51 protein-coding genes and 1 pseudogene (1 of these 52 cut by a window edge) are annotated in these 56,359 nt (G+C 71.6%); 27 read left to right on the top strand and 25 right to left on the bottom strand.

Features of this window, described 5'->3' with window-relative positions; all coding sequences use genetic code 11:
• The first annotated feature begins 359 nt into the window (after positions 1–359).
• The 3 genes from ACFW5B_RS14100 to hemW all read left to right on the top strand — a co-directional run bounded on the left by ACFW5B_RS14100 (position 360) and on the right by hemW (position 5,997).
• Complete coding sequence (locus ACFW5B_RS14100; RefSeq protein WP_386438290.1) at positions 360–2,288, top strand: AMP-dependent synthetase/ligase; 1,929 nt, start codon at positions 360–362, stop codon at positions 2,286–2,288.
• Positions 2,289–2,603: 315 nt separating this feature from the next.
• Entirely contained in the window at positions 2,604–4,712 is a 2,109-nt protein-coding gene (locus ACFW5B_RS14105) for a SpoIIE family protein phosphatase (protein ID WP_386438293.1), read from the top strand.
• Between the two features lie 52 nt (positions 4,713–4,764).
• Positions 4,765–5,997, top strand: coding sequence for a radical SAM family heme chaperone HemW (gene hemW, locus ACFW5B_RS14110; protein ID WP_386438296.1), 1,233 nt, complete (start codon positions 4,765–4,767; stop codon positions 5,995–5,997).
• 60 nt (positions 5,998–6,057) lie between these two features.
• Here hemW and ACFW5B_RS14115 read toward each other — a convergent pair whose 3' ends face one another.
• Both ACFW5B_RS14115 and ACFW5B_RS14120 read right to left on the bottom strand, forming a co-directional pair.
• On the bottom strand, positions 6,058–6,891 hold the full coding sequence (locus tag ACFW5B_RS14115) for a DUF3097 domain-containing protein (RefSeq protein WP_386438299.1): 834 nt from the start codon (positions 6,889–6,891) through the stop codon (positions 6,058–6,060).
• A gap of 31 nt (positions 6,892–6,922) precedes the next feature.
• Positions 6,923–7,657, bottom strand: coding sequence for an MBL fold metallo-hydrolase (locus ACFW5B_RS14120; RefSeq protein ID WP_386438302.1), 735 nt, complete (start codon positions 7,655–7,657; stop codon positions 6,923–6,925).
• Between the two features lie 194 nt (positions 7,658–7,851).
• Between ACFW5B_RS14120 and hrcA the strand changes: the two genes are divergently transcribed.
• The 4 genes from hrcA (at position 7,852) to ACFW5B_RS14140 (ending at position 11,930) form a co-directional block, all read left to right on the top strand.
• On the top strand, positions 7,852–8,868 hold the full coding sequence (hrcA, locus tag ACFW5B_RS14125; protein WP_386438305.1) for a heat-inducible transcriptional repressor HrcA: 1,017 nt from the start codon (positions 7,852–7,854) through the stop codon (positions 8,866–8,868).
• Complete coding sequence (dnaJ, locus tag ACFW5B_RS14130; protein WP_042154692.1) at positions 8,869–10,005, top strand: molecular chaperone DnaJ; 1,137 nt, start codon at positions 8,869–8,871, stop codon at positions 10,003–10,005.
• Positions 10,006–10,101: 96 nt separating this feature from the next.
• A complete protein-coding gene (locus ACFW5B_RS14135) occupies positions 10,102–11,190 on the top strand; it encodes a nitronate monooxygenase (protein ID WP_386438309.1) in 1,089 nt (362 codons plus the stop codon).
• Positions 11,187–11,930 (top strand): 16S rRNA (uracil(1498)-N(3))-methyltransferase, encoded by a 744-nt coding sequence (locus tag ACFW5B_RS14140; RefSeq protein WP_386438312.1) that lies wholly within the window; start codon positions 11,187–11,189, stop codon positions 11,928–11,930. The genes ACFW5B_RS14135 and ACFW5B_RS14140 overlap by 4 nt, the downstream gene beginning before the upstream one ends.
• Before the next feature lie 27 nt (positions 11,931–11,957).
• Here the strand turns inward: ACFW5B_RS14140 and ACFW5B_RS14145 are convergent, their stop codons facing one another.
• Positions 11,958–14,435 carry a hypothetical protein gene (locus tag ACFW5B_RS14145; RefSeq protein WP_386438314.1) on the bottom strand — a complete coding sequence of 826 codons (2,478 nt, stop codon included), beginning with the start codon at positions 14,433–14,435 and terminating at the stop codon, positions 11,958–11,960.
• Between the two features lie 181 nt (positions 14,436–14,616).
• Positions 14,617–15,045 (bottom strand): OsmC family protein, encoded by a 429-nt coding sequence (locus tag ACFW5B_RS14150; protein ID WP_386438317.1) that lies wholly within the window; start codon positions 15,043–15,045, stop codon positions 14,617–14,619.
• 209 nt (positions 15,046–15,254) lie between these two features.
• Between ACFW5B_RS14150 and ACFW5B_RS14155 the strand changes: the two genes are divergently transcribed.
• Positions 15,255–15,614 carry a histidine triad nucleotide-binding protein gene (locus tag ACFW5B_RS14155; RefSeq protein WP_386438320.1) on the top strand — a complete coding sequence of 120 codons (360 nt, stop codon included), beginning with the start codon at positions 15,255–15,257 and terminating at the stop codon, positions 15,612–15,614.
• 6 nt (positions 15,615–15,620) lie between these two features.
• On the top strand, positions 15,621–16,526 hold the full coding sequence (locus ACFW5B_RS14160; RefSeq protein WP_386438323.1) for a ribonuclease Z: 906 nt from the start codon (positions 15,621–15,623) through the stop codon (positions 16,524–16,526).
• A 60-nt stretch (positions 16,527–16,586) separates the two neighbouring features.
• Here ACFW5B_RS14160 and ACFW5B_RS14165 read toward each other — a convergent pair whose 3' ends face one another.
• A complete protein-coding gene (locus ACFW5B_RS14165; RefSeq protein WP_386438326.1) occupies positions 16,587–17,399 on the bottom strand; it encodes an HAD family acid phosphatase in 813 nt (270 codons plus the stop codon).
• Positions 17,400–17,677: 278 nt separating this feature from the next.
• On the opposite strand from ACFW5B_RS14165, the gene ACFW5B_RS14170 reads away from it, so the two are divergent.
• Together ACFW5B_RS14170 and ACFW5B_RS14175 are read left to right on the top strand one after the other, a co-directional pair.
• Positions 17,678–18,763, top strand: a complete 1,086-nt coding sequence (locus tag ACFW5B_RS14170) for an S-(hydroxymethyl)mycothiol dehydrogenase (protein WP_386438329.1) — start codon at positions 17,678–17,680, stop codon at positions 18,761–18,763.
• Positions 18,763–19,392, top strand: coding sequence for an MBL fold metallo-hydrolase (locus ACFW5B_RS14175; protein ID WP_386438332.1), 630 nt, complete (start codon positions 18,763–18,765; stop codon positions 19,390–19,392). Before ACFW5B_RS14170 ends, ACFW5B_RS14175 begins: the two co-directional genes overlap by 1 nt.
• Before the next feature lie 220 nt (positions 19,393–19,612).
• Here ACFW5B_RS14175 and ACFW5B_RS14180 read toward each other — a convergent pair whose 3' ends face one another.
• Positions 19,613–20,497 (bottom strand): alpha/beta fold hydrolase, encoded by an 885-nt coding sequence (locus ACFW5B_RS14180; protein ID WP_386438725.1) that lies wholly within the window; start codon positions 20,495–20,497, stop codon positions 19,613–19,615.
• Between the two features lie 168 nt (positions 20,498–20,665).
• A complete protein-coding gene (locus tag ACFW5B_RS14185) occupies positions 20,666–22,033 on the bottom strand; it encodes a 6-phospho-beta-glucosidase (protein ID WP_386438335.1) in 1,368 nt (455 codons plus the stop codon).
• A 66-nt stretch (positions 22,034–22,099) separates the two neighbouring features.
• Here ACFW5B_RS14185 and ACFW5B_RS14190 point away from each other — a divergent pair, with 66 nt between their 5' ends.
• From ACFW5B_RS14190 to ACFW5B_RS14205, 4 genes are all read left to right on the top strand, one after another.
• Positions 22,100–23,245: a carbohydrate kinase family protein gene (locus tag ACFW5B_RS14190; protein WP_386438338.1), complete on the top strand. Its 1,146-nt coding sequence runs from the start codon at positions 22,100–22,102 to the stop codon at positions 23,243–23,245.
• 179 nt (positions 23,246–23,424) lie between these two features.
• A complete protein-coding gene (locus ACFW5B_RS14195) occupies positions 23,425–24,429 on the top strand; it encodes a PhoH family protein (RefSeq protein ID WP_386438341.1) in 1,005 nt (334 codons plus the stop codon).
• Between the two features lie 95 nt (positions 24,430–24,524).
• Entirely contained in the window at positions 24,525–25,022 is a 498-nt protein-coding gene (gene ybeY / locus ACFW5B_RS14200) for an rRNA maturation RNase YbeY (RefSeq protein ID WP_386438344.1), read from the top strand.
• A gap of 12 nt (positions 25,023–25,034) precedes the next feature.
• The gene (locus ACFW5B_RS14205) at positions 25,035–26,378 is read left to right on the top strand and encodes a hemolysin family protein (RefSeq protein WP_386438347.1); all 1,344 of its coding nucleotides are present in this window, start codon (positions 25,035–25,037) and stop codon (positions 26,376–26,378) included.
• A 269-nt stretch (positions 26,379–26,647) separates the two neighbouring features.
• Here ACFW5B_RS14205 and ACFW5B_RS14210 read toward each other — a convergent pair whose 3' ends face one another.
• Positions 26,648–28,165 (bottom strand): MFS transporter, encoded by a 1,518-nt coding sequence (locus tag ACFW5B_RS14210; RefSeq protein ID WP_386438349.1) that lies wholly within the window; start codon positions 28,163–28,165, stop codon positions 26,648–26,650.
• A 90-nt stretch (positions 28,166–28,255) separates the two neighbouring features.
• On the opposite strand from ACFW5B_RS14210, the gene ACFW5B_RS14215 reads away from it, so the two are divergent.
• The 3 genes from ACFW5B_RS14215 (at position 28,256) to era (ending at position 30,673) form a co-directional block, all read left to right on the top strand.
• On the top strand, positions 28,256–29,146 hold the full coding sequence (locus tag ACFW5B_RS14215; RefSeq protein ID WP_386438352.1) for a helix-turn-helix transcriptional regulator: 891 nt from the start codon (positions 28,256–28,258) through the stop codon (positions 29,144–29,146).
• 59 nt (positions 29,147–29,205) lie between these two features.
• A complete protein-coding gene (locus tag ACFW5B_RS14220) occupies positions 29,206–29,583 on the top strand; it encodes a cytidine deaminase (RefSeq protein ID WP_386438355.1) in 378 nt (125 codons plus the stop codon).
• Positions 29,584–29,725: 142 nt separating this feature from the next.
• Entirely contained in the window at positions 29,726–30,673 is a 948-nt protein-coding gene (era, locus tag ACFW5B_RS14225; RefSeq protein ID WP_386438357.1) for a GTPase Era, read from the top strand.
• Between the two features lie 61 nt (positions 30,674–30,734).
• Here era and ACFW5B_RS14230 read toward each other — a convergent pair whose 3' ends face one another.
• The 4 genes from ACFW5B_RS14230 to ACFW5B_RS14245 all read right to left on the bottom strand — a co-directional run bounded on the left by ACFW5B_RS14230 (position 30,735) and on the right by ACFW5B_RS14245 (position 34,911).
• Entirely contained in the window at positions 30,735–31,985 is a 1,251-nt protein-coding gene (locus ACFW5B_RS14230; RefSeq protein WP_386438360.1) for an MFS transporter, read from the bottom strand.
• Positions 31,982–33,355, bottom strand: coding sequence for a GH1 family beta-glucosidase (locus ACFW5B_RS14235; RefSeq protein ID WP_386438362.1), 1,374 nt, complete (start codon positions 33,353–33,355; stop codon positions 31,982–31,984). The genes ACFW5B_RS14230 and ACFW5B_RS14235 overlap by 4 nt, the downstream gene beginning before the upstream one ends.
• A gap of 94 nt (positions 33,356–33,449) precedes the next feature.
• The gene (locus ACFW5B_RS14240; RefSeq protein WP_386438365.1) at positions 33,450–33,716 is read right to left on the bottom strand and encodes a protealysin inhibitor emfourin; all 267 of its coding nucleotides are present in this window, start codon (positions 33,714–33,716) and stop codon (positions 33,450–33,452) included.
• A gap of 106 nt (positions 33,717–33,822) precedes the next feature.
• Positions 33,823–34,911 (bottom strand): M4 family metallopeptidase, encoded by a 1,089-nt coding sequence (locus tag ACFW5B_RS14245; RefSeq protein ID WP_386438368.1) that lies wholly within the window; start codon positions 34,909–34,911, stop codon positions 33,823–33,825.
• Positions 34,912–35,237: 326 nt separating this feature from the next.
• Between ACFW5B_RS14245 and leuA the strand changes: the two genes are divergently transcribed.
• The 3 genes from leuA (at position 35,238) to ACFW5B_RS14260 (ending at position 39,331) form a co-directional block, all read left to right on the top strand.
• The gene (gene leuA, locus ACFW5B_RS14250; RefSeq protein WP_386438371.1) at positions 35,238–37,016 is read left to right on the top strand and encodes a 2-isopropylmalate synthase; all 1,779 of its coding nucleotides are present in this window, start codon (positions 35,238–35,240) and stop codon (positions 37,014–37,016) included.
• A 230-nt stretch (positions 37,017–37,246) separates the two neighbouring features.
• The gene (locus ACFW5B_RS14255) at positions 37,247–38,281 is read left to right on the top strand and encodes an SGNH/GDSL hydrolase family protein (RefSeq protein ID WP_386438374.1); all 1,035 of its coding nucleotides are present in this window, start codon (positions 37,247–37,249) and stop codon (positions 38,279–38,281) included.
• 351 nt (positions 38,282–38,632) lie between these two features.
• Positions 38,633–39,331, top strand: a complete 699-nt coding sequence (locus ACFW5B_RS14260) for a TerB family tellurite resistance protein (RefSeq protein WP_386438728.1) — start codon at positions 38,633–38,635, stop codon at positions 39,329–39,331.
• Between the two features lie 98 nt (positions 39,332–39,429).
• Here ACFW5B_RS14260 and ACFW5B_RS14265 read toward each other — a convergent pair whose 3' ends face one another.
• The 8 genes and pseudogenes from ACFW5B_RS14265 to ACFW5B_RS14300 form a co-directional block, all read right to left on the bottom strand.
• Positions 39,430–40,665: a cytochrome P450 gene (locus ACFW5B_RS14265; RefSeq protein ID WP_386438378.1), complete on the bottom strand. Its 1,236-nt coding sequence runs from the start codon at positions 40,663–40,665 to the stop codon at positions 39,430–39,432.
• On the bottom strand, positions 40,581–41,957 hold the full coding sequence (locus ACFW5B_RS14270; RefSeq protein WP_386438381.1) for a cytochrome P450: 1,377 nt from the start codon (positions 41,955–41,957) through the stop codon (positions 40,581–40,583). The genes ACFW5B_RS14265 and ACFW5B_RS14270 overlap by 85 nt, the downstream gene beginning before the upstream one ends.
• Positions 41,954–42,532, bottom strand: a complete 579-nt coding sequence (locus ACFW5B_RS14275; RefSeq protein WP_386438384.1) for an ATP/GTP-binding protein — start codon at positions 42,530–42,532, stop codon at positions 41,954–41,956. The genes ACFW5B_RS14270 and ACFW5B_RS14275 overlap by 4 nt, the downstream gene beginning before the upstream one ends.
• A 28-nt stretch (positions 42,533–42,560) precedes the next feature.
• The gene (locus tag ACFW5B_RS14280) at positions 42,561–42,923 is read right to left on the bottom strand and encodes a DUF742 domain-containing protein (protein WP_362606290.1); all 363 of its coding nucleotides are present in this window, start codon (positions 42,921–42,923) and stop codon (positions 42,561–42,563) included.
• Positions 42,920–43,348: a roadblock/LC7 domain-containing protein gene (locus ACFW5B_RS14285; RefSeq protein ID WP_386438388.1), complete on the bottom strand. Its 429-nt coding sequence runs from the start codon at positions 43,346–43,348 to the stop codon at positions 42,920–42,922. The genes ACFW5B_RS14280 and ACFW5B_RS14285 overlap by 4 nt, the downstream gene beginning before the upstream one ends.
• Positions 43,345–44,775: an ATP-binding protein gene (locus ACFW5B_RS14290; protein ID WP_386438391.1), complete on the bottom strand. Its 1,431-nt coding sequence runs from the start codon at positions 44,773–44,775 to the stop codon at positions 43,345–43,347. The genes ACFW5B_RS14285 and ACFW5B_RS14290 overlap by 4 nt, the downstream gene beginning before the upstream one ends.
• Before the next feature lie 242 nt (positions 44,776–45,017).
• The gene (locus tag ACFW5B_RS14295) at positions 45,018–45,227 is read right to left on the bottom strand and encodes a DUF397 domain-containing protein (RefSeq protein WP_386438394.1); all 210 of its coding nucleotides are present in this window, start codon (positions 45,225–45,227) and stop codon (positions 45,018–45,020) included.
• A pseudogene (locus ACFW5B_RS14300) lies at positions 45,209–46,041 on the bottom strand (Scr1 family TA system antitoxin-like transcriptional regulator). The gene ACFW5B_RS14295 and the pseudogene ACFW5B_RS14300 overlap by 19 nt, the downstream one beginning before the upstream one ends.
• Positions 46,042–46,327: 286 nt before the next feature.
• On the opposite strand from ACFW5B_RS14300, the gene recO reads away from it, so the two are divergent.
• A complete protein-coding gene (gene recO, locus ACFW5B_RS14305; RefSeq protein WP_386438397.1) occupies positions 46,328–47,074 on the top strand; it encodes a DNA repair protein RecO in 747 nt (248 codons plus the stop codon).
• Positions 47,075–47,147: 73 nt separating this feature from the next.
• Entirely contained in the window at positions 47,148–47,966 is an 819-nt protein-coding gene (locus ACFW5B_RS14310) for an isoprenyl transferase (RefSeq protein WP_386438400.1), read from the top strand.
• Between the two features lie 76 nt (positions 47,967–48,042).
• Here ACFW5B_RS14310 and ACFW5B_RS14315 read toward each other — a convergent pair whose 3' ends face one another.
• The 4 genes from ACFW5B_RS14315 to ACFW5B_RS14330 form a co-directional block, all read right to left on the bottom strand.
• Positions 48,043–48,471, bottom strand: coding sequence for a Fur family transcriptional regulator (locus tag ACFW5B_RS14315; RefSeq protein ID WP_386438403.1), 429 nt, complete (start codon positions 48,469–48,471; stop codon positions 48,043–48,045).
• Positions 48,472–48,642: 171 nt separating this feature from the next.
• Positions 48,643–49,542: a metal ABC transporter permease gene (locus ACFW5B_RS14320; RefSeq protein WP_386438406.1), complete on the bottom strand. Its 900-nt coding sequence runs from the start codon at positions 49,540–49,542 to the stop codon at positions 48,643–48,645.
• 79 nt (positions 49,543–49,621) lie between these two features.
• Positions 49,622–50,401 (bottom strand): metal ABC transporter ATP-binding protein, encoded by a 780-nt coding sequence (locus ACFW5B_RS14325; RefSeq protein ID WP_386438409.1) that lies wholly within the window; start codon positions 50,399–50,401, stop codon positions 49,622–49,624.
• A 32-nt stretch (positions 50,402–50,433) separates the two neighbouring features.
• Positions 50,434–51,396 (bottom strand): metal ABC transporter substrate-binding protein, encoded by a 963-nt coding sequence (locus ACFW5B_RS14330; protein ID WP_386438412.1) that lies wholly within the window; start codon positions 51,394–51,396, stop codon positions 50,434–50,436.
• 211 nt (positions 51,397–51,607) lie between these two features.
• On the opposite strand from ACFW5B_RS14330, the gene ACFW5B_RS14335 reads away from it, so the two are divergent.
• Positions 51,608–52,990, top strand: a complete 1,383-nt coding sequence (locus tag ACFW5B_RS14335; protein ID WP_386438416.1) for a glycine--tRNA ligase — start codon at positions 51,608–51,610, stop codon at positions 52,988–52,990.
• Positions 52,991–53,192: 202 nt separating this feature from the next.
• Here the strand turns inward: ACFW5B_RS14335 and ACFW5B_RS14340 are convergent, their stop codons facing one another.
• Positions 53,193–53,621: a hypothetical protein gene (locus ACFW5B_RS14340; protein WP_386438419.1), complete on the bottom strand. Its 429-nt coding sequence runs from the start codon at positions 53,619–53,621 to the stop codon at positions 53,193–53,195.
• Positions 53,622–53,835: 214 nt separating this feature from the next.
• Here ACFW5B_RS14340 and ACFW5B_RS14345 point away from each other — a divergent pair, with 214 nt between their 5' ends.
• From ACFW5B_RS14345 to ACFW5B_RS14355, 3 genes are all read left to right on the top strand, one after another.
• The gene (locus ACFW5B_RS14345; protein ID WP_386438422.1) at positions 53,836–55,023 is read left to right on the top strand and encodes a sensor histidine kinase; all 1,188 of its coding nucleotides are present in this window, start codon (positions 53,836–53,838) and stop codon (positions 55,021–55,023) included.
• 8 nt (positions 55,024–55,031) lie between these two features.
• Positions 55,032–55,670: a response regulator gene (locus tag ACFW5B_RS14350; protein ID WP_386438731.1), complete on the top strand. Its 639-nt coding sequence runs from the start codon at positions 55,032–55,034 to the stop codon at positions 55,668–55,670.
• A gap of 552 nt (positions 55,671–56,222) precedes the next feature.
• Positions 56,223–56,359, top strand: partial view of a hypothetical protein gene (locus ACFW5B_RS14355; RefSeq protein WP_386438425.1) — the start only. 217 nt of this gene lie beyond the right edge of the window; 137 of the gene's 354 nt are visible here — the first part of the coding sequence; it begins with the start codon at positions 56,223–56,225; its stop codon lies off the right edge, out of view.

Below are 56,359 nucleotides of genomic sequence, written 5' to 3' on the forward strand. Positions count from 1 at the left end.
TTCCCAACCCCCCCCGGGCCGCACCACAACCCTCGCCCCCCCCCGCCCGGGGGGGGGGCGGGGCGCCGCCCCCCGGGGGGGGCCCGCCCCCCTGCCGGTTTTCCCGGCCGTGCAGCGGGGGGAGCGCGCGGCGCGGAGCCCGGTCCGGGGTGCCGTGGGCCGTCGGGTGTGGTCTGGTGTGGGGGACCGGTGCGGCGCACTATCGGGCATTGTGTGTGCTACGTACACCTATCGCACCGGTCACATCGTGAACCAGTAGGTCGCAGCCCCTTACGCGGCGGCGGATCGCGCTCTAGTCTGATCACTGCTCAAAGGTTACTCGCGAGTCACCAGCAACGAAGCGGGCCCCGGAGGACGCCGTGACGGACACCCACACGCTGATCGAGAACCGGCCGCCCTCGGTGGCGCACCTCTTCCTGGAGCGGGTCGCGGCCACGCCCGACGGCGAGGCCTATCGCTATCCGGTCCCGCCGTCCCCCAAGCTCTCGGCTTCGCTCGAGCAGGGAGGTGCCCCGACGGGCCAGGGGCCGGACGACTGGAAGACGATCAGCTGGGCCGGGGCCGCGGAGCGGGTCTACGCCGTGGCCGCCGGGCTCATCGCGCTCGGTGTGCGCCCCGAGGAGCGGGTGGCGCTGGCCGCCGGCACCCGCGTCGAGTGGATCCTCGCCGACCTCGGCGTGCTCTGCTCCGGGGCCGCCACGACCACGGTCTACCCCAGCACCAACGCCGAGGAGACCGCCTACATCCTGTCCGACTCCGGCAGCCGGGTGCTGATCGCGGAGGACGCCGGACAGCTCGCCAAGGCCCGCGAGCGGCGCGCTGAGCTGCCCGAACTGGCGCATGTCGTGGTCATCGACGAGGCGGGCGCGGAGCCCGCCGAGGGTGATCCGGAGGGCTGGGTGCTCACCCTCGCCGAGCTGGAGAAGCGCGGCACCGCCTATCTGGAGGAGCACCCGGAGTGCGTCAAGGAGCGGATCGCCGCACTCCGCGCCGACCAGCTGGCGACGCTCATCTACACCTCCGGGACCACCGGCCGTCCCAAGGGCGTCCGGCTGCCGCACGACTGCTGGTCGTACATGGCGCGGGCGATCCAGTCGACGGGCCTGGTCCATGAGGAGGACGTGCAGTACCTCTGGCTGCCGCTGGCGCACGTCTTCGGCAAGGTGCTCACCGCCGGGCAGATCGCGACCGGCCAGGTGATCGCCGTGGACGGCCGGGTCGACAAGATCATCGAGAATCTGCCGGTCGTCCGGCCCACGTACATGGCGGCCGTGCCGCGGATCTTCGAGAAGGTCTACAACGGTGTCGCGGCCAAGGCCCGGGAGGGCGGGGCCGCCAAGTACAAGATCTTCCAGTGGGCGGCCGAGGTGGCGCGCGAGTACGCCAAGGTCTCCCAGGACAACTTCAAGCGCACCGGCAGCGCCTCGGTACCGTTCGCGCTCGCCGCCAAGCACAAGGTCGCCGACGCCCTCGTCTACGCCAAGCTGCGGGAGGCGTTCGGCGGCCGGCTGCGCGCGGCGGTCTCCGGCTCGGCCGCGCTCGCCCCGGAGATCGGCTACTTCTTCTCCGGCGCCGGTATCCACATCCTGGAGGGCTACGGCCTGACGGAGTCCAGCGCCGCCAGCTTCGTCAACCCCGGCGAGGCCTACCGCACCGGCACGGTCGGCAAGCCGCTGCCCGGCACCGAGGTGCGGATCGCCGAGGACGGCGAGATCCTGCTGCGCGGCCCCGGCATCATGCAGGGCTACCACGGCCTGCCCGACAAGACCGCCGAGGTCCTGGAGGAGGACGGCTGGTTCCACACCGGCGACATCGGCGAACTCTCCCCGGACGGCTATCTGCGGATCACCGACCGCAAGAAGGACCTGATCAAGACCTCGGGCGGCAAGTACATCGCACCGGCCGAGGTGGAGGGCCAGTTCAAGGCGGTCTGCCCGTTCGTCTCCAATGTGCTGGTGCACGGCGCCAACCGGAACTTCTGCACCGCGCTGATTGCCCTCGACGAACCGACGATCATGACCTGGGCGGCGGAGCACGGTCTGGGCGGCAAGCAGTACGCCGAGGTCGTCGCCACCGACCAGGTCCGGGAGCTGATCGACGGCTATGTCGAGCGGGTCAACGAGGGGCTCCAGCGCTGGCAGCAGATCCGCAAGTTCCGGCTGCTGCCGCGGGACCTGGACATCGAGCACGGCGAGGTGACCCCCAGCCTCAAGGTCAAGCGGCCGGTGGTGGAGCGGACGTTCAAGGACCTGCTCGACGAGATGTACGCGGGGTCACGCGAGGCGTAGCCGTAGGGCGGAGCGGTACGGGGCGGGTCAGGGCCCGCGCCGTCCGGTTCCCGCCGCGCCGGTCCCCGTACGGGTGAGATCCGGCTGCTACGGGAACCGCCCGGCGGCCCGCGTCCGTCCCCGCGGGGTTCCCGCACGCGCCCACGGACGGCCCCGGCCCCGTTCTCCGTGCGTCGGCCAACTCCCGCGCGCCGTCAGCCGAATTGATGGCTGCGACCTCCCACTTCTGTGACTCAGTGCTTATGGCTGCGCTCGTTCTGTCACTCTGTCGTTGGCGCATCCGGCGCTGTAGCGGAGCTGCTCGGGAGTTGCTCAATGAGGACGACCACTTCGTCTCCACGGGACGACGACGTCACGGCGGCGCGCACGACGACGGACGGGTTCCCCGGCGGACCCGCGGCCGGGCCTCCCGACGGGCCCGCCGCCCGTTCCCGTCGGGCCAGCCTGCCCGGTGACCCGCAGGCCGCTGCCGCCGCCCGGCGCTTCGTCCGGGCCACCTTCGCCGACTGGACCGGCGGGCGGATCACCGGCGCGGAGGGTCTCACCGACCGGCTCGCGGACGAAGCGGAGCTGCTGGTCAGCGAGTTGGTGACGAACGCGGTCGTGCACGCGGGCACCACCGTCGAACTCCGCTGCCGGCTGGACCCGGCGGCCGGGCGGGGCGGGGAGGCGGAGCCGTACCGCGGCGGGGAGCCGTACGGGGCGCCGCGCCGGGACGCGGCGACCGGGCGGGAAGCCGGCGCCGGGGACGCGGACGGCCCCGGCGTCGTCATCGAGGTCTCCGACCACCACCCCGCCCGACCGGTCCGCGCCCGCGCCGAGAGCGCCGTGTCCGAGACCGGCGGGCACGGGCTCCAGCTGATCAGCGCGGTCGCCGAATCCTGGGGCGTCACCTACCGCCGGGCCATGAAGACCGTGTGGTTCCGGCTGCCCGTGGGGGCCGCGGACGGTGCCGGACGGCCCGAGCCGGAGTTCACCCTCGACAACCAGCTGCTGCACCGCGGGCTGCGAGCCGCCGAGCTGCTCGCCCCGGCCCCGCGCCGGGCCGCCCGGCAGGAAGCGGGCACCGGCCGGGCCGACAACGGTGCCCTCTCCTTCCTGGCCGAGGCCTCCGATCTGCTCTCCGGCCAGCTCGACGCCGACCAGGTCGCCGCGCTCGCCGCCCAGTTGATCGTGCCCCGGCTCGCCGAATGGTGTGCGGTGTGGCTGTACGACGGCGACGGCGGCGCACCCGGCCGGGGCATCGCCCAGGCCGGCGACGAGCAGCGGCTCGCCGGCGTCTGGCACACCAGCGAGAACCGGATCGACGCGCTGCGCACGGCGCTGGAGAAGCAGCCGCCGGAACTCCCCGGCTCCGGCCCGTCCGGCGGCGCCCCGGCGGCCGTGCCCTGGCCCTGGCCGTACGAACCGGGCGGGTACGGCCCCGGCGGCGCCGCGCTGGCCTGCCCGCTGGTCGCCGGAAACCGGCGGCTCGGCACCCTGCTGCTCGGCCGGGGCGGTCTGCCGCACTTCCCCGACGAGGCGGTCGGGCTGCTCGAGGACCTGTGCCGCCGGGTCGCCCGCGCGGTCGCCACCGCCCGCGCCTACAGCCGCCAGGAGCGCATCAGCCAGGTCCTCCAGCGCCGGCTGCTGCCCCGGGGACGGGCGCAGGTACCCGGGGTGGAGTCCGCGGTGGTCTACGAGCCGCGTGAGGGCGCCTGGGCGGGCGGCGACTTCTGGGACCTCTTCGACGCCGGGGACGGCCGCTGGTGCTTCGCGCTCGGTGATGTCTGCGGCAGCGGGCCCGAGGCGGCCGCGGTGACCGGGCTGGCCCGGCCGGTGCTCCGGCTGCTGGCCCGTGACGGCTTCGGTGTCGCGGCGGTGCTCGACCGGCTCAACAAGACCATGGCCCGGGAGGCCGCGGACTCCGTCGCGGCGGTCGCAGCGGCGGTGGCCGCGGCCGGCGCCGGGGCGGAGGCACCGGTCGAGATCCGCGAGGAGGGCGAACAGGCCCGCTTCCTGTCCCTGCTCTACGGCGAGATCGTCCCCTACCCCGGCGGCCGGAGCGGGGCCCGCTGCACCCTCGCCAGCGCCGGCCACCCGCTGCCGCTGGTGCTCGGCACGGACGGCGCGGTCCGGGTCGTCGCGGCGCCGCAGATGCTGCTGGGCGTGGTCGAGGACGCGTCGTACGTAAGCGAATCGTTTGACCTCTGCCCGGGGGAGACGCTGCTGTGCGTCACCGACGGGGTGACCGAGCGGCGCTCGGGGCGGCGGCTCTTCGACGACGAGGACGGCCTGGCCACCGCCCTCGCCGCGGGAGCCGGGCTGGGCGCCTCCGCCCTCGCCGACCACATCCGTCGCACCGTCCACGCCTTCGGCCCCACCCCGCCCGATGACGACCTGGCTCTGCTGGTCCTCCAGGCGTCCGGACCCGGGGTGTCCTGAGGCACACCGGCACCGGACGGGCAACGCCCCGCCATGACGGACAATGGTTCCCATGCCTTCCGCACTGCCTGATGGTGAGCCGATGCCCGAGGACGGGGCGCTGCCCGGTCATACGACGGCCGGGTCCGCCGGGCGGCCGCTCGGCTTCTATCTGCACGTGCCGTACTGCGCCACCCGCTGCGGCTACTGCGACTTCAACACCTACACCGCGAGCGAGCTGCGCGGCTCCGGCGGCGCCCTGGCCTCCCGGGACAACTACGCCGACACCGTCGTGGACGAGATCCGGCTGGCCCGCAAGGTGCTCGGCGACGACCCGCGCCCGGTCGAGACGGTCTTCGTCGGCGGCGGCACCCCGACCCTGCTGCCCGCCGCGGACCTCGGCCGGATGCTGGCCGCGATCCGCGAGGAATTCGGCCTCGCGCCCGGCGCGGAGATCACCACCGAGGCCAACCCGGAGTCCGTCGACCCCCGCTACCTCGGCGAGCTGCGCGCGGGCGGCTTCAACCGGGTCTCCTTCGGCATGCAGAGCGCCCGGCAGCACGTCCTGAAGGTCCTCGACCGTACGCACACCCCCGGCCGCCCCGAGGCCTGTGTCGCCGAGGCCCGCGCCGCCGGGTTCGAGCACGTCAACCTCGACCTGATCTACGGCACCCCGGGCGAGACCGACGACGACTGGCGCGCCTCCCTCGACGCCGCGCTCGGCGCCGGCCCCGACCATGTCTCCGCTTACGCCCTGATCGTCGAGGAGGGCACCCAGCTGGCCCGCCGCATCCGCCGCGGCGAGGTCCCGATGACCGACGACGACGTCCACGCCGACCGCTACCTCATCGCCGACGAGCGCCTCACCGCGGCCGGTTTCACCTGGTACGAGGTCTCCAACTGGGCCACCACCGACGCCGCCCGCTGCCGCCACAACGAGCTCTACTGGACCGGCGCCGACTGGTGGGGCGCCGGCCCCGGCGCACACAGCCACGTCGGCGGCGTCCGCTGGTGGAACGTCAAGCACCCCGGCGCCTATGCCCAGGCCCTCAGCGAGGGCCGCTCCCCGGGCGCCGGCCGCGAACTCCTCTCCGCCGAGGACCGCCGCGTCGAACGCATCCTCCTGGAACTGCGGCTGGCGGACGGCTGCCCGCTGGAGATCCTGGCCCCGGCGGGGGCACGGGCGGCGGCGCGGGCGCTGGCGGACGGCCTGCTGGAGCCGGGTCCGTACGAGGCCGGTCGGGCGGTGCTGACGCTGCGGGGGCGGCTGCTGGCGGATGCGGTGGTGCGGGATCTGGTGGACTGAGAGCGCGCTGCCCTTGAACGAGTGAACCGATGCGAACGGAATTCGGCACCCTCCCCGACGTCAGGCCGCACCGCCGCCCGTGACGAAGTCGATCAGCTCCTCCACCCTCCCCAGCAGCGCCGGCTCCAGGTCCTTGTAGGAGCGCACGCAGGAGAGGATGCGCTGCCAGGCGGCTCCGGTGTTTTCCGGCCAGCCCAGGGACCGGCACACGCCCGTCTTCCAGTCCTGGCCGTGCGGGACGGACGGCCACGCGGGGATGCCGACCGAGGACGGCTTCACCGCCTCCCAGATGTCGATGTACGGGTGGCCCACCACCAGCGCATGGTCGCCGGTCACCCCGGCCGCGATGCGGGACTCCTTCGAGCCGGGCACGAGATGGTCGACGAGGACGCCGAGCCGGGCGTCCGGGCCGGGGGAGAAGCTCCGGACGATCGCGGGCAGGTCGTCGATGCCCTCCAGGTACTCCACGACGACGCCCTCGATGCGCAGGTCGTCGCCCCACACCCGCTCCACCAGCTCGGCGTCGTGCCGGCCCTCCACATAGATGCGCCCGGCGCGGGCGACCCGGGCGCGGGCGCCGGGCACGGCCAGGGAGCCCGATGCCGTGCGGGCGGGGCCGCTCGGCGCCGGCGCGCCCTGGGGGCGTACGAGCGTGACCACCTTGCCCTCCAGGAGGAAGCCGCGCGGCTCCATGGGAAAGACGCGGTGCTTGCCGAAGCGGTCCTCCAGGGTGACCGTCGGGCCCTGCGCCGTCTTCTCGCAGCGGATCACCGCGCCGCAGAAGCCCGAGGTGACCTCCTCGACGACCAGATCGGGCTCGGCGGGCACCTCGGGCGCGGGGCGCTGCTTCTTCCACGGTGGGGTGAGGTCGGGGCTGTAGCGCTTGCTCTGCATGGGGCCTGTCTCGTGAGGTCGGCGGGCGGGGTCAGGAGGGGGCGACGCCGAAACGGGCGGCGAGGGCGTCCCGTTGGGCGCGGACGAAGCGGGCGTCCACCACGGCGCCGTGGCCGGGCACATACCGCGCGTCCTCACCGCCGAGGGCCAGCAGCCGGTCCAGCGCGCCGGGCCAGCGCAGCGGCAGCGCGTCCGGGCCGGCCTGCGGCTCGCCGGACTCCTCGACCAGGTCGCCGCAGAAGACGATCTCGGGGAAGCCGCCCCGGCCCGGGACCAGGACCGCCAGGTCGTGGGCGGTGTGACCGGGGCCGACATTGGCGAGCAGCACCGGCCGGTCGCCGAGTTCCACGGTCAGCTGGTCGTGCACGTGATGGTGCGGGGCGACCAGCAGATCGGCGGCCTCGGCGGCGGCGTCCCGGCCGACGCCGTGCCGCATCGCGTCGTGCCGCAGTTCGTCCTTGCCGCGGCGCAGCAGCTCGCCCAGTCCGGCCGCGCCGAAGACCTGGACGCCCGCGAAGGCGGCCGTGCCCAGGACATGATCGAAATGCGGGTGGGTGAGCGCGACATGCGTCACGTTCCGGCCGAGCACGCCGCGGATCGCACGCCGGAGGTCCGCGCCGTCGCGCAGGGTCGCGCCGGTGTCGACGATCATGACGCCGGTGGTCCCCGCGATCACGCCGATGGTCTCGTCCCAGCCCGGCATCCGGCGTCTGGCGACACCGTCACCGAGCTGTTCCCAGCCGGCCTCTTCCCAAGAAGTGTGCATACCGAGACGCTAGCGCCATCGCGATAGCGTTGCCCGACAGATCGCCCGAACACGGTCATCGGGCGGGTGCTGTGTACGGCAGCCCTTGCCGGGTCCGTGCTACTCGGCCGTACACTGGCTCAAGGTCTGGCACTCGGCCCGTGTGAGTGCCAGGAGAGTCGAGACGGCGGACGGCCGGACTGGAGGTGCGCGGGATGCTCAGTGAACGCAGGCTCGAAGTGCTGCGCGCCATCGTCCAGGACTATGTCGGGACGGAGGAGCCGGTCGGCTCCAAGGCCCTCACCGAACGCCATCGGCTCGGCGTCTCCCCGGCCACGGTCCGCAACGACATGGCGGTCCTGGAGGACGAGGGCTTCATCGCCCAGCCGCACACCAGCGCCGGGCGCATCCCCACCGACAAGGGCTACCGCCTGTTCGTCGACAAGCTGGCCGGTGTGAAGCCGCTGTCCAGTCCGGAGCGGCGCGCGATCCAGAACTTCCTGGACGGCGCCGTCGACCTCGACGACGTGGTGGGCCGCACGGTGCGGCTGCTGGCGCAGCTGACCCGGCAGGTCGCGGTCGTGCAGTACCCGTCCCTGACCCGGTCCACGGTCCGGCACGTCGAGCTGCTGGCGCTGGCCCCGGCCCGGCTGATGCTGGTGCTGATCACGGACACCGGGCGGGTCGAGCAGCGACTGATCGACTGCCAGGTGCCGTTCGGCGAGACCTCCCTGGCGGACCTGCGGGCCCGGCTCAACAGCCGGGTCGTGGGGCGCCGGTTCGCGGATGTGCCGCAGTTGGTGCAGGATCTCCCGGAGTCCTTCGAGCAGGACGACCGGGGCACGGTCTCGACAGTGCTCTCGGTGTTGCTGGAAACTCTGGTGGAGGAGACCGAAGAGCGGCTGATGATCGGCGGCACCGCCAATCTCACGCGCTTCGGACACGATTTCCCGCTGACCATCCGGCCGGTGCTGGAGGCCCTTGAGGAGCATGTGGTGATGCTCAAGCTGCTCGGGGAGGCCAAGGACTCGGGCATGACCGTACGAATCGGGCATGAGAATGCCCATGAAGGCCTGGCGTCCACATCGGTCGTCACGGTCGGCTACGGTTCGGGCGACGAGGCAGTCGCCAAACTCGGCGTGGTCGGACCGACCCGCATGGACTACCCCGGAACGATGGGAGCGGTACGCGCAGTGGCACGTTACGTCGGACAAATCCTCGCGGAGTCGTAAGTGGCCACGGATTACTACTCGGTCCTCGGCATCGGACGCGACGCCTCGCAGGACCAGATCAAGAAGGCCTTCCGTCGGCTGGCGCGTGAGCTGCACCCGGACGTGAACCCCGACCCGAAGACCCAGGAGCGGTTCAAGGAGATCAACGCCGCTTACGAGGTCCTGTCGGATCCGCAGAAGAAGCAGGTCTACGACCTCGGCGGGGACCCGCTCTCGCAGGCGGGCGGCGGCCAGGGCGCGGGCGGCTTCGGTGCCGGCTTCGGCAACTTCTCCGACATCATGGACGCGTTCTTCGGCACCGCGTCGCAGCGCGGACCGCGCTCGCGCACCCGCCGCGGCCAGGACGCCATGATCCGGCTCGATGTCGAGCTGACCGAAGCGGCCTTCGGCACGACCAAGGACATCCAGGTCGACACCGCCGTCGTCTGCACGACATGCAGCGGCGAGGGCGCGGCGCCGGGCACCTCGGCGCAGACCTGTGACATGTGCCGCGGCCGCGGTGAGGTCTCGCAGGTCACCCGTTCGTTCCTCGGCCAGGTCATGACCTCACGGCCGTGCCCCCAGTGCCAGGGCTTCGGCACGGTCGTCCCGACACCGTGCCACGAGTGCGCGGGCGACGGACGCATCCGCTCCCGCCGCACCCTGACCGTCAAGATCCCCGCAGGTGTCGACAACGGCACCCGCATCCAGCTCGCGGGCGAGGGCGAGGTCGGCCCCGGCGGCGGCCCCGCCGGTGACCTCTACGTGGAGATCCACGAGCTGCCGCACCCGGTCTTCCAGCGGCGCGGCGACGATCTGCACTGCACGGTCACCATCCCGATGACGGCGGCGGCGCTGGGCACCAAGTGTCCGCTGGAGACGCTGGACGGGGTGGAGGAGATCGACGTGCGGCCCGGTACCCAGTCCGGCCAGTCGATCCCGCTGCACCAGCGCGGGGTGACCCATCTGCGCGGCGGCGGCCGGGGCGACCTCATCGTCCATGTCGAGGTGCAGACGCCCACCAAGCTCGACCCCGAGCAGGAGGAGGCGCTGCGGCGGCTGGCCAAGCTGCGCGGGGAGGAGCGGCCCACGGGGCAGTTCCAGCCCGGCCAGCAGGGGTTGTTCTCGCGTCTGAAGGATGCGTTCAACGGGCGCTAGCCCAGGTCCGCCCGGGGTCCGCGAAACCGCCCCGGGCCTGCGCGGAAGCCGTCGCCCCGGTTCGGGGCGCAGCGGTGGGCGTGACACGATGTGCTCATGCCCACCGCGCTGACCGATCTCTGCCGCTACCCGATCGTGCAGGCCCCGATGGCGGGAGGCGGCTCCGGACCCGAGCTGGCCGCTGCCGTCTGCGGCGCCGGCGGTCTCGGCTTCCTCGCCGCCGGCTACAAAACCGCCGACGGGATGTACCAGGAGATCAAACAGCTGCGGTCGCTGACCGACCGCCCCTTCGGCGTCAACCTCTTCATGCCGCAGCCCTCGCTGTCCGACGCCTCCGTCGTCGAGGTCTACCGCGAGCAGCTGGCCGGCGAGGTCACCTGGTACGAGACCGATCTCGGCGACACCGACGGGCCGATCGACGACGGCTACGAGGCCAAGCTCGCGATACTGCGCGAGGACCCGGTGCCGGTGGTGTCCTTCACCTTCGGCTGCCCCTCGCGCGCCGTCCTCGACGCGTTCGCCAAGGTCGGTACGTACACCGTCGTCACGGTCACCACCGCCGCCGAGGCGCAGGCCGCGCAGTGGTCGGGCGCGGACGCGGTGTGTGTGCAGGGTGTTGAGGCCGGCGGCCACCAGGGCACCCACCGGGACGATCCGCACGCGGACGGGACCGGGGCCGGGCTGGGGCTGCTGGCGGCGCTCGGCCAGATCCGGGAGGCCGTACAGATCCCGCTGATCGCCGCGGGCGGGCTGATGCGCGGTGCGCAGATCGCGGCGGTGCTGGCCGCCGGGGCGAGCATGGCGCAGCTGGGCACCGCCTTCCTCGCCACCCCGGAGTCGGGCGCCAACCCGCTGCACAAGCAGGCACTGACCAACCCCCTGTTCACCCATACGGAGTTGACCCGGGCGTTCTCCGGACGGCCGGCCCGCGGGCTGGTGAACCGCTTCATGCGCGAGCACGGCCCGTACGCCCCGGCCGCCTACCCGGCTGTCCACTACCTCACCTCCACCGTCCGCAAGGCCGCGGCCAAGGCGGGCGACGCCCAGGGCATGAACCTGTGGGCGGGCCAGGGGCACCGGCTGGCGCGGGAGCTGCCCGCCCGGCAGCTGGTGGAGGTGCTGGCGGCCGAACTGGACGCCGCACGCGCCGCGTTGAGCCTCCCCGCCTCCGGCGGTGCCGCATGACCGCCCCGGTCTTCCTCGTCGAGTCCCTCGCGGACGTACGGGCCGGCGGCACGCTGACCCTGGACGGCCCCGAGGGCCGGCACGCGGTGTCGGTGCGCCGGCTGCGGACCGGCGAGGAGGTCGTTCTGACGGACGGTCACGGCACTGGCGCCCAGGGCACGGTCGCCGCCGTCGAGGGCAAGGACCGGCTCACCGTCGCGGTCACCGGGCTGCGCACCGAGGAGCCGCCCAGCCCCACGATCACCGTCGTCCAGGCGCTGCCCAAGGGCGACCGCGGGGAGCTGGCCGTCGAGACGATGACCGAGACCGGCGTGGACGCCATCGTGCCCTGGCCGGCGGCGCGTTGCGTCACCCAGTGGAAGGGCGAGCGGGCCGCCAAGTCGCTGGGCAAATGGCGCGCCACCGCCCGCGAGGCGGGCAAGCAGTCCCGCCGGCTGATCTTCCCCGAGGTCGCGGACCCGCTGACGACCAGGCAGGTGGCCGCGCTGCTCGCCGACGCCGACTTCGCGGCCGTCCTCCACGAGGAGGGCAGCAGCCCGCTCGCCACGGCCGAACTCCCCGCGCAGGGACGGATCGTGCTCGTCGTCGGCCCGGAAGGCGGGGTCTCCCCGGAGGAGCTCACCGCCTTCGCCGAGGCCGGTGCCCAGCCCTACCGGCTGGGGACGACCGTGCTGCGCACCTCCACGGCGGGCACCGCGGCCACCGCGCTGCTGCTGGGGCGCACGGGCCGCTGGAGCTGAGCGCCCCGCGGCCCACGCTCCGGTGGCTCAGGCCGGCGGCCGCACGATCGCGGCCGCCGTCTCGAACAGCTCGGTGAAGGTGCCGGCGAAGGTCGGCAGCAGCTGCAGACACACCGCCCAGGCCTCGGGGTCGGTGCCCAGATGCTCGGCGGCCAGCGCGGCGGCCCGCTCGCGCAGCTCCTGCCGGTCGGCCTTCCGCTCCGCGGAGTTGAGCTCCCGGCGGAGGAGGGCCAGGCCCCGGTGTGCGGGCGCTGCGTGGGTCAGGACGTCCTCCGGGGTGAGCGTGCCGTGCTGGAGGGCGAGCTGGGGCCACGAGGAGTGGTAGCGGCCGCCCTCCGGGGTGTTCGGCAGCAGGGCCAGCAGCAGCTCGCGGGGGCTGTCCGGGTGCTCGGCGAGGTCCTCGGCCGCCCGGGGGGTCAGCGCGCCGGACCGGTGCGCCGCGATCAGCTCGGGCCACGGCAGCGGGACGCCCTCGCCGGTGAGCTTGTCCAGCTGGCTGTTGCCATAGCCCGGCGCCTTGTTGAGGAACGCCAGCAGTTTCTCCGGGGCCTCCTCCGCGGCCAGGCGGTCGCGCAGCCGGTCCAGACCGTCGGGGAGAGCGAGGAGCTTCTCGGTCTGCCGTCGGAGGGTGACCGGGAGCCGGTCCAGCGCCAGGATCTCGCGCACCGCGTCCGGGCCGCCGCGCTCCCACACGGCCACCAGCAGCCGCAGCCGGGCCGCCGGTATGCGGAGGTTCAGCCGCTCGGCGATGGTGCGCGCCACGCCCAGGTCACCGGATTCCAGGCCGGCGACGAGCCGGCGGCGGTAGTGGCCGAGGTTGGTCTCCCGCAGGACACGGAGCAGCTCCTCGGGGACCGTACGGGTGCCGCCGCCGCGCAGCCGCCCGGCCAGCATCCGCTCCCGCTCCCCCTCGTCGAGACGACAGTGGAAGAACAGGTTGGCGTCCACCTGCGGCTCGTCGAGATCGAGGAGGTAGGCCAGCTTCTCGGGGGAGAGGGAGCCGGTGGCGGCCTGTGAGGCCAGTGCGGGCACCCCGTGGGCGGCGACCACGGCGTCCCGGACGGCCGGCGCCGGATCGCCGTGGACCAGCAGATGCTGGACGGCCCGCGCGTCGAAGTGCGGTACGACGGCGATCTGGGCCTCCTCGGAGGCGCACTGGAACATGCTCAGGAACGCGGCCCGGGACGCCTCGGGGGGAGTGGCCGGGAACACCGCCTCCAGGGGGCGCGGCCAGGTGGTGTTGCGCTTCTTGCCGGACGCGGGCGAGGCGGCGTCCTCGATCAGCTCGGCGACGCTGCCCCGGGCCCGCCCCATCCGGGCGTAGCACGTCAGCCAGTTGACCGGGTCCGTGCCGAGCCGGTCGAGCAGTCCGGCGAGGGCCTTGCGGGTCGGCTCGTGGTCGTACGGCAGCTCGCTCAGCACCTCGGCCGCCGGCCTCACCTCCGCCAGCACCCGGTCCACCGGCAGCCGGCCCGTACGGATGCCCTTCCCGAGCGCGTCGTCGAGGGGCACCTTGCCCGCCGCCGCCTCGGGACCCACCAGCGCCTCGAAGGGCAGCGCGGTGGCGACCCGGGTGGTGGTCATGGGGTCGGCGCGGAAGCACTCCATGAGGAGGTCGTCCGGGCAGCCTTCCCACCGTGTCAGCTGTATCAGGCGGTTGGCGTCGCGCCGGCCGCGGCCACCCGACGGCCCGGTCCCGAAGGGCAGCCGGGCGTGCTCACGCCGGATGAGCTCCCAGTCCAGGCCCGCGGGTGCCGACCACGGTCCGTTGCCTTCACGGACCTGCAGCAGGGCCTTCAGCGCCTCGGGGCCGGTCCACTCACCGGCCGGCCGCCGCTCCCGCAGGAACGCCTCCGGATCGGCGGCCGCCGCGGCCTCCCGCATCAGGTCCAGCAGCTCCGGGCGCCCGAAATCGAAGTCCGGGAGCTGCTCGACACCGCGGACGAACGCCAGCAGCCCTTCACCGGTGGCGAGTTGGACCAGCGCGATACCGGCGTCGATGGCGACCGGCATCGGGAGGAACCGGGCCAGCCGCACCAGGGTGTGCGAGACCAGCTGGGGGAACGGGCCGGTGAGCGCGGGCAGCAGCTCGATGGCGGTGGCCTCGTCCTGGAGCAGCGTGACGAGGCCGTCCTCCGCGCCCCAGCGCGGGTCCGTGATGTCGGCGGCGCGCAGAATCGCCGGCAGCAGCTCCGGCAGGTCCCTGCCGCGCCCCGTGCTGTTCGGGCCGATGCGGTAGCGCGCCTGCCACACCGCGCGGGCGATCGCCGGATCGCCGGTCTCCGCCGCCCGTATCAGGAAGGCCTGGGGATCCTCGTCCAGCGCGGTACGCAGCGCCGCGCCACCCGGTCCGGTCAGCGACTCCACCATCTCCTCCGGCAGCCCGAACCGGTCGGACAGCACGGCCAGCAGCTCCGGGCGCTGCCGCTCGGCGAGGGCATCGGCGGTGTCCGGCGCGGCGAGCCGCAGTGCCAGACGGAGATGAGGGGCGGAGCGGTGGATCACGGGCGGAGGTCCCTTCGCGGGGCGGGCGTGCGGCGGTCCGCGGCACGGCACCGGACCGTTCCGCGGCAAAAGGATCCTGGCACAGCCCACTGACAACGCGACGGTGCGCCGGACGCCCCCTCACAGGCCGCCCGGCGCACCGCCGTTCACGTACGGAGAGCCGGTCCGCCCGGCCGTCCGGTCAGATCAGCTCGGCCGCCAGCGTGATGTTCTTGACGCCCGCCAGCGCCTGGCTCACCGGGCAGTTCTTCTTGGCGTCCTCGGCCGCGGCCTGGAAGTCCTCCTCGGACAGGCCGGGGACGCTGGCCTTGACGGTCAGCGCGATGCCGGTGATGCCCTCACCGGGCTGGAAGGTGACATCGGCCTGGGTGTCCAGGGACGCGACGGTGTAGCCCTTGCCCGCCAGGCCGTGCGAGAACGCCATCGAGTAGCAGGAGGAGTGGGCGGCCGCGATCAGCTCCTCGGGGCTGGTGACGCCGTTGGGCTGCTCCGCGCGGGCGGGCCAGTTCACGTCGTACGTACCGACCTTGGAGGACTCCAGGGCGACGGTGCCCTTGCCCTCCAGGAGGTTGCCTTCCCAGTGGGTCTTGGCGGTGCGCGTGGTTGCCATGGTGCAGATCTCCCGGTAGTGGGCGAAAGGGATCACCGCTCAGCTTAATGATTCACGGACCCGGCGCTCCGCCGACCCGTGGGTGCGGCCACCGCGGGGCCGGCCTCCGCGCCGCGGGCGGGCCGGGTGGACGCCCCCGTGGAGCCCGCCCGGTAGCATCCGAGGCCGTGCGCACCGTGCGTGCAACGGATGACCGGGAGGAGCCACCCGTGGCGGGAGAAGCGCAGGCCGACTGCCTGTTCTGCAAGATCGTGGCGAAGGAGGTGCCGGCGACCATCGTCCGGGAGACGGAGACCACCGTCGCCTTCCGCGACATCAACCCCCAGGCGCCGACGCACGTCCTGATCATCCCCAAGGTGCACTACCCGGACGCCGCGGCCCTCGCCGCCGCCGAACCGCAGGTCGTCGCCGACATACTGCGGGAGTCCCGGGAGGTCGCCGCCGAGGAGAAGGTCGAGGACCGGGGCTACCGGGTCGTCTTCAACACCGGCGCGGGCGCGGGCCAGACCGTCTTCCACGCCCACCTGCACGTGCTCGGCGGCCGCGGCCTCCAGTGGCCCCCCGGATAACCGACCGTGTCCGTACGCGAACTGGTCGTCCTCGGCACCGCCAGCCAGGTGCCCACCCGGCACCGCAACCACAACGGCTATCTGCTGCGGTGGGACGGCCAGGGGCTGCTCTTCGACCCCGGCGAGGGCACCCAGCGGCAGATGCTGCGCGCCGGGGTCGCCGCCCACGACCTCAACCGGATCTGCATCACCCACTTCCACGGTGACCACTCGCTGGGCCTGGCGGGAGTGATCCAGCGGATCAACCTGGACCAGGTGCCGCACCCGGTCACCGCCCACTACCCGGCCAGCGGGCAGCGCTTCTTCGACCGGCTGCGCCACGCCACCGCCTACCGGGAGACGGTCCGGCTGATCGAGCGGCCGGTCGCCGCCGACGGCGAACTGGACCGCACGGAGTCCTACGTCCTGGAGGCGCGCCGGCTCTCCCACCCCGTCGAGTCGTACGGCTACCGCCTCGTGGAGCCGGACGCCCGCCGGATGCTGCCGGAGCGGCTGGCCGAGCACGGCATCGCCGGGCCGGACGTCGGACGGCTCAAACAGCGTGGCGAGCTGAACGGCGTCACCCTCGACGAGGTGAGCGAGCTGCGGCGCGGCCAGCGGTTCGCGTTCGTCATGGACACCCGGCTGTGCGACGGCGTGCACGCCCTCGCGGAGGGGGTGGACATGCTGGTCATCGAGTCGACATTCCTGGACGAGGACGTCCAGCTGGCCGTCGACCACGGGCATCTGACCGCCGGGCAGGCCGCCGAAGCGGCCGCCCGCGCCGGGGTGCGGCACCTGGTGCTGACGCACTTCTCGCAGCGCTACTCCGACCCCGCGGAGTTCGAGCGGCAGGCCCGCGCGGCGGGCTACACCGGAGAACTGACCATCGCCCAGGACCTCTCGCGGGTGCCACTGCCCAAACGGCACTGACTCCCACGGGGCAGGCCGGCCCGGCTCATGGCACCGGCCGGCCGCCCCGGACCGCCCCGCCTACGGCAGGTAGTACATCGGATTGGGCATCTTGAACGTCCGGTCCCCGGCACCGCCGCGCAGGTCGCTGTACTGGTCCCCGAAGTTGGCGACGATGTCGTAGCCCAGGGACTCGATGTGCTTGCGGGTGCCCGACTTGTACTCGATGGTCGTGCACGTGGTGCCGCAGGGCAGGTAGGGCGGCGGCTGCTCCTTGTTCCTCAGGTAGACGTGCCGGCTGTCCAGGGGCACGCCGTAGCCGACGTTCTTGAGGTTGCGGACGCTCCAGGCGCGCTGCGCCTCCTTGCGGCCGGTGAGGAAGAAGACCTCGGCGCCCTTGTCGTGCGCCCAGTTGACCAGCCGGTCCATGCCGAAGACCGGATCCATGTCGGTGTGCTCCAGGTACTTGTCCTGGCTCTCCTCGGTGAAGTGGAAGCCGACCTGGAGCTCGTAGTTGTAGGTGAGCAGGGTCGTGTCGTCGATGTCGAGGACGATCGCCGGCTTGGCCTTGCCCGTCCGGCCGTGCCGGTCGAGGGCCTTGGACAGATAGCCGCGCGCCGTGGCCTCGATGCCCCGGACCTGGTGTGCGTAGTTGCTGCGCGGAGAGGCGTAGTGCTCGCCGTCCGCCGTCACCGTGTCGCCGTAGTACGCCTTGATCTTGTCCTGCACCTGCGTGAGGTTGGGGATCTCCTTGTCGGTGCGCGGTACGGAGTGCTCGGCGGTCGCCTGGCCGATGCCGAAGACGGCGGTGCCGGCGACGAGGGCGGCGACCGTCGCGGCGCCGAGCCGGGCCCTCCGGGAGAGGGCGGGGCGGAAACGGGCGGGACGGGGCATGCGCGGCTCCTCCGGGAGACATGAGCGGACCCAGTAGATGTAACAGAGCCTCACATCCGTATCTACGCGCGCAGATTCAACCCTTGGTAAAAGGTCGCAGCGGTGCGGTTGTTGACGCTCACCCTGTGGGCCCGGCCCGTTCCCGGCGCCCCGGGCCTGAGATCACGGACCCGGCCGTGGTCCTGTGCGCGGTGGCCCGGCGCGCGTACGGTGAGGCACGGCTCAGTGGCGGTGCGCCACAGTGGTCCCGTACGTGATCTTTGAAAGGGGCTGTCCCGATGGCACAGGAAGTGCGCGGCGTGATCGCGCCGGGGAAGAACGAACCGGTCCGGCTGGAGACCATCCTGGTGCCGGACCCGGGTCCCGGCGAGGCCGTGGTGAAGATCCAGGCGTGCGGGGTGTGCCACACCGACCTGCACTACAAGCAGGGCGGCATCAACGACGACTTCCCGTTCCTGCTCGGGCACGAGGCGGCCGGCGTGGTGGAGTCGGCCGGCTCCGGCGTCACCGATGTGGCGCCCGGCGACTTCGTCATCCTCAACTGGCGGGCGGTGTGCGGCCAGTGCCGTGCCTGTCTGCGCGGGCGCCCGCAGTACTGCTTCGACACCCATAACGCCCGGCAGAAGATGACGCTGAAGGACGGTACGGAGCTGAGCCCCGCGCTGGGAATCGGCGCCTTCGCCGACAAGACGCTGGTCGCCGCCGGACAGTGCACCAAGGTCAACCCCGAGATCGCGCCCACCGCGGCCGGCCTGCTGGGCTGCGGCGTGATGGCGGGCATCGGCGCCGCCCTCAACACCGGCAACGTCGCCCGCGGCGACGCGGTCGCGGTCATCGGCTGCGGCGGCGTCGGCGACGCGGCCGTGATGGGCTCCCGGCTGGCCGGCGCGTCCAAGATCATCGCGGTGGACATCGACGACCGCAAACTGGACACCGCGCGCTCCATGGGCGCCACCCATACGGTCAACTCCCGCTCCACCGACCCCGTCGAGGCGGTCCGCGAGCTGACCGGCGGCTTCGGCGCGGATGTCGTCATCGACGCGGTCGGCCGCCCGGAGACCTACCGGCAGGCGTTCCACGCCCGCGACCTGGCCGGGACCGTCGTCCTGGTGGGCGTCCCCACCCCGGACATGACCCTGGAACTCCCCCTCCTGGACGTCTTCGGCCGCGGCGGCGCCCTCAAGTCCTCCTGGTACGGCGACTGTCTGCCCTCCCGTGACTTCCCGATGCTGGTCGACCTGCATCTCCAGGGCCGGATCGACCTGGGCGCGTTCGTCACCGAGACCATCGGCATCGAGGACGTGGAGCAGGCGTTCGCGCGGATGCACGCCGGCGACGTGCTGCGTTCGGTGGTGACGCTCTGATGGCGGTCCGCATCGACCACCTGGTCACCTCGGGAACCTTCTCCCTCGACGGCGGCACCTGGGACGTCGACAACAACGTCTGGATCGTCGGCGACGACGACGAGGCGATCGTCATCGACGCCGCCCATGACGCCGACGCCATCGTCGCGGCCCTGGGCGGCCGGACGCTGCGCGCGATCATCTGCACCCACGGCCACAATGACCACATCGACGCGGCCCCGGCGCTGGCCTCCCGTACCGGCGCCCGGATTCATCTGCACCCCGCCGACCTGCCGTTGTGGCAGATGACCCACCCGGGCACCCCACCGGACGCGGAGCTGGCGGACGGCCAGGTGCTGACCATCGCCGGTACCGACCTGACCGTGCTGCACACCCCCGGCCACGCGCCCGGCGCGGTCTGCCTCCACGCGCCCGACCTGGGCACCGTCTTCACCGGCGACACCCTCTTCCAGGGCGGTCCCGGCGCCACCGGCCGCTCCTTCTCGGACTTCCCCACGATCGTCACCTCGATCCGGGACCGGCTGCTGACCCTGCCACCGGACACCCAGGTCCGCACCGGACACGGCGACCCGACGACGATCGGCGCGGAGGCTCCCCACCTGGAGGAGTGGATCAAGCGGGGCCACTGAGGAGCGGGGGCCGGAGCGGCCACGGGGCCGCGGGGCCGCGGGCGGCCACTAGGGCAGGGGCGCCGGCATCCCGTAAGGGTTGTCGGCGCCCCTTGCGGGCCACAACGCGGCGGGGGCGGAGGGTATTCCGCGGCTGGTGCTCAGCCGCCCGCACCGCTTGACGCGGATCGCTGTCCGGCATGTGCACGTCTCGCGACCGACCCGGCCACGGACCGGGCATCTACTGGTCCGTGATCGCCCTTTCGAGGAGGCAGGTGAGGATCGACTGGGCATGTGTCCACAGCAGGGCGCCGCCGACCCCCGGCACGACGTGGTGATGAGCACCGGGCACACGGGCAGCGAGCAGTGCTCCGTTATCGGGCGAGTGGCTGGTGTCCCGCTCGCCGTACCAGATGTCGACCGGGACAGCGATCTCGTCGAGGGCGAACGGCCACTGACGCATCGCCAGGACCGTGTCACGGGCGTAACCAGCGGCACCCCGAGCGAATCCCTCGTCCAAGGCCCTGCGGTAACGCGCCGCGAAATCAGGATCCTGGTACACGGCGAGGTCGCACCCGGGGCTCCCGGCCATGACCATGTCCCACATCGCCTCCGCAGTGAAGCCCCCGAAAAACTCCTCGGCGCGGGCCGGATCGCACGCAGTCCGCTCGACGAGACCACGCAGGTCCGCATTCAGTACGGAAGCGAACTCCGGCGCGGCGACCTCGTCCGCACCGGAGACGACAGCCAGTGCAGAGGTGACCCCCTCCGCAGCGCAGGCGAGAGCGAAGGGTGCACCCTGCGAATTCCCGACCACAACAGGGCGCCCCAGTCCCCGCAGCACACAGAATTGCCGCATATCCCGGGTGAAGTCGGCGAAGGTCCGGTCAGGGGCGGGCGTCGAGGCACCGAGCCCGGGACGATCCACAGAGACAAGACGCACTCCGAGCGCCTCGACAACGCCTGCACCGAACCCGAGCCACCGGCTCGTGGCCGCACCGGGACACAACAGAACTGGAACCCCGTCCCATGGCCCCCACTCGGCCCAACCGAGCAACCGCCCATCAGGCAGAGCGGTCTCACCCAGTCGTGCAGGAACGTCGGTGTATCCCGTCATGGTCACCATGATGGTCATGGGCAGGAGGTCCCGCACCCGAATTCGACCATGGCATCGAACGGGGCAAACGCCGCCTGATGCGGCACCAAACCTTGCGGCGGGCATTCCGTCGCCAGGCTCTCGCAGAGGCCGCAGAGGCCGCAGAGGCCGCAGAGGCCGCAGAGGCCGCCCGTGGCCTCACGCCTCCCCGGGTTCCCCCGTCGCCGCACCCTCCTCCGCCGCCCGCTCCAGGATGCGGGCGGCCACCGTAGGGGAATCCACCAGCGGATGCAGTGCCAGGGCACGCAAGGCGGCGGTGCGGTCCTTGAACAGGGCGGCTTCCACGGTTGCCCGTTCCACGGCCTTGATCTGGAGCATCAGCCCCAACTGGTCCTCCCGCAGCGGCGCGCAGGGCAGCGGCCGGGCGCCGCGCGCGCTCACCTCGCACACCGTCTCCACGATGGCGTCCGGCGCCAGCTGCGGCACGGTCGTCCCGTTGCGGACGTTGAGGATCAGCCTGGTGCGGCTGTCGCCCAGGATGCCGTGCATCAGCGCCAGCGCCACCCGGTCGTAGCCGCCGCCCTCCAGGTCATGACTGTCGCGCTGCCAGCCGCCGCCGGCCTCCCGGCTGTGCGCCATGTACGTCTCCTCGCGCTCCAGCCGGGTCCGCTCCCACAGCGCGTACACCGCGTCCGGGCCGCCGGCCGCCGCGGCCCGCGCGAAGAAGCCGCCCTGCTGCTGGTCGAGGAATTCGCCGCGGGTCTCCCGGGTGTCCCGTACGGAGCCGAGGGTCTCCCGGCGGAAGTAGTAGTAGTGCAGATACTCGTTGGGGAGCGCGCCCAGGGTCCGCAGCCACTCGGCGCCGAAGAGCCGGCCCTCCTCGAAGGAGCCCAGCGCGGCGTCGTCGGCGAGCAGCCCCGGCAGCAGATCCGTGCCGTCCACCGTCAACGACCGCAGCCACCCGAGGTGGTTGAGCCCCACGTAGTCGTAGCCGGCCCGAGCCGGGTCAGCGACGGCCGCCGGGTCGGCGCCGGCCGCCCGCGCCGCCCGGCGGACCAGGCCCACCGGTGAGTCACAGATCCCGATGACCCGGTCGCCGAGCACCTGCGACATCGCCTCGGTGACCATGCCCGCGGGGTTGGTGAAGTTGATGACCCAGGCGTCCGGGGCGAGCGCCGCGGTCCGCTCGGCGATGTGCAGCGCCACCGGAACCGTCCGCAGGCCGTAGAGGACACCACCCGCGCCGACCGTCTCCTGGCCGAGCACGCCCTCGGACAGCGGGATGCGCTCGTCCCGTATGCGGCCCGCCGTGCCGCCCACCCGGATCGCGGAGAAGACGAAGCCGGCGCCGGCCAGCGCGTCGTCCAGACCGTCCGCGACCCGTACCGGCACCGGCTCCGGATGCCCCTGCCCCAGCCGCGCCAGGACCTCGGCGATCACCGCCACCCGGCGTGGATCGATGTCGTGCAGCACCACCTCGGAGACCGTGCGCCGCGGGTCGTCCAGCAGGGCGCGGTAGACCAGCGGCACCCGGAAACCGCCCCCGCCCAGAATCGTGAGCCTCATGGGGCGGAACGTACCGCAGCATCAGGCACACTGGCGGCACGTGCCGATACGAGAGGAGCGAGCACGGTGAGCAGCCGACGCGAAGACCCTCCGCCCGCGGGCCCGGCCGTGGTGCCCGCCGCCCTCGACCCGCTGGCAGCCGTGCGCGCCGACGGCGACCCGCGCACCGACGTCTACCTCACCGGCACGGTCTTCCTGGACATCATCTTCACCGGCCTGGACTCCGCACCGGTCCGCGGCACCGAGTCCTGGGCCCGCGGTATGGGCTCCAGCCCCGGCGGCGTCGCCAACATGGCCACCGCGCTGGCCCGGCTCGGGCTGCGCACCTCCCTCGCCGCGGCCTTCGGCGACGACCACTACGGCGAGTACTGCTGGGAGGCGCTCGAACAGGGCGAGGGCATCGACCTGGCGCTGTCCCGCACGGTCCCCGGCTGGCACTCCCCGGTCACCGTCTCCATGGCGTACGAGGGCGAGCGCACGATGGTGTCGCACGGCCACGAGGCGCCGCCGCCCGACTTCGCCTTCGACGGCAAGCACGCCCCCGGCTGCCCGCCGCCGTCCCGTGCCTGCGTCGCCTCGCTGGTGCCGGGCCGGCGGGAGCCCTGGCTGGGCTGTGCGGCGGGCCGCGGCAGCCGCATCTTCGCGGACGTGGGCTGGGACGACAGCGGCCGCTGGGACCCGGCCGACCTCGCCGACCTGGAGCACTGCGAGGCGTTCCTGCCCAACGCCGAGGAGGCGATGCGCTACACCCGCACGGACTGCCCGCGCGCCGCGGCCCGCAAGCTCGCCGACCGGGTGCCGCTCGCGGTGGTCACGCTGGGTGCGGAGGGCGCCTACGCGGTGGACGGGCGGACCGGCGAGTGCGCCGAGGTGTCCGCGATCGCGGTGGACGCACTGGACCCGACCGGCGCCGGCGACGTCTTCGTCGCCGGATTCGTCACCGGCACCCTGGCCGACTGGCCGCTGGCCGACCGGCTCGCCTTCTCGGGCCTGTGCGCCGCACTGTCGGTGCAGGAGTTCGGCGGCTCGCTGTCCGCGCCGGGCTGGGCCGAGATCGCCGCCTGGTGGCAGCAGGCACGGGCCTATGAGGCGGGCGCGCCGGGGGCGCTGCGCCGCCGCTACGCCTTTCTGGACGAGGTGCTGCCCGCGGCGTACCGGCCCGCACCGCTGGCCCGCGCCGTCCCCACGATCGGCTTCCGCCGCCCGGCCTGAGGTGCGGGGCGTCCCGCCGGGCCGGGAGCGCGCCCCCGCCGCCCGGCCCGGGGCCCCGGCGGGAAAAGCCCTCGGGCCTGTCAGCGCTCCGTCGTACTCTTGTATCCCAAGGAGTCGAGTGCAGGCAGGCACCTCTTATTAGCAAAGGATGGGGGTTGAGCAGGCCACCGAGCCGCCTTATGACTCAGACACCCACGCAACCGCAGGCGCGCGCCCAGTTCACCGTCCCGGCCAAGCACCCGATGGTGACGGTCCTGGGATCCGGTGACTCCCTACTGCGCGTGATCGAAAAAGCCTTCCCGGCGACCGACATCCACGTCCGGGGCAACGAAGTCAGCGCCGTCGGCGACGCCCGGGAAGTGGCTCTCGTCCAGCGCCTTTTCGACGAGATGATGCTGGTGCTCCGCACCGGACAACCGATGACGGAGGACGCAGTGGAACGGTCCATCGCCATGCTCCGCGCGGCGGAGGACGGCGAGGGCGCGGCGAGCGAGACGCCCGCCGAGGTGCTCACCCAGAACATCCTTTCCAACCGTGGTCGCACGATCCGGCCCAAGACGCTCAACCAGAAGCGCTATGTCGACGCCATCGACGAGCACACCGTCGTCTTCGGCATCGGCCCGGCCGGCACCGGCAAGACCTACCTCGCCATGGCCAAGGCCGTCCAGGCGCTCCAGGCCAAGCAGGTCAACCGCATCATCCTGACCCGCCCCGCGGTCGAGGCCGGTGAGCGGCTCGGCTTCCTGCCCGGCACGCTCTACGAGAAGATCGACCCCTATCTGCGCCCGCTCTACGACGCGCTCCACGACATGCTCGACCCCGACTCCATCCCGCGCCTGATGGCCGCCGGAACGATCGAAGTCGCGCCGCTGGCGTACATGCGCGGCCGTACGCTGAATGACGCCTTCATCATTCTCGACGAGGCGCAGAACACGAACCCCGAGCAGATGAAGATGTTCCTCACCCGCCTCGGCTTCGACTCGAAGATCGTCATCACCGGCGATGTCACCCAGGTCGACCTCCCGGGCGGCACCAAGAGCGGTCTGCGCCAGGTCCGGGAGATCCTGGACGGCGTCGACGATGTGCATTTCTCCCTGCTCACCAGCCAGGACGTGGTCCGGCACAAGCTCGTCGGCCGTATCGTCGACGCCTACGAGAAGTACGACAGCCGCAACGGCGCGTGAGTCCGCCGGCCGGCCGCCCCGGCCGGCCGGGGCCGCGCGCCCCGCGGTCCCAGCAACCATCGGGCCGGGCCCGAGAAGCGAGAAGCACCTCCCTCATGTCCATCGACGTCAACAACGAGTCCGGCACCGAGATCGACGAGCAGGCCATCCTGGATGTCGCCCGCTACGCCGTCGCCCGGATGCGTATCCACCCGCTCTCCGAGCTGTCCGTGATCGTCGTGGACGCCGAGGCCATGGAGCAGCTCCACCTCCAGTGGATGGACCTGCCGGGACCGACCGATGTCATGTCCTTCCCGATGGACGAGCTGCGCCCGCCGGCCAAGGACGACGAGGAGCCGCCGCAGGGCCTCCTCGGTGACATCGTGCTCTGCCCGGAGGTCGCCAAGAAGCAGGGTGAGGAGGCGCCGACCGGGCACAGCATGGACGAGGAGCTCCAGCTGCTCACCGTCCACGGCGTGCTCCACCTCCTCGGCTACGACCACGAGGAGCCGGACGAGCGGGCCGAGATGTTCGGCCTGCAGGCGGCGATCGTCGACGGCTGGCGCGCCGAGCAGGGGCTCACCGGTCCCTCCCCGGCCCCCACCGTGACCTGACGGGACAGCCCGATGACCACTCAGCTGATCGCGGTCGCGGTCCTGCTCGTCGTGATCGCCTGGCTCGCCGCCTGCGCGGAGGCCGGCCTCGCCCGGACGACCAGTTTCCGGGCCGAGGAAGCCGTCCGCTCCGGGCGCCGCGGCAGCGCCAGGCTCGCCCAGGTCGCCGCCGACCCCACCCGCTACCTCAATGTCGCCCTGCTGGTGCGGGTCGGCTGCGAGATGGCCGCCGGGGTCCTGGTGACGTACGCCTGTCTGCGCTCCTTCGACGAGACCTGGGAGGCGCTGACCGTCGCCATCGCCGTGATGGTGCTGGTCTCCTATGTCGCCGTCGGCGTCTCACCGCGGACCATCGGCCGTCAGCACCCGCTGAACACCGCCACCGCGGCCGCCTACGTCCTGCTGCCGCTGGCCCGCATCATGGGCCCGGTCCCGCAGCTGCTGATCCTCCTCGGCAACGCCCTCACTCCCGGCAAGGGCTTCCGCAAGGGCCCGTTCGCCTCCGAGGCCGAGCTGCGCTCCCTGGTGGACCTCGCGGAGAAGGAGTCGCTGATCGAGGACGAGGAGCGCCGGATGGTGCACTCCGTCTTCCAGCTCGGCGACACCCTCGTCCGCGAGGTGATGGTGCCGCGCACGGACCTGATCGCCGTCGAGCGGTTCAAGACCATCCGCCAGGCGCTGACCCTCGCCCTGCGCTCCGGCTTCTCCCGTATCCCGGTGACCGGTGAGAACGAGGACGACATCGTCGGCGTGGTCTACCTCAAGGACCTGGCCCGGAAGGTGCACATCAGCCGGGACGCCGAGTCCGAGCTGGTCTCCACGGCCATGCGCCCGGCCGTATTCGTCCCCGACACCAAGAATGCCGGTGATCTGCTGCGCGAAATGCAGCAGGACCGTAATCATGTCGCGGTGGTGATCGATGAATATGGTGGCACCGCCGGTATTGTCACGATCGAGGACATTCTGGAAGAGATCGTCGGCGAGATCACCGATGAATACGACCGGGAACTGCCACCCGTCGAGGATCTCGGCGACGGCCGCTATCGCGTCACCTCCCGGCTGGACATCGGCGACCTCGGTGAGCTGTACGGTCTCGCCGAGCTGGACGACGAGGACGTCGAAACGGTCGGCGGCCTGCTCGCCAAGCTCCTCGGCCGGGTCCCGATCGCCGGTGCCACCGCCGAGGTCGATGTCTCCGACGACGCCTCCGACCCGGGGCTGAAGGCGCTGCGGCTGACCGCGGAGTCACCGGGCGGCCGCCGGAACAAGATCATTACAGTGCTGTGCGAGCCGGTGCGGCCGGCGGGCGCGAGCGCCGCGGAGGAGTCTTCGGCGGGCGGCCGCTCGGCCGGCTGAACATCCGGGGAATTAGCTGCGTAATTACTGTTGATTCCGGGAATATTTCCCGCTGTCGCGCTCCGCGCGGCTACTTATCTCCAGTGCAGCAGAAATGTTCTGAAAGCCATATCCGGGGAAACTGGATTCCATGGTGGGCGCCATGGAAAGATCTTCGAGCGGTCGCAGTCGCGGCCGCAATGCGTGAGAAATCCTGTAGCGCAGGTTGCCCCGGAGCGGGGGACCGGGGCAACCACCTTTTTCCAGGCCTTCTTCCCGGGCCTGCTCCCTCAGCCGCGGCGCACCGCCGTCCGGGCCGTCCGCAGCCCCGCCGCCACCAGCAGCGCGATCGCCGCCACCAGCGCCGCGTCCAGGCCCAGTCCCAGCTTGATACCGCCGAGCGTGGCCTCGGCGAAGCCGCTGCCGTCCGCCCGCAGCGCGGCGATCCGCGCCGAGGCGACCGCGCTCAGCAGCGGGATGCCGACGGTGATGCCGACCTGCTGCGAGCTGCTGACCAGCCCGGTGGCCAGGCCCTGTTCGTCGTCCGGCACACCCGAGGTGGCGGTCACGCCGTAGGCGATGATCGCCCACAGATGGCCGAGGCTGCCCAGCGTCACCCCGGTCAGGGCCAGCCACATCCCCGCGCCGGTGCCCAGCCCCAGCAGCGCGGCCGTGAAGCCCGCCTGGAGCAGCAGCCCGGTCAGCAGGGTGCGGCGGGCGCCGAGCCGGGCGATGACCTTCGGCGCGACGAGACCGGCGAACGCCGAGACCACGCCCTGCACCCCGAAGACCAGCCCGGTACGGAACGCGGACAGCCGCAGCACCTCCTGGAGGTAGAGCGTCAGCAGGAAGATGACGGCGCTCATCATCGCGAAGGTCGTCAGGCCCGCCAGATTGCCCCAGGCGACGGTGCGGCGGCGCAGCATCGGCAGCGACACCAGAGGCTGCGCGGCCCGCGACTCCACCCGCACGAACGCGGCCAGCAGCGCCACGCCCGCGAGCAGCGTGACCAGCACGTCCGGGCGGCCGAAGCCCTGCTCGGCGGCGGTCGACAGGGCGTAGATCAGCGACAGCAGCCCGCCGGTGACGGTGACCGCGCCGGGTACGTCGATCCGCGGCCGCTGCGGATGCCGCGACTCGGTCAGCAGCAGCGGTGCCGCCGCCAGGACCGCCACCCCGGCCACGGACAGCAGTCCCATGGTGGAGCGCCAGCCCAGCCCGTCGGTCATCACCCCGCCCAGCACCATGCCGATGGTGAAGCCCGTCGAGAGCACGGTGCCGCTGATGCCCAGCGCGCGTTCGCGCTGCGGGCCCTCGGCGAAGGTGGTGGTGAGCAGCGACATCCCGGTGGGCACGATGACCGCCGCGCCCAGGCCCTGGAGCGCCCGCGCGGCCAGGAAGACCGCGGGGGACCAGGCCAGCGCGGCCAGCACCGAGGCCGCGGTGAACAGCCCGAGCCCGATGAGGAACAGCCGGCGCCGCCCGTAGAGATCGGCGATCCGGCCGAACAGCAGCAGGAAGCCGCCGGAGGGCAGGGCGAACGCGGTGACCGCCCACTGCAGGTCGGCCTGGTCCATCCCCAGGTCCCGGCCGAGCACGGGCAGCGCCACGTTCAGGATGGAGAAGTCGAGGGCGATGACGAACTGCGCGCCGCACAGGAGCAGCAGGATGAGCCTGGCGCGGCCGGTCAGCCGCGGGCCGGCCGGGGCGGCGGCCGGCGCGGAGCCGGGAACGGGGCGCGGGGCGGCGGCCGTTGTGGGGCCGGCCTCCGGGGTGCCGGAGGCGGGAACGGTGTCGGTTGTCGGCATGGAACGAGGCTGCGGCCCCGGAAGACCGCGTGGGGAGCGGGAACTTATCGTGGTGTCCGCACCACCAGCCACGCCGACAGGGGGAGACACGTGGCCTTGAACACCGCGACCGGGGGCACCGCGCGCCGGCGCCAGGAACTGCGTGACTTCCTCCGGAGCCGCCGTGCCCGGGTCACCCCGGCCGAGGCGGGGCTGCCCGACGGCGGCCGGCGCCGCACTCCGGGTCTGCGCCGCGAGGAGGTCGCCGTCCTCGCCGGGGTCGGCGCCTCCTGGTACCAGTGGCTGGAGCAGGGCCGCGACATCACCGTCTCGCCGCAGGTGCTGGACGCGGTCGCCCGGGTGCTGCGGCTCAGCGGCGCCGAGCGCCGGCATCTGTACGTCCTGGCCGGGCTGAACCCACCGCTGCGGCAGGACGCCGAGGAGCTGGGCGACACCGAGGTCTGCGCCGGCCTGCAGCGGCTGATCGACGCCTGGATGCCGTACCCGGCGCACATCATGGACCCCTACTGGAACCTCGTCGCCCACAACGACGCGGCGGGGCTGGTGCTCGGCCACGGCCGCCCCGGAGTCTCGACGAACTGCCTGATCGCCTTCTTCACCGACCCCGTCTACCGTGCGCGGGCGGCGAGTTGGGAGGCGAACGCCCCCTCGCTCGTGGCGCAGTACCGGGCCGCGTGGTCGGCGCGGCCCGGTGACGAGGGCTTCGACGAGGTGGTCCGGGAGGCCTCGGCGCTCAGCGCGGAGTTCGCCGAGCTGTGGGGGCGCGGCGATGTGCAGGACGGCGGGACGCTCCACAAGGAGCTGGACCATCCGCTCGTCGGCGCCCTGCTCTTCGAGACCACCCAGCTGCGGATTCCGGTCCGGCCCGATCTCAATATCGTGCTGCACAACCCGCGTCCGGAGACGGACACCGCGGCCAGGCTGGAGTGGCTCACCTCTCCGGAGGGGCGGCGCGGCGGGATGTCCTCGGTCGCGGGCTGACGCCCGCCGGGGCCGGTCGGGCCCCGCCGCCCCTTGCCCCGTCCGGCGCCGCCCCGCATATGCTCGCCCGTATGAGCGAAGCCGCACCGCTGGACCCCGAAGACCGCAAGATCATCACGCTCGCGCGTTCGGCGCGGGCCCGTAACGGCGTGCCGGAGGGCGCCGCCGTCCGCGACGAGACCGGCCGCACCTATGTCGCCGGCACCGTCGCCCTGGACTCGCTGAAGCTCAGCGCGCTCCAGACGGCCGTCGCGATGGCCGTCGCGAGCGGGGCCACGTCCCTGGAGGCCGCGGCCGTGGTCACCGACGCCGGGAGCGCGGCCGACGCGGACCGTGCGGCCGTACGGGACCTCGGCGGCCCCGATACGCCGGTGCTGGTCGCGGGCCTCGACGGCGCCCTGCGCAGCACGGTCCCGGCGGGCGGGACGCCGGCCTGAGCCGGGCCGCCCGCTCGACGGCGGCCGCACGACGGCGTACGGGGCGGCCCGCCGGGACCGGAGGGCCGCCCCGCGCCGTCCGCGCCCGCACCCGGCCGGCTCCGGGCAGGGATGGTCGGAGGCGCGCCCGGGATCGGGGAGAATGGGCGCCATGAGCGTTCGTACCGAGTCCTCCGCCCCGCACCGCGCGGGCTTCGCCTGCTTCGTCGGCCGTCCCAACGCGGGCAAGTCGACCCTGACGAACGCGCTCGTCGGTACGAAGGTGGCCATCACCTCCAACCGCCCGCAGACCACCCGCCACACCGTCCGCGGCATCGTGCACCGCCCCGAGGCCCAGCTGGTCCTGGTCGACACCCCGGGTCTGCACAAGCCCCGCACCCTGCTGGGTGAGCGGCTCAACGACGTGGTCCGCACCACCTGGTCCGAGGTCGATGTGATCGGCTTCTGCCTGCCCGCGGACCAGAAGATCGGCCCCGGCGACCGCTACATCGCCGGTGAGCTGGCCGACATCAAGAAGACCCCCAAGGTCGCCATCGTCACCAAGACCGACCTGGTCGACAACAAGGCGCTGGCCGCCCAGCTGATCGCCATCGACCAGCTCGGCAAGGAGCTGGGCATCGAATGGGCGGAGATCATCCCGGTCTCGGCGGTGGGCGACGCCCAGGTGTCCCTGCTCGCGGACCTGCTGGTCCCGATGCTCCCGGAGAGCCCGCCGCTCTACCCCGAGGGCGATCTCACCGATGAGCCCGAGCAGGTCATGGTCGCCGAGCTGATCCGGGAGGCCGCGCTGGAGGGCGTCCGCGACGAGCTGCCGCACTCCATCGCGGTGGTCGTCGAGGAGATGCTGCCGCGCCAGGACCGCCCCGCCGACAAGCCGCTGCTCGACATCCACGCCAACGTCTACATCGAGCGCCCCAGCCAGAAGGGCATCATCATCGGCCCCAAGGGCAAGCGGCTCAAGGAGGTCGGTATGAAGTCCCGCAAGCACATCGAAGCGCTGCTGGGCACGCCGGTCTTCCTGGATCTGCACGTCAAGGTCGCCAAGGACTGGCAGCGCGACCCGAAGCAGCTGCGCAAGCTGGGCTTCTGAGCCCGCTCCGGGGCCGGCGCCCCGCGGGCCGGGCCCGACGCTCACGCCCGGCGCCCGCGCCCTACGCCACGCCCCGGATCCTGCGCACCAGCAGCGCCCCCAGCAGCCCGACGGCCGCCGCGACGCCGTACAGCACCCGGTAGCCGCCGAGGTACTGCACGATCGGGGCGGCCAGCACCGGGGCGGCCACCTGCGGCAGCGCGTTGGCGATGTTGATGACGCCGAGGTCCTTGCCGCGGTCGGCGGCGGCCGGCAGCACCTCCGTCATCAGCGCGAAGTCGACGGAGGTGAAGACGCCGAAGCCGACCCCGAGCAGCGCCGCGGCGCACAGCGCCCCCGGCCAGGTCTGCCACCCGGCCAGCAGTCCCGTCGCCACCGTCATCAGCACCCCCGCCCACAGCACGAACGGCTGCCGCCGCCCCACCCGGTCCGACCAGAGGCCCCCGACGACGACCGTGCCGAGCAGGGTCACGGCGTTGACCGCGGTCAGCACCAGCACCCCGCCGTCCGGGTCCGGCCGGTGCAGCACGTCCCGCAGGTAATAGAGCAGGTAGAGCAGGGCCAGCGCGTTGCCGAGGTTGACCAGGAACCGGGTCAGCCAGGCCCACGCCAGATCGGGGTGGCGGCGCGGGCTGAGCCGGAACCCGGCGAGCAGCGCCCGTACGCCGCGCACCGGCCGCCGCCCGGCCGGCAGCACCGGGTCCCGGTGCAGCAGCACATACGGCAGCACGCCCAGCACCGCGAAACCGGCACAGGCCAGATAGCCCCCGGCCACCCCGCCCGCGACCGTCGCCAGCCCCGTGCCGGCCACCACCCCGAGGATCTGCGCGGCCCCCACCCAGCCGCCCACCGCCCCGCGCTGCCGGTGCGGCACCCGGTCCGGCACCGCCGCCGTGACCGCCGCGAACGCCGCGTTGAGGGTGAGCTGCACCAGACACCACCCCAGCGCCATCGCCGGCACCGTGCCCGCCCCGGCCAGCAGCACCAGCGCACCGGCCCCGCCCAGCGCGCCCGCCACGATCCAGGGCGTGCGCCGCCCGAACCGCGACGCCGTACGGTCCGACAGCGCCCCGAACAGCGGGTTGGCCACCATCGAGACGACGGCCCCGGCCCCCGTCACCCACGCCAGCACCGACTCCTTCGCGGTGCCCGGCGGCGCGAGTTCCGCGGCCTGGAGGGCGAGCAGGATCTGCAGCGGCCCGTACCACCCGACCCAGATCGCCCCGTTGGCCAGCGACAGCGCGGCGGTCCAGCCGCGCCCGGCCGGCTCCGTCGGCTCCGTGAGCGCCTCCGGAGCCGTGGCGCGGCTCATCCCCGGGCCTGGTCCCGGAGGGCGTCACGCAGCCAGCGGAAGGACGCCTTGGGCGTCCGCTCCAGCGTCGCGTAGTCCACGTGCACCAGCCCGAACCGCCGGGCGAAGCCCTCCGCCCACTCGAAGTTGTCCATCAGCGACCAGACGAAATAGCCCCGGACGTCGGCCCCGGCCGCCATCGCCTTGTGCAGTGCCCGCAGATGCCCGTCCAGGAACGCGATCCGCTCCGCGTCGTCGATGCCCTCGTACGAGCACCCGTTCTCGGTGATCACGACGGGCGGCAGCCGGTCGCCGTACCGCTCCTGGAACGACAGCAGCAGCTCGGTGAGCGCCTCCGGCACCACCGGCCAGCCGAAGTCGGTCCGCGGATAGCCCTCGATCTCCTGCGGAGCGAAGGGCAGCTCGGGCGGCAGCCGTATCCCGCCGAAGTCGGCCGCCCCCGCCCCGTCCGCCCCGGGGGCGCCCACCAGCGTCGGCTGGTAGTAGTTGATCCCGTACCAGTCCAGCGGCTCCGCGATCACCTTCAGATCGTCGGCGACCGGCCCCGGCAGCAGCGCCGCCAGCGCCTCGTCCGGATACCGCCCCAGCAGCACCGGTTCCGCGAACAGCCGGTTCAGCAGCAGGTCGTAGAGGTCGGCCGCGGCCCGGTCCGCCTCCGACGCGCTCGCCGTCCACGTCGGCCCGTGCGAATTGGCGATCCCGATGTCCGTCGCCCCACGGGCCCGCAGCGCCTGGACGGCCAGACCGTGCCCGAGCAGCTGGTGGTGAGCCGCCGGCAGTGCGTCGAAGAGCAGCTGCCGCCCCGGCGCGTGCTGTCCCAAGCCGTAGCCCAGCAAGGTCACTTCGGCCGGTTCGTTGAGCGTGATCCACCGCTCCACCCGGTCCCCGAGCCGCTCCGCCACGACGTCCGCGTACGCCGCGAACCGCTCGGCGGTCTCCCGGACCAGCCACCCGCCGCCGTCCTCCAGCGCCTGCGGGGTGTCCCAGTGGAACAGCGTCGGCACCGGTGCGACGCCCGCCGCCAGCAGCGCGTCCACCAGCCGGTCGTAGAAGTCCAGCCCGGCCGCGCTGACCGCCCCGCGCCCGTCCGGCACCACCCGCGGCCAGGCCACCGAGAAGCGGTACGCCCCGACCCCCAGCTCGGCCAGCAGCCCCACGTCCTCGCGGTACCGGTGGTAGTGCCCGGTCGCCACCCGCGGATCCGACCCGTCCTTGATCCGCCCGTCCTCCGCCGCGAACACATCCCACACGGACCGTCCCCGCCCGCCGTCCGCCACCGCCCCCTCGATCTGCGGCGCGGACGTGGATACCCCCCACACGAAGTCACGGGGGAAGCGGGGCAGGGCTCCGGGCACCGTTTCGGTCGTCATGAGCCGGATCTTTGTAACCGGCGGTAACGGTGTCAAGGGGGCGGTGGCACACGGGAGTTGACCCCGATGCGGCCCTGTGAAGCTCCCCGGGGGGCTACGCCCCTTCCTTCATCACCTTCGTGATCAGGGAGCGCTGTTCCTTCGTGAGGCGCGGGTCGGAGCAGTAGACCGTCCGGCCGTCGACCGTGATCTGGTAGCTGAAGCCGTCCGGGACCCCTACGGGGGGTTCGGTGCGGGCGGTGGCGACGGCCTGGGTGGCCAGGGTCTTCCAGTCGTCGGCGTCGGCGCGGCCCGAGGTGTCGATCTCGGCGCGGCGGTCGACGCCCGCAAAGCCTCCGGTGCGATGGACGTGAATGCGCATAACGGCTCCTCCGACGTCTTCGACGGACTCCTACCCCGTAAGGCCACGGTAATCGTGCGCGGGGCGGAAGACGCTGTCGAATCCCGCCCCGCGCACCGTGCCGGCGCTACTTCGCGGTGATGCCGACCTGCGTCCAGGCCTTGACCATCGCCTCGTGCTCGGCGCCGGTGCCGAAGCGGGCCTGGGCGGCCTTGATCGTGAGGGCGGCGAAGTCGGCGAACGTGGCGGTCTTGCCGAGCTCGCCGCCGGTCAGGACGTCGTACCAGATCTGTCCGGCGCGCTCCCAGGCCTTGCCGCCGATGGCGGTGGCGGCGAGGTAGAAGGCGTGGTTGGGGATGCCGGAGTTGATGTGCACGCCGCCGTTGTCGTCGGTCGTCTTGACGTAGTCCTTCATGGCGGCGGGCTGCGGGTCCTTGCCCAGGACGTCGTCGTCGTAGGCGGTGCCCGGGGCCTTCATCGAGCGCAGGGCCTTGCCGGTGACGTTCGGGCCGAGCAGGTCGGCGCCGATCAGCCAGTCCGCCTGGTCGGCGGTGTGGCCCAGGGCGTACTGCTTGATCAGCACGCCGAAGACGTCCGACACCGACTCGTTGAGGGCGCCGGACTGGCCCTGGTAGTCGAGGTTGGCGGTGTACTGGGTGACCCCGTGGGTGAGCTCGTGGCCGATCACGTCGACGGGAATGGTGAAGTCCTTGAACAGGTCGTTGTCGCCGTCGCCGAAGACCATCCGCTCGCCGTCCCAGAAGGCGTTGTCGTACCGCCGGCCGTAGTGGACGGTCGCGTTGAGCGGCAGGCCGGCGCCGTCGATCGACTTGCGGCCGTAGACCTTGAGGTAGAGCTCGAAGGTGGCGCCCAGACCGGCGTGGGCGCGGTTGACGGAGGCGTCCTTGGAGGGGCCGTCGGACTCGCTGCGGACCTTCTTGCCGGGCAGGTCCTCGTGGTGCCGGGCGTCGTAGATGGTGCGGTTGGGCTTGTCGGCGTCGGCGCCGGGCTCGCCGGGGGTGAGGCCGCCGCGGGCGGCGATCGCGCGGCGCTCGGTGCGCCGTGCGTAGTCGTGCTCCAGGGTGCGGCGGGCGGGCTCGTGCCGCTCGGGGTCGTCCGACTGGGCCAGGTTGTCGAGGATGTGCGGCGGGATGATCGTGCAGAAGACGGGCGTGTGGCAGGTGGCGGGATCTGACTGCGCGTCGTTGAGGTCCATGCACAAACGGTGGCACTGTGTAATGCGGCTGTCACTGCCCGCGTCCAAGATTCCCGTAAAAGTGTGGTTGGTCGCATTTAAGCCACAACGTCCGTCCGGTCCCGCATACTGATACGCGACCGCCGGACAGGGCGTACCTCGGCTAGGGTGCTGTGCATCATGCGTTTCGGGCTGCTTCTCCTTAGCTGCCGCGGCGAGGGCCTGTAGTCGTAGGCCGACCCCCTCCCCGCGGAGTTCGGTGCTGCGATCTGTCGCCCCGTCGGCCTCTCCCTGGCTCTTCTGGAGCAGGGGGACCCCCAGCGGACATACGAGGAGCCCTACGCACCATGACGAATCCGTCGAGCCCCGCAGGTCATGCCGTCGGCCGCCGTACCCCGGTCACCAACGCCACGCAGCTGCAGCAGCCCTCCGGGATGCCGGTCCACAAGTACTCCCGCTACGAAGCGGTGGACATTCCCGACCGCACCTGGCCGGACAACCGCATCACCGTCGCACCCCGCTGGCTCTCCACCGACCTGCGGGACGGCAACCAGGCGCTGATCGACCCGATGTCCCCCGCCCGCAAGCGCGAGATGTTCGACCTGCTGGTGCGCATGGGCTACAAGGAGATCGAGGTCGGCTTCCCGTCCTCCGGCGAGACGGACTTCGCGTTCGTCCGCTCGATCATCGAAGAGGGCGCGATCCCCGAGGACGTGACGATCTCCGTCCTGACGCAGGCCCGCGAGGAGCTGATCGAGCGCACCGTCGAGTCGCTGCGCGGCGCCCACCGCGCCACGGTGCACCTGTACAACGCCACCGCGCCCACCTTCCGCCGCGTCGTCTTCCGCGGCTCGAAGGAGCAGGTCAAGCAGATCGCGGTGGACGGCACCCGGCTGGTCATGGAGTACGCCGACAAGATCCTCGGCGACGAGACGATCTTCGGCTACCAGTACAGCCCGGAGATCTTCACCGACACCGAGCTGGACTTCGCCCTGGAGGTCTGTGAGGCGGTCTGTGACGTCTGGCAGCCCGAGGAGGGCCGCGAGATCATCCTGAACCTGCCCGCCACGGTGGAGCGTTCGACGCCGTCCACGCACGCGGACCGCTTCGAGTGGATGTCGCGCAACCTCTCCCGCCGCGAGCACGTATGCCTGTCCGTGCACCCGCACAACGACCGGGGCACCGCGGTCGCCGCCGCCGAGCTGGCGATCATGGCGGGCGCCGACCGCATCGAGGGCTGTCTGTTCGGGCAGGGCGAGCGCACCGGCAACGTCGACCTGGTGACGCTGGGCATGAATCTGTTCTCCCAGGGCGTCGACCCGCAGATCGACTTCTCGCAGATCGACGAGATCCGTCGCACCAGCGAGTACTGCAACCAGATGGAGATCCACCCGCGCCACCCCTACGCGGGCGATCTGGTCTACACCGCCTTCTCCGGCTCCCACCAGGACGCCATCAAGAAGGGCTTCGACGCCATGGAGGCCGAGGCCACCGCCGCCGGCAAGACCGTGGACGACATCGAGTGGGCGGTCCCGTACCTGCCCATCGACCCCAAGGACGTCGGCCGCTCCTACGAGGCCGTCATCCGCGTCAACTCGCAGTCCGGCAAGGGCGGCATCGCCTACGTCCTGAAGAACGACCACCACCTGGACCTGCCGCGCCGGATGCAGATCGAATTCTCCCGGATCATCCAGGAGAAGACCGACGCCGAGGGCGGCGAGGTCACCCCGGCCGCCATCTGGTCGGCGTTCCAGGACGAGTACCTGCCCCACTCCGGCAACCCGTGGGGCCGTATCCAGGTCAAGAACGGCCAGACCACCACCGACAAGGACGGCATCGACACCCTCACCGTCGAGGCCGAGGTGGACGGCGCGGAGACGGTGCTGGTCGGCACCGGCAACGGCCCGATCTCGGCGTTCTTCGACGCGCTGCAGAGCATCGACGTCGACGCGCGGCTGCTGGACTACCAGGAGCACACCATGAGCGAGGGTGCCTCCTCGCTGGCCGCCTCGTACATCGAGTGCGCCATCGGCGACAAGGTGCTGTGGGGCATCGGCATCGACGCCAACACCACGCGCGCCTCGCTGAAGGCCGTGGTCTCCGCCGTCAACCGCGCGGGCCGCTGACGCCCGGCAACCGGCCGCCCCAACCGCGCGGGCCGCTGACGCCCGGCAACCGGCCGCCCCTTTCCGGCGCCCCCGCGGCTCCCTTCGAGCCGCGGGGGCGCCGTTGTGCGACCCCGCCACCTGAACGTGGGGTTTGCCTGCGGCTCACATCACGGTGAGTGAGCACGTCGGTACTTTTGGTTATTGACGCCCGTCGGACCGGCCGCGGCGCGGACACCAAGGACGTGCAGATGAGCAGATACGGCATGCCCGCCCTCTCCCGGGCGGCCGTCGCGGCGGTCGCCTCGCTTGCCGTGATGGCCTCCGCGTTCGCCCCGGCGGCATCCGGGACCCCGCCCCGGACGGCGGACCGCCCGCAGTATGTGGCGCTCGGCGACTCCTACAGCGCCGGAGTGTTCGTCCGCCCCTGGGACGAGCGCGACGGCTGCGGCCGCTCCGGCCGCAACTACCCGCACCAGGTCGCCGGGCAGCTCGGATTCGCGCTGACGGACGTGACCTGCGGGGCCGCCGAAGTGGTCGACGGGGTCCTGGCGCCCCAGCCGGCCTCGAAGATCTACGGGCCGCCGACCATCCCGCCCGCGGGCGGCTGGTCCGATCTGCCGCCGCAGGCCGACGCGTTGAGCCCCGGCACCGACGTCGTGACCGTCGGCATCGGCGGCAACTCCCTCGGATTCGGGGCCATCGTGCGCAAGTGCCTCGAACTGGGCGCCACCAAGCCCCTGCAGCGGAAACCCTGCACCGACCACTACAGCGACGGTGGTGCGGGCGAGGCCTGGCTGGAGGAGCGGTTCGCCCGGCTCGACACCGACATCGCCCACATGATGTCGGTGATCCGCCGACGCGCACCGCACGCCCGGGTCGCCGTCGTGGGCTATCCCGCCATCGTCCCGCACAGCTCCGGCTGCACCTTCGGCCACTGGAACCAGCTCGGCAGCGTCAAGAAGGGCGATATGCCCTGGCTCGACAGCCTCGAACTCCGCCTGAACGCCCTGCTGGAGAAGCACGCCGCCTACCACGCCGCGGTCTACGTCGACACCTACGGCCCGAGTACGGCACACGGCGTCTGCGAGTCCGGCGACGCGAAGTGGATGTACGGCATCAAGGACAACCTGACCGGTGACGGCGACCAGACCGACCCGCCCGCGGAGCTGTGCCGCTCCCTCCCAGGCACCGGCGAGGCCTGCACCTTCGTCCACCCCAACGCCCGAGGCCTGGACAACCAGACACAGCAGGTGTCCCGGGCGCTGATGATCTCGACGGGGTGAGGACATCAGCGGGCCGATGACCCCGGCGGGCTGACGGCGGTCCCGGCCCGGACCCGCCGCACCCCCACCGTTTTGGCCAAGCCGGGCCCGCGTCAAGGACGGTCCACTCAACCGCCCACCCGTTACCCATGGCCTCATGGCCACGCTCTTCACGCCGCCCACAGGCCCCGCCCCCTACCCTCCGCGGGGGCGGGTCCTTCGGCATCCGGCCAGTTGTCCGGTACGAGGTGCTGACGCCGCATCACACATGTGGCTAACATCACGTCCAATACGACGAGGGGGCCATGGGGGGGTACCTCCCGTGTCCGGACGGTCACGGGTGAGCTACGGAGGGCTGACGTGGTGCACAAGATGTGTGTGATGGGCGTGCGCACGTCCTGGCGGACCGTCGCCGACGGTGAGTTCTTCTGCCCGGACTGCGGCGGGGACCGCAACTACCTCCGCCGGACCGGCCGTCGCCGGCTGACCGTCCTCGGCCTCCCGCTCTTCTCCCGCGGCGCCGCCGGACCGGTCCTGGAGTGCTCCGCCTGCGGCGGCCACTTCGGCCCGGACGCCCTGGACCACCCCACCACCCTCCGCTTCTCCGCGATGCTCCGGGACGCCGTCCACACCGTCACCCTCGCGGTGCTGGCCGCCGGCGGCACCTCCTCCCGCGCGGTCCGCGAGGCCGCCGTCGACACGGTCCGCACGGCCGGCTTCGCCGACTGCTCCGAGGACGAGCTGCTGACCCTGCTCGCCGCCCTCGCCGCCGACACCGCCCGGCTGACCGGCACCTACGGCGCGGTCACCGGCGGCCACTGCGGGCACCAGGGCCTGGACCCCTGCGGCACCGCGCTGGCCATAGAACTCCACGAGGCCCTGGAGCCGCTCGCCCCGCATCTCGCTCCCGCGGGACGGGAGTCGCTCCTCCTCCAGGGTGCCCGGATCGCCCTCGCCGACGGCTCCTACACCCCCGCCGAACGCGAGGTGCTCAGCACGGTCGGCGCCGCCCTGATGCTGCGCCCCGCCGAGATCAGCCGGCTGCTGGCGGCGGCCCGTACACCGTCCTGAGGGACACCGGCCACGACCGCCGTCCTGGCCCCGGACAGCGCGCGACCCCGCCACCCGGGCAGGGTGACGGGGTCGCGTGCCGTCGGCGACCGGCCGGTTCACACAGCGGCCAGCCGCACCGGCAGGCTGCGCAGACCGCCGGAGATGAAGCCGCCGGTGGCCTCCAACTCCTCGTCCGGAGAAGCCAGTTGGATGCCGGGGAAGCGCGCGAACAGCGCCGGGAGGGCGATCCTGGCCTCCATACGGGCCAGCGGCGCACCCAGGCAGTGGTGGACGCCGTGGCCGAACGCCAGATGCTCCTGGCGGCTGCGCCGGGTGTCGAAGTCGCCGGCCGTGTCGCCGTGGAACCCGGGGTCCCGCCCGGCCGCCGCGTACCCCGGCAGGATCGCCTCACCCTTGCGGATCGTCGGGCCGTCCGCGATCGCGATGTCCTCCACCGCGAAGCGGAGCGGCAGCGCGGCGATGCTGGGCGCCCAGCGGAGGGTCTCCTCGATCACGTCGTTCCAGGAGACCTCGCCCGACAGCACCAGTGCGAGCTGCTCGGGGTGGGTCAGCAGGGCGTGCACGGCGTTGCCGAGGAGATCGACGGTGGTTTCGTGACCGGCGCCGATGACCAGGAGCAGGGTGTCCAGCAGCTCCTGCTCGGTCATCCGCCGGCCCTCGTCGTCCCGTGCGGAGACCAGCAGACTGGTGAGGTCGTCCGCCGGGTTCTCGCGCTTGGCGGCGACCAGCCCGGACAGCAGCGCATGGACGCCCGCCGCGGTGGCACCGGCCTGCTCCGGGGTGGCGGTGGTGTCCATGATGGCCTCGACGAGACGTGCGAGTTCGGCGCGCTGCTCGCCCTCCGGGAAGCCGAACAGCTCACAGATCACCTGCATCGGCAGCGGGTGGTTGAAGCGTTCCCGCAGGTCCAGCGGCTCGCCCGCCGGGTGCGCGGCGAGGCCGTCCAGCAGCGCCGTGGTAATGCTCTCCACCCGCGGGCGGATGGCATCGGTACGGCGGGCCGTGAACGCGGGGGCGATCAGCTTCCGCAGCCGCCGGTGATCGGCGCCGTACGCGGTGAACATGTTGGTGACGCCGATCCAGGACTGCAGCCAGCTGCTGCGGATCTCCTCGCGCTGCCACTCCGGCCAGTGCTCCCGGGGGTTCTTGGAGACCCGGTCATCGGTCAGCAGCTGCTTGAGCAGGGTGTGGCTGGTGACCGTCCAGGCCTCGATCCCGCCGGGCAATTCGGTCCGGGCCACCGGGCCTAGTGCGCGGAGGCGGGCCGCCTCGCCGTGGATGTCGCTTCCGACCGGGTCGATGACGAAGGGCTGCTGTCCCTGTTGTGCCACGGGGTGGCTCCTGCCTGGTCGGGAGTGATCGGGGTGAAGCGGGCCGGGAGCGCGACGAGGGCCCGGTGGAAGGCGCCGTTGCGCCACTGCAACGTGCCGGGGTCCACGGCGAGTTCGATGTCCGAGAGCCAGGCGGTGAGCCGCTCGATCGCCGTGGTGGCGATCAGCAGCGCATGCCGCTTCACGGGGCAGGCGTGCGGGCCGGCCGCCCAGGCCAGGTGCGAGCCGCCGCCCGAACCGGGGGTGTCCAGTGAGGTGGTGTCGAACTGGCTGTTGGCGGCCGCGTACGACACCATCACCAGCTGTCCCTTGCGCACCCAGGTGCCGTGGAAGAAGACGTCCCGGACCGGGAAGTGGGCCGAGTAGTTCGTCAGCGGCGGGTCGTTCCACAGCACCTCGTTGATGGCGTCGTGCGCGGTCAGCGCGCCGCCGGACAGGGTGTTGTAGTAGCGGTCGTCGGAGAGCATCCGCGACAGCGCGTTGCCGATGAGGTTGGCGAGCGGTTCGTTGCCCGCGCCCATCGTGAGGATGATGTTGTGGATCAGCTCCTCGTCGTTGAGCGCGTTGGGGTGGTCCATGAACCAGGACGTCAGGTCGGGGCCGCGCGCGGCCTTCTTGGTACCGACCAGCTCCATGATGTAGTTCGTGAAGGCGTCGTTGGCCGCCGCGGCCTCCTCCGGGGAGGTGCCGTCCAGCATTCCCGCGATGGCCTCGATCAGCCGCTCGCTGTAGGAATCGGGCATCCCGAAGAGGTTGTTGAACATCAGCAGCGGGATCAGCCGCGCGTAGTCGCCGATCAGATCGACCTCGCCGTGCGCCCCGAAGCGCTGGATCAGGGTGTCCGCGGCCTGGTGCACCCGGGCCCGCAGCTCATGCGGCTCGACCAGCTTGAAGCTGTCGACGACGACGTCCCGGTAGCGGACGTGCTCCGCCCCGTCCGCGTAGAAGATGTTGGGACGCCACATCAGCATCGGCATGACCGGCGAGTCCGCCGGGACGGTGGTCATCCACTCCCGGGAGTCCTTCGACCAGGTGGCGTCGTCGTGCAGCAGGTCGAGCGCCGCCCGGTAGTCGGTGACCAGCAGTGCGGGCACCTCCGGGGCGATCTCGACCGGCGCCAGCGCGCCGTGCTGGCGCAGCTGTCCGTAGATGCGGTGCGGGTCGGCGGCGAACTCCGGCCCGTAGAGCTTCACCGGGGCGTGGGCGTCGGCAGGTGTCTGCTGGTACGGAGCGGCGGCGTGCGCCGGGCAGCCCGGTGGCGGCGCGGCTCCCGGCCGGTGCGGGGAAGTCACGGGTTCGGGTTCTCCTCGGGGGTGTGTGCCAGGACGTGCCCGACGAGCGAGATCAACGCGTCGACGGACTGCTCCCGGTCGCGGGCGTCGCACATCACCAGCGGTGTGTCGGGGTGCAGATCGAGCGCCTCGCGGAGCTTTTCGACGCTGTACTCGGGCGCGTCGGGGAAGGTGTTGACCGCGACCGCGTAGCGCAGCCCGGCCTCCTCGACGATGTCCATCACCTCGAAGGAGTCCGCCAGCCGGCGGGTGTCCGCGAGGACCAGGGCACCCAGTGCGCCGCGGGCGATGTCCTGCCACAGGGGACGGAAGCGCTTCTGGCCGGGCGTGCCGAACAGATACAGCGCCAGGTCCCCGGGCAGGGTCAGCCGCCCGAAGTCGATGGCGACGGTGGTGGTGGTCTTGTCCCGGACCCCGGCGAGATCGTCGACGGAGGCGCCGGTCTGGGTCATGACCTCTTCGGTGTGCAGTGGCGGCGTTTCCGACAGCGCACGGATGAGGGTGGTCTTGCCGACCCCGAACGGGCCCGCGACCAGCAGCTTGACCAGTGTCTGGTTCTCGCCGGAGAGATACATGCCGCCGGTGCTCGCGCCGGTTCCGGGGCTAGGACTTGAGAGAGCGGAGTCCATCGAGAACCCTCTCCAGGATGTGTCGGTCGAATTGCTCGGCTTCGGGGATGGGGGCGCGGGCGTGCAGCCGCCCGGCGTCGACGAGGTCGGCCACCAGCACCTTCACCACGCTCACCGGCAGGTGAAGGTGGGCGGCGACCTCGGCCAGAGACAGCGCCCCGGGCTGCAGCAGCTCCAGGATGCGGTGCTCCTCCGGGCGTACCTCACTGGTGATCGGCATCCCCACGCCGTGCAGCAGGGTGAGCCGGTCCAACGTGTTACGGCTGGGCTGGGCGCGTCCGCCGGTCGCCAGATAGGCCGGTACGAGGCGCCTGCCGCTGCTCTGGCGCGGGGTCATGCCGGGTTACCGACGTCCCGCGCCCGGCTGTTCATGACCTTGTTGCCCAGGGTCGTCACCTGGACCTGCATGTGGTGGGCGACCACACCCATGTTCACCTCCGGGCCGGCGAAGACGGCCAGGCAGGTGTTCTCGCCGGCCGGAATCGCGAAGACGAAACCTTCATCGGACTCGATCACGGTCTGCCGCAGCCGGGTGTCGTCCGTCCCGGCGAACGCCGCGGTCACGGCACGCCCCGCGCCCTGGAGCGCGGACATCATCGCGGCCACACCTTCGCCGCTGTCCCGCTCCAGACCGGGCGAGGCCCCCTCGATGAATCCGTCGCCGGAGATGACGGCTGCGTGGATAACATGCGGCAACTCCAAGAGCGGCGCCAGCACCCAGGACTTGTCCTCGGCAACACGGCGGCGGGCGGGGTTGTTCATGACTGAGCGTTCCCTTCGGGACTGCGAGGGGGTTCTGACTGGGCGGCTGCCCGGCCGGATTCGGTACCGCGCTGGAGCGCTGCCCAGCGGGAACCGGTCTCTTCCGGGGTCCGCGGCGGAGCCGACTCGGTGCGCTGGGCACTCTCGTCGAGTTCGGAGACGGGCTTACGGCGCCGCCGGCGCGGGAGTTCCCCTTCGGCCGGCGGGGCGGGAGCCTCGTAGGAGGGGGCGGGCTGCGCGGCGGGCGCGGGCTGTGCGGTGGCGGCCGGGGGCGGTGTCGCGGACCCGGTGGGCAGCACCGAGGAGGAACGATCCGGCACCGCGGAACGGTGCGGCATCGGCGCCATCACGGACATCGGCTGGGTGCTCTCGTCGAGGACGGTGAGCAGCGGGTCACCCGGGATGTACACGACCGCCCGCACCCCGCCGTACGGCGAGGGCTCGACATGGACCCCGAAGCCGTACTGGCGCACCAGCTGACCGGCCGCCGCGAACCCGGACCGCGGCGGGTCGCCGAGCTGGGTGAGCAGCAGGTCCTCGTCACCGGCCAGCAGCTCCATCGCCGCCTTGATCTCGTCGTCGTGCATCCCGACGCCGTAGTCGTCGACGATGACCGAGGCGCCGCGGTTGCCCTGCTGGAGGGTGATGGTGACGGGCAGCTCACGGTGCGAGTGGTGCAGCGCGTTGGCCAGCAGCTCGGTGACCACGATCGCGATCGGCTCCACCGCCCGCGCGACCACGGCGACCGGGTCACGCAGCTGATTGCTGATGTTCACCCGCTCGTAGCCGCGCAGCCGGGAGGTGGCGCCGACGACCAGCTCGGCGAGGTAGGAGTCCTCGCGGGTCAGCCCCGGCCAGGCACCGCAGACCACACCGGTGGCCTGGACGCGCCGCAGCGCCTGCTCGTTGAGGAAGTCGGCGTTTAGCAGGTCCTGGGCGACGTTCGGGTCGTCGTAGCGGTGCTGCATCTCCTGCAGCGACGTCTGGATGCGGTAGAGCAGCGCCTGAATGGTGGTGGTCGCCCCGCGGAGGGTGGACTGCGCGGCGGCGTCGACCCGCGCCCGCTCCTTGGTGATCGCGTCGCTGACCTGCTCCAGTACGCCGTTGAGCGCCTGGTCGGTCTCCGACCCGGCGAACCGCGCGTCCAGCAGCCCCGGTACGGGCACATGCGGATGGGCCAGCGCCAGCGTCAGTTCGGGGAGCCGGGTACCGGCCAGGTGCCGGATCTCGGCCTCGGTGGCGCGCAGCCGGGCCGTCAGCTCCGTATTGCTGTGGAGCGTGGCGCTGTTCTGTTCCTCAGCGGCGGACAGGCGCTTTCTCAGGCCCGCGCGCTCCCGGCCCGCACGGATCGAGAGCGCCGCCAGGACCACGGCGGCGGCCGTACCTGTGCTGAGGCACCACAACAGCGCCTCCGGTATGGATGTCATCGAGATCCTCATTCGGGTACTGACTGGATCGGCCGGCCTTCACGGCGACGTGTATTGCCGAACTTCACGGGATGCTACCGGGCGGTTGACGAGCCGTGAGGGCCAGTTCCACGGGGCGACTGAGAAGTACGGAAGGTCGTCTTCCACCCGCGATGACCCGGACCATAACGTGATGTGGCCCCGTCATCCAGTGGGATGGCGGGGCCTTTGTGGGCCTGTTGTGTACGCCTGGTGAAAGCCGGTCAGGCGCCGGTGAAATGCGAGTTTTTGACGGCGTCGACGAACGCGGTCCATCCCGCGGCCGGGAAGACGAGGGCGGGGCCGTGGGGGTGCTTGCTGTCGCGGACGGGGACGATGGAGAAGTGGTCCGCCACCTCGATGCAGCTGCCGCCCTCGCCGTTGCTGTAGCTGCTCTTGCGCCAGCGGGCGGTGCTCAGGTCGTGGTCTCGCATCGTTTGTAGTCCTCAGCCGTCGACTCGATCAGGGTCAGGGCCGCCTCCGGCGACAGCGCGGCGCCCCTGAGCAGATCGTAGGCTCGCTGTGCTCGCTTCACCACAGCCGGGTCATCCACCAAAGTTCCCGCAAACGACGTTTCTGTATAGATGGTTGGCGGTGCGTCGTCGAATTCCATGAGCGTAAACATTCCGCCCATGGATGCGTGCTCCCCTGCCGCATGTGGGAGCACGGTCACCCAGCCATGCGCTTACGTGCGACCGAGGCGATGTGCTCCAGTTGCTCGGCCATGTCGGTCGGGCTGCCCACCGGCACGCGCAGTGCGGTTTCGTGCAGCACGGCCCAACACTCCGGCTTTCTGGTCTTCTTGAGGATGGTGGCCCGTTCCAGTCGAGAGGACACCTTCTCCTCGACGTACGCGTCGGTGACGAACGGGTTGGCGGCGATGGTGATGGCTCGTGCGTACGCTGCGGTCTGGAAGATCCCGGGAATCACCGACGGCGCGAATTCGCAGATCTGGGTGGCCCGCTTCTCCAGGTCTGCCACCGGCGCGAAGTAGGGCGCGTACGGCGACGCATCCAGTAGCTTCCGGCACAGCCGCTCGAAGAAGCCGTCGGCGTTGAGCACCTCGTCGATCTGGATCGCCGTTTGCAGGCGCGGCTTGCGTTCTGCCGACTCCAACCTGCTGATCAGCGTGCGGTCCATGAACAGCCGCAGTCCCATCTCCTCCTGGGTCAGGCCGGCTGCCTCCCGTCGGCTCTTCAGTTCCGAACCCCAGATTTCCCCCCCGAGCTGTTGCGCAGCGTTGGCCATGGCCTCCTCCCTTCCCTGCAAGGCAGTTGTAGCGCTCATCTCATTGCGCAGCCTAAATCCGCAGCGTCACGCTCTGGATGCGAACAGTGAAATCCCCACGGAAGGTGTGGACGTGATGAAGCGGATCAAGGAAACAGGAAGCGCAACGACCGCAGCCGCTCGTCGGCTGGCCGATGCCCGGCGGGGCGACGCCGCGTACCAGGCGCGCGCAGCCAGGGGGGCCCGGCCCGGACGCCGCAGCAGGCCGGGCGACCGCGGCCCGGCCGCCATGCGCGAGAATGACGCCATGAGTCTGTTCCGCGACGACGGCATCGTGCTGCGCACCCAGAAGCTGGGCGAGGCGGACCGGATCATCACGCTGCTCACCCGGGGGCACGGCCGGGTCCGGGCGGTGGCCCGTGGGGTGCGGCGGACGAAGTCGAAGTTCGGGGCGCGGCTGGAGCCGTTCTCGCATGTCGATGTGCAGTTTCATGCGCGCGGCAGCGAGCTGATCGGGCGCGGGCTGCCGCTGTGTACACAGAGCGAGACGATCGCCGCGTACGGCGGCGGGATCGTCACCGACTACGCCCGCTACACCGCCGGCACCGCCATGCTGGAGACCGCCGAGCGGTTCACCGATCACGAGGGCGAGCCCGCTGTGCAGCAGTATCTGCTGCTGGTCGGCGGGCTGCGGACGCTGGCGCGCGGGGAGCACGCACCGCATCTGGTGCTGGACGCGTTCCTGCTGCGCTCGCTCGCCGTCAACGGTTATGCGCCAAGTTTCGACAGCTGTGCGCGGTGCGGGATGCCCGGCCCCAACCGGTTCTTCTCGGTCGCGTCGGGCGGGGTGACCTGCGGCGACTGCCGGGTCCCGGGGAGCGTCGTACCCTCCTCTGAGGCCATCGGACTCCTGAGTGCGCTGCTGACCGGCGACTGGGAGACCGCGGACGCCTGCGAGGCCCGCCATGCCCGGGAGGGCAGCGGGCTCGTCACGGCGTATCTGCACTGGCATCTGGAGCGGGGCCTGCGTTCCCTCCGGTACGTAGAGAAATAGCGGAAACGACCCTCAAGAAAACACGCCCCTCAAGGCGAAACGCCCTTCAAGACCTATAGGAGAAGTGGGCCGCATGGCACGACGCGGGATTCTGGGCCGTAATCGACGTGAGTACGAGACGCCCGAGCCGCACCCTTCCGGTGCGCGGCCGCCGAAGATCCCCGGTGAGCTCGTCCCGAACCATGTGGCGGTCGTCATGGACGGCAACGGCCGGTGGGCCAAGGAACGCGGACTGCCGCGCACCGAGGGCCACAAGGTCGGCGAGGGCGTCGTCCTGGACGTGCTCAAGGGCTGCATCGAAATGGGCGTGAAGAACCTTTCGCTGTACGCCTTCTCCACGGAGAACTGGAAGCGGTCGCCCGACGAGGTCCGCTTCCTGATGAACTTCAACCGCGATGTCATCCGGCGGCGCCGGGACGAGATGGACGCGCTGGGGATTCGTATCCGCTGGGTCGGGCGGATGCCGAAGCTGTGGAAGTCGGTCGTGCAGGAGCTCCAGATCGCCCAGGAGCAGACCAAGAACAATGACGCGATGACGCTGTATTTCTGCGTGAATTACGGCGGCCGGGCCGAGATCGCGGACGCGGCGGCGGCCATTGCGGCGGATGTGCGGGCCGGAAAGCTGGACCCGTCGAAGGTCAATGAGAAGACCATCGCGAAGTACATGTACTACCCGGACATGCCGGATGTGGACCTCTTCGTGCGGCCGTCGGGCGAGCAGCGCACCTCGAACTACCTGATCTGGCAGAGCGCGTACGCCGAGATGGTCTTCCAGGACATTCTTTGGCCGGACTTCGACCGCCGGAACCTGTGGGAGGCCTGCCTGGAGTACGCCAAGCGCGACCGCAGGTTCGGTGGCGCGCAGCTGGCGGAGGGCGAGTCCGCGACGTAAGGCTGCGGGCAGACGCGCGAAGGGCCGCCTCCGGTCATCGGAGGCGGCCCTTCGGCGTGGCGTCGTCGTGCTGCCGTTACTGCTTCGCGGCGGCCTGCCCGGCGCACTCGCCGCAGGTGCCGAAGATCTCGATGGTGTGCGCGACGTCCTGGAAGCCGTGGTCCTTGGCGATCTGGTCGGCCCACTTCTCCACCGCGGGGCCCTCGACCTCGACGGCCTTGCCGCAGGTCCGGCACACCAGGTGGTGGTGGTGATCATCGGTGCTGCACCGGCGGTAGACGGCCTCGCCGTCGCTGGTGCGCAGCACATCGACCTCACCGGCGTCGGCGAGGGACTGCAGCGTCCGGTAGACGGTGGTCAGCCCGACGGAGTCGCCCTTGTGCTTGAGCATGTCGTGCAGCTCCTGCGCACTGCGGAACTCGTCGACCTCGTCGAGTGCGGCCGACACCGCGGTCCGCTGCCGCGTCGACCGGCCGCGTACCGGAGATCCCGCGCTCGTCGCCACCGTTGCCTCCCTAGGACGTCAGTACGTCAGGACTTCCCCCTGCGCATGCGTCCCGCCATTGTGCCAGGTGATGACCGGCCCGCCGGGGAGACGCTTACCGATACACGTATCTGTCCGCGGTGGTGCGTCGCCGGGCCGCTTGCGGTCCGCCGGCTCCGTTCCGCCCCTGCCTCACCCGGCCACACTCACGTCGTCCGTCGCCGCGCCGTCGCCGGGTACCTCCAGAGTGCACCCCTTCGAGGCCTCCGCGGCAGTCGTTGCGCGCCTTTTCGCGAGCGGGGCGGCGAGACCGGTGAAGATCACGAACAGTCCGATGGCGAACAGCACGATCGTGGCGCCGGACGGGACGTCGACGTAGTACGAGGTGGTGGTGCCGGTGACGGTGACCGCGACACCGATCGCCACGGCCACCGAGAAGGTGACCGCGAAGCTGCGGCTGATCTGCTGGGCGGCCGCGACCGGGATCACCATCAGGGCGCTGACCAGCAGCAGCCCGACGACCCGCATGGCGACGGTGACGGTGACCGCGGCGGTGACGGCGACCAGCAGATTGAGCAGCCGCACCGGCAGGCCGGTCACCCGGGCGAACTCCTCGTCCTGGCACACCGCGAACAGCTGGCGGCGCAGCCCGACCGTGATCGCCAGCACCAGGGCGGCCAGCACATAGATCGTCGTCATGTCCTGCGGCGAGACGGTGGTGATCGAGCCGAAGAGGTAGGTGCCGAGGTTGGCGTTGGAGCCCGCGTCGGAGAGGTTCATCAGCATCACACCGCCCGCCATACCGCCGTAGAACAGCATGGCCAGCGCGAGATCGCCGCGGGTCTTGCCGTACCAGCGGATCAGCTCCATGACGACCGAACCGGCGATGGCGACGGCGGTGGCGACCCAGATGGGGCTGGTGTTGAGCAGGAAGCCGAGGCCGACGCCGGTCAGCGCGACATGGCCGATGCCGTCGCCCATCAGGGCCTGGCGGCGCTGGACGAGGTAGATGCCGATGGCGGGGGCGGTGACGCCGACGATCAGGGCGGCGATCAGGGCCCGCTGCATGAAGGCGTAGTTCAGGATTTCCATGTCGCTCCACCTCGCGAAAGGGAGCCGGTGCTCGGGTGTCGGCCGGGGGTGCGGGGGTCGTTCCCCGAAGAGCGCGGCATCAGCTCAGCAGCCCCGTCCTGATCGGTTCCGCGGCCTGGTCGGCGTGCGGGTGGACATGGTCGTGGCCGGGCAGTGCGTGCTGGCCCACGGCCTCGGGCGGCGGGCCGTCGTGGACGACACAGCCGTCCCGCAGCACCACCGCACGGTCGATCAGCGGCTCCAGCGGGCCCAGCTCGTGCAGTACGAGCAGCACCGTGGCACCGCGGCCGACCTGTTCGCGCAGCGCCGCGGCGAGCACCTCCTGGCTGGCCAGGTCGACGCCGGCCATCGGCTCGTCCATGATCAGCAGTTCGGGTTCGCCGGCCAGTGCACGGGCGATCAGCACCCGCTGGTGCTGCCCGCCGGACAGCGCGTTGACGGAGTCCCTTGCCCGGTCCGCCATGCCGACCAGCTCCAGCGCCCGGTGCACCGCGGCCCGGTCGGCCTTGCGCAGGATGCCCAGCTTCGTACGGGCCAGCCGGCCGGCCGTGACGACCTCGCGGACCGTGGCGGGGACGCCGCCGGCCGCGGTGGTGCGCTGCGGGACGTAGCCGATCCGGGCCCACTGCCGGAACCGCCGGAACTCCGTGCCGAAGAGGGCCAGCTCACCGCCGGTGAGCGGGACCTGGCCGATCACGGAGCGCACGGCGGTGGACTTGCCGGAGCCGTTGGCGCCGAGCAGCGCGACGACCTCACCGGAGTGCACGGTCAGATCGACACCGCGCAGCACCGGGCGGGCGCCCAGCGAGGCGGTCGCCCCGCGCAGGGCGATCACCGGCGGGGTGTGCGGCTGGTTCATGGTGGCCTCCGTCACGTGCGGTGCGGTGTCCGTCACTTGCTGCCGAGCGCCTTCTGCAGTGCGGCGAGGTTGGCGCGCTGCACACCGAAGTAGTCCTTGCCGCGGGACTTCGCGGTGATCCCCTCCAGCGGATCGAGGACATCGGTCTTCAGGTGGAGGTCGCCGGCCAGGGCCTTGGCGGTGGCCGGGTTGGCGATCGTCTCGAAGAAGACCGTGGAGACGTGGTGCTCCTTGGCGAGGGTGTGCAGGTCCTTGATGCGCTTGGCGCTGGGCTCGGACTCCGGGTCGAGTCCGCTGATGGCCTCCTCGGTGAGGCCGTAGCGCTCGGCGAGGTAGCCGAAGGCGGCGTGGGTGGTGAGGAAGGTGCCCGACGCCCGCTTCTTCAGGCCGTTCCTGAAATCGGCGTCCAGTCCTTCCAGTTTCTTCACCAGCGCGTCGGTGTTCTTCCGGTAGTCGGCCTTGTTCTTCGGGTCGGCCTTGGCGAGGGTCTTGTTGACGCCCTCGGCGACCTCGGCGTACTTCACCGGGTCGAGCCAGATGTGCGGGTCCTTGCCGCCCTCGGACTCGGAGTGCGAGTGGTTGTCGCCGGTGGTGTGATCGTGGCCGTCGACCTCGGTGCCGTGCTCTTCGAGGGAGGTGAGGGCGGCCGCGTCGGCGACGTGCTTGGCGCCGGACTGCGCCACGGCGGCATCCACGGCGGGCTGCAGGCCCTTGAGGTAGACGACCGCGCCGGACTCACCGAGCTGGGCGGTCTGCTTCGGGGAGAGCTCCAGGTCGTGCGGCTCGACCCCCGGCTTGGTGAGGTCGGTCACCTCGACGTGCTTCCCGCCTATCTGCCGGGCGAGGAATTCCATGGGGTAGAAGGACGCGGTCACCCGCAGCTTGCCGTCCTCGGTGCGGGCGCCGCTCGCGGGGGAGCATGCGGTCAGGGCCAGCAGGCCGAGCACCGAGACTCCGGCCAGGGTCGCGGTGGATATGGGACGGCGTATGTTCATGACACTCATTTTCAACAAAGTTGGAAACGATTGTCAACAACAGCTGGGGCGGTGTGAGCGGGGCGACAGTGGGCCGGAACCGATTTGATCCAGGGGGTGTCGCCGCCGGTACCCTGAACTATTCGCCCGCACGTCTTTTGACCACCACCCCCTCATTGAGACGCTAGGGCGCCGCCCATCCATCGTTCGTCGTCGTAATGAAGAGAGCACCGTGGCCGCCGACAAGATCGATACCATCGTCAGCCTGAGCAAGCGCCGTGGCTTCGTCTATCCCTGCAGTGAGATCTACGGCGGCTCCCGCGCTGCCTGGGACTACGGTCCGCTGGGCGTCGAGCTCAAGGAGAACATCAAGCGCCAGTGGTGGCGCAACATGGTCACCTCGCGCGAAGACGTCGTCGGTCTCGACTCGTCGGTGATCCTGGCCCCCGAGGTGTGGCAGGCGTCCGGCCACGTCGCCACCTTCACCGACCCGCTCACCGAGTGCACCTCCTGCCACAAGCGCTTCCGCGCGGACCACCTGGAGGAGGCCTACGAGGCCAAGCACGGCCGGCTGCCCGAGAACGGCCTCGCCGACGTGAACTGCCCCCACTGCGGCAACAAGGGCGGCTTCACCGAGCCCAAGCAGTTCTCCGGCCTGCTCTCCACCCACCTGGGCCCCTCCCAGGACACCGCCTCGGTCGCCTACCTGCGCCCCGAGACCGCCCAGGGCATCTTCACCAACTTCGCCCAGGTGCAGCAGACTTCCCGCAAGAAGCCGCCGTTCGGCATCGCGCAGATGGGCAAGTCCTTCCGCAACGAGATCACGCCCGGCAACTTCATCTTCCGGACCCGCGAGTTCGAGCAGATGGAGATGGAGTTCTTCGTCAAGCCGGGCGAGGACGAGAAGTGGCAGGAGTACTGGATGGCCGAGCGGTGGAACTGGTACCGCGACCTCGGCATCCGCGAGGAGAACATCCGCTGGTACGAGCACCCGGCCGAGAAGCTCTCCCACTACTCCAAGCGCACCGCTGACATCGAGTACCGCTTCAACTTCGGCGGCACCGAGTTCTCCGAGCTGGAGGGCGTGGCCAACCGCACCGACTACGACCTGTCGGCGCACGCCAAGGCCTCCGGCCAGGACCTCTCCTACTTCGACCAGGAGGCCGGCGAGCGCTGGACTCCGTACGTCATCGAGCCGGCGGCCGGTGTGAACCGCGCAATGCTCGCCTTCATGCTCGACGCGTACATCGAGGACGAGGCGCCCAACGCCAAGGGCAAGATGGAGAAGCGCACCGTCATGCGCCTCGACCCGCGCCTGGCGCCGGTCAAGGTCGCGGTCCTGCCGCTGTCCCGCAACCCGCAGCTCTCCCCGAAGGCCAAGGGCCTCGCCGCGGACCTCCGCAAGAACTGGAACATCGAGTTCGACGACGCGGGCGCGATCGGCCGCCGCTACCGCCGCCAGGACGAGATCGGCACCCCGTTCTGCGTCACCGTCGACTTCGACACCCTCGACGACAACGCGGTCACCGTCCGCGAACGCGACACCATGAAGCAGGAGCGCGTCAGCCTGGACCAGATCCAGGGCTACCTGGGAGCCCGCCTGCTGGGTTGCTGAGGCAGCGAGCGGCCGTAGCAGGCCGCGCGCGCACGATGCCGGGTCCTTTTGGGGGCCCGGCATTGGTGTTTGGGGGGCTGGGTTGGGTCTTGGGGGTGTTGCGGGAATACCCCCTGTGGGCTTGCACGTTGTGGGCCCCGAGGGGGCCGTCGCGACCCCTACGGGTTCTGTTCGGCCCTGCCCTAGGTCCCCGTGGCCGCCCTTAACGCTTCCGCGTCGGGCGTACGGCGAGCGCCGCGCACAGGCCCGCCAGGGGGAGTTCCGCGCCGACGGCCATCGCCACGGCGGTGGCCAGCTCCGTGCCGGGGGCGGCGGTGGCCAGGTCGAGGCAGGCGTCGACGAGGAGGAGGACGGCCGCGGCGGCCGCGGGGGCGCGGTGCCGGGAGTCGCCGCGCAGCAGGCGGGTGCCGGTGGCGAGCAGGGCGACGGCCTCCAGGGCGTCGAGGGCGACCCAGGCGGCGGCCTCGGCGGGCGGGAGGGTGCCGGCGAGGTAGCCGAGCCAGGGGAGCAGGGCGAGTCCGGCGCCGGTCACGATCCTGCCCGTCCAGCGGCGTCCGGTGCTGAGTCGTATCGGGCCGCCGGTGACGTAACGCCCGTTGGTAGCAGGAGAGTTGAAGGCGATCAGGGCCATGGAAGGGTCTCTTTCGGAGTCGCGAACCCGGCCGTCGGGCTCGTGATCAACACTCCGGTTCCGGGCGCCCGCCGTCAGTAACGCCGCTGTCCGACTTGGGGTGGCACCAGCTACACCCCCGGAACGGACCCTGTTGTCATGGCCGCCCCACAACCGTCCCCATACGGTGTGATCATGACCGTTCCGCCCCGGCTGCGCCGGGCCCCTCGTGCGTATGCGGCGCGACCTCGCCTTCGCCGCCGCCGGGGTGCCGCTGCACCTCGTCCCGGTGCTGCTGTTCTGGTGGGCGCTGTCCCTGCTGGCCGATACGGTCACCGGGGTCTCCTCCGACGCCCCGGTGATCCTGAGCGCGCCGCTGATTCTGCTGGCCCTCGCCGGGTACGGCTTCACCGAGGGGCAGCGCTGGCGGTTCCGGGCGCTGTGCGGAGTGGAGCTGCCGCGGCTCCGGTTCACGGCGGGCAAGCGGCAGTTGGGCTACAACTTGCTGGTCGGCCCGCTGCTCGGGGTGCTGGAATTCCTGCTGTTGTCGCTGTTGTTGACGGCGCTGGCTGCGGCGCTGGTTCTGGTGTGGGTGTGGCTCGTTCCGGCGCAGTGGCGCATCCACCACGCCGGTTACACCACCACGGCCGCCTATCTCACCGTGCTGGGACTGCTGGCGCTCGCCACGGTGCCGGCGCTGGCGGCGGGGCTGGTGCGGCTGGAGATCCTGGTCGGGCGGGCGATGCTGGGCGTGAGCCGGTCCGACGAGCTGGCGCGGCGGGTCGAGGACCTGACCGAGAGCCGGGCCGGTGCGGTGGATGCCGCCGACGCGGAACGGCGGCGTATCGAACGGGATCTGCACGACGGAGCGCAGCAGCGGCTGGTGTCGCTCGCGCTGAACCTCGGGCTCGCCAAGGCGACACTTACGGATCTGCCGGCGGAGGCGCGGGAGGTCATCGATGCGGCGCACCGCGAGGCGAAGGACGCGATCGAGGAGCTGAACAATCTGGTGCGGGGCCTGCATCCGGCCGTTCTGGACGAGCTGGGGCTCGATGCCGCGCTGTCGGGGCTCGCGGCCCGTGCGCCGCTGCCCGTACGGCTGCGGGTGGATCTGCCGGCGGAGACGCCGCGGCGGGCCGCGCCGGCCGTCGAGGCGGTCGCCTACTTCGTCGTCTCCGAGGCGCTGACGAATATCGCCAAGCATGCGCGGGAGGCGACCCGGGCGGAGGTGACGGTCACCTGGCTCGGCGAGATACTTCGGGTGGTGATCGCCGACGACGGTATGGGCGGCGCCGATCCGTCCGGGGGGAGTGGCCTGAAGGGGCTCGCCCAGCGCGTGCGCTCCGTGGACGGAACATTCCGGATGAGCAGCCCCGTCGGGGGCCCGACCATGATGAGCGTGGAGCTGCCGTGCCCGATGTGAGGCGTGCCGTGATCGCCGAGGACTCCGTTCTGCTGCGGATCGGGCTGGTCAAGGTGGTGGAGATGGCCGGGTTCGAGGTGGCTGCCGAGGCCGGGGACGCGCAGGGGCTGCTGGCGGCGGTCGAGGCGCACCGGCCGGACCTCGCGGTGGTGGATGTCCGGATGCCGCCGGGATTCACGGACGAGGGCGTCCGGGCCGCACTGACGATACGTCAGGCCTCGCCCGGTACAGCGGTGTTGCTGCTCTCCCAGTACGTCGAGGAGCGGTACGCGGCCGATCTGCTGGCGACGAACACCAGCGGGGTCGGCTATCTGCTCAAGCAACGGGTCGCGGATGTGGAGGAGTTCATCGAGGCGCTGCGGCGGGTGGCGGACGGTGGCACCGCGCTGGACCCGCAGGTCGTCGCCCAGCTGCTGGTGCGGCGGGCGAGCGATCCGCTGGAGCGGCTGACGGCCCGCGAACGGGACGTCCTCGCGCTGATGGCCGAGGGCCGTTCCAACGCGGGTATCGCCGCACAGTTGGTGGTGAGCGAGAGCGCGGTCGCCAAGCACATCAACAACATCCTCGCCAAGCTGGACCTCCCGAAGGCGGACGCCGATCACCGCCGGGTGCTGGCGGTGCTGCATTTCCTGGGGGTGGGAGGCTGAGGGCTGTTCCGTATTGCCTCTGGCGGGCGCGCACGACTTCCCTGGCGGGCGCGCGACGACGGCTACGGCACTCCCCGCCGCCGGGAGCTCCTCGCTCCGATGCCTGGCCGGGGACGCGAACGCACTCCCGGCCGGCATCAACTCCCGGCACATGGCCCACACATCAGGCCCGGCCTACTCCCCAAACGCCTAGCGGCCCGGGTGCGAACCGGCCGGGCCTGTGACGGGCCGGTTCGCACCCAGGCGGGCGCCGTGATCCATCCAGGCGGGCGCGGTGATCCAGCCAGGCGGCGGGTGCGCATCAGGTGGACCAAGAATCGCTCCACGATTGCCGGTTTCGCCCATTTATTCAGTGAATCCGGCTTCCGATCTGGCCGTTCAGGCATCTGTCAGTCATGTGTTCATTCAGTGAACTTTTGGAAGGTGCTGAAACTTCGTGACCATGCATCAGGTTTGACGCTGCGCGTTGGTGGTGGGCGTTGTTACGGTCGGCGTGTTGTGTTTCCGCGCGAACGCGTGGAAATGTACCGACATACGGGGGGAATAAGCCGTATGGACAATGCGTTCCGCCAGGAGCTGGAGCAGTTCCAGAGTTACACCGCCGAGCTCCAAGGCATGCTTTCCGGTCTCCAAGGAAGCTGCCCCGAAAGGGCGGAAGCATCGGATGCGCAGGGTGCGGTTCAGGTCAG

It is taken from the genome of Streptomyces sp. NPDC058773, assembly GCF_042746015.1.
In the GTDB taxonomy this organism is placed as follows: Bacteria; Actinomycetota; Actinomycetes; order Streptomycetales; family Streptomycetaceae; genus Streptomyces.

Bases quoted from the DNA above. Each gene is read 5' to 3' on its own strand.
- ACFW5B_RS14105 (WP_386438293.1), top strand. From the start codon at position 2,604: ATGAGGACGACCACTTCGTCTCCACGGGACGACGACGTCACGGCGGCG.
- hemW (WP_386438296.1), top strand. From the start codon at position 4,765: ATGCCTTCCGCACTGCCTGATGGTGAGCCGATGCCCGAGGACGGGGCG.
- ACFW5B_RS14115 (WP_386438299.1), bottom strand. From the start codon at position 6,891: ATGCAGAGCAAGCGCTACAGCCCCGACCTCACCCCACCGTGGAAGAAG.
- ACFW5B_RS14120 (WP_386438302.1), bottom strand. From the start codon at position 7,657: ATGCACACTTCTTGGGAAGAGGCCGGCTGGGAACAGCTCGGTGACGGT.
- hrcA (WP_386438305.1), top strand. From the start codon at position 7,852: ATGCTCAGTGAACGCAGGCTCGAAGTGCTGCGCGCCATCGTCCAGGAC.
- ACFW5B_RS14135 (WP_386438309.1), top strand. From the start codon at position 10,102: ATGCCCACCGCGCTGACCGATCTCTGCCGCTACCCGATCGTGCAGGCC.
- ACFW5B_RS14140 (WP_386438312.1), top strand. From the start codon at position 11,187: ATGACCGCCCCGGTCTTCCTCGTCGAGTCCCTCGCGGACGTACGGGCC.
- ACFW5B_RS14150 (WP_386438317.1), bottom strand. From the start codon at position 15,045: ATGGCAACCACGCGCACCGCCAAGACCCACTGGGAAGGCAACCTCCTG.
- ACFW5B_RS14165 (WP_386438326.1), bottom strand. From the start codon at position 17,399: ATGCCCCGTCCCGCCCGTTTCCGCCCCGCCCTCTCCCGGAGGGCCCGG.
- ACFW5B_RS14170 (WP_386438329.1), top strand. From the start codon at position 17,678: ATGGCACAGGAAGTGCGCGGCGTGATCGCGCCGGGGAAGAACGAACCG.
- ACFW5B_RS14175 (WP_386438332.1), top strand. From the start codon at position 18,763: ATGGCGGTCCGCATCGACCACCTGGTCACCTCGGGAACCTTCTCCCTC.
- ACFW5B_RS14180 (WP_386438725.1), bottom strand. From the start codon at position 20,497: ATGGTGACCATGACGGGATACACCGACGTTCCTGCACGACTGGGTGAG.
- ACFW5B_RS14185 (WP_386438335.1), bottom strand. From the start codon at position 22,033: ATGAGGCTCACGATTCTGGGCGGGGGCGGTTTCCGGGTGCCGCTGGTC.
- ACFW5B_RS14195 (WP_386438341.1), top strand. From the start codon at position 23,425: ATGACTCAGACACCCACGCAACCGCAGGCGCGCGCCCAGTTCACCGTC.
- ybeY (WP_386438344.1), top strand. From the start codon at position 24,525: ATGTCCATCGACGTCAACAACGAGTCCGGCACCGAGATCGACGAGCAG.
- ACFW5B_RS14205 (WP_386438347.1), top strand. From the start codon at position 25,035: ATGACCACTCAGCTGATCGCGGTCGCGGTCCTGCTCGTCGTGATCGCC.
- ACFW5B_RS14210 (WP_386438349.1), bottom strand. From the start codon at position 28,165: ATGCCGACAACCGACACCGTTCCCGCCTCCGGCACCCCGGAGGCCGGC.
- ACFW5B_RS14220 (WP_386438355.1), top strand. From the start codon at position 29,206: ATGCTCGCCCGTATGAGCGAAGCCGCACCGCTGGACCCCGAAGACCGC.
- era (WP_386438357.1), top strand. From the start codon at position 29,726: ATGGGCGCCATGAGCGTTCGTACCGAGTCCTCCGCCCCGCACCGCGCG.
- ACFW5B_RS14230 (WP_386438360.1), bottom strand. From the start codon at position 31,985: ATGAGCCGCGCCACGGCTCCGGAGGCGCTCACGGAGCCGACGGAGCCG.
- ACFW5B_RS14235 (WP_386438362.1), bottom strand. From the start codon at position 33,355: ATGACGACCGAAACGGTGCCCGGAGCCCTGCCCCGCTTCCCCCGTGAC.
- ACFW5B_RS14240 (WP_386438365.1), bottom strand. From the start codon at position 33,716: ATGCGCATTCACGTCCATCGCACCGGAGGCTTTGCGGGCGTCGACCGC.
- ACFW5B_RS14245 (WP_386438368.1), bottom strand. From the start codon at position 34,911: ATGGACCTCAACGACGCGCAGTCAGATCCCGCCACCTGCCACACGCCC.
- leuA (WP_386438371.1), top strand. From the start codon at position 35,238: ATGACGAATCCGTCGAGCCCCGCAGGTCATGCCGTCGGCCGCCGTACC.
- ACFW5B_RS14255 (WP_386438374.1), top strand. From the start codon at position 37,247: ATGAGCAGATACGGCATGCCCGCCCTCTCCCGGGCGGCCGTCGCGGCG.
- ACFW5B_RS14260 (WP_386438728.1), top strand. From the start codon at position 38,633: ATGTGTGTGATGGGCGTGCGCACGTCCTGGCGGACCGTCGCCGACGGT.
- ACFW5B_RS14275 (WP_386438384.1), bottom strand. From the start codon at position 42,532: ATGTATCTCTCCGGCGAGAACCAGACACTGGTCAAGCTGCTGGTCGCG.
- ACFW5B_RS14280 (WP_362606290.1), bottom strand. From the start codon at position 42,923: ATGACCCCGCGCCAGAGCAGCGGCAGGCGCCTCGTACCGGCCTATCTG.
- ACFW5B_RS14285 (WP_386438388.1), bottom strand. From the start codon at position 43,348: ATGAACAACCCCGCCCGCCGCCGTGTTGCCGAGGACAAGTCCTGGGTG.
- ACFW5B_RS14290 (WP_386438391.1), bottom strand. From the start codon at position 44,775: ATGACATCCATACCGGAGGCGCTGTTGTGGTGCCTCAGCACAGGTACG.
- ACFW5B_RS14295 (WP_386438394.1), bottom strand. From the start codon at position 45,227: ATGCGAGACCACGACCTGAGCACCGCCCGCTGGCGCAAGAGCAGCTAC.
- recO (WP_386438397.1), top strand. From the start codon at position 46,328: ATGAGTCTGTTCCGCGACGACGGCATCGTGCTGCGCACCCAGAAGCTG.
- ACFW5B_RS14310 (WP_386438400.1), top strand. From the start codon at position 47,148: ATGGCACGACGCGGGATTCTGGGCCGTAATCGACGTGAGTACGAGACG.
- ACFW5B_RS14320 (WP_386438406.1), bottom strand. From the start codon at position 49,542: ATGGAAATCCTGAACTACGCCTTCATGCAGCGGGCCCTGATCGCCGCC.
- ACFW5B_RS14325 (WP_386438409.1), bottom strand. From the start codon at position 50,401: ATGAACCAGCCGCACACCCCGCCGGTGATCGCCCTGCGCGGGGCGACC.
- ACFW5B_RS14330 (WP_386438412.1), bottom strand. From the start codon at position 51,396: ATGAACATACGCCGTCCCATATCCACCGCGACCCTGGCCGGAGTCTCG.
- ACFW5B_RS14340 (WP_386438419.1), bottom strand. From the start codon at position 53,621: ATGGCCCTGATCGCCTTCAACTCTCCTGCTACCAACGGGCGTTACGTC.
- ACFW5B_RS14345 (WP_386438422.1), top strand. From the start codon at position 53,836: ATGCGGCGCGACCTCGCCTTCGCCGCCGCCGGGGTGCCGCTGCACCTC.